44 protein-coding genes and 1 pseudogene (1 of these 45 running past the window's edge) are annotated in these 57,671 nt (G+C 68.2%); 16 read left to right on the forward strand and 29 right to left on the reverse strand.

Features of this window, described 5'->3' with window-relative positions; translation table 11 throughout:
• The 4 genes from G4D85_RS48830 to G4D85_RS10160 form a co-directional block, all read right to left on the reverse strand.
• Positions 1 to 201: hypothetical protein (locus tag G4D85_RS48830; RefSeq protein WP_205525496.1), on the reverse strand; the 201-nt coding region annotated here is incomplete at its 3' end.
• 284 nt (positions 202 to 485) lie between these two features.
• Positions 486 to 1,250, reverse strand: a complete 765-nt coding sequence (locus G4D85_RS10150) for a DUF5953 family protein (RefSeq protein ID WP_164010606.1) — start codon at positions 1,248 to 1,250, stop codon at positions 486 to 488.
• Position 1,251: 1 nt separating this feature from the next.
• The gene (locus G4D85_RS10155; protein WP_164010608.1) at positions 1,252 to 2,172 is read right to left on the reverse strand and encodes a DUF6310 domain-containing protein; all 921 of its coding nucleotides are present in this window, start codon (positions 2,170 to 2,172) and stop codon (positions 1,252 to 1,254) included.
• A gap of 125 nt (positions 2,173 to 2,297) precedes the next feature.
• A complete protein-coding gene (locus tag G4D85_RS10160) occupies positions 2,298 to 3,179 on the reverse strand; it encodes a class I SAM-dependent methyltransferase (RefSeq protein ID WP_164010610.1) in 882 nt (293 codons plus the stop codon).
• Positions 3,180 to 3,258: 79 nt separating this feature from the next.
• Here G4D85_RS10160 and G4D85_RS10165 point away from each other — a divergent pair, with 79 nt between their 5' ends.
• Complete coding sequence (locus G4D85_RS10165; protein ID WP_164010612.1) at positions 3,259 to 3,690, forward strand: helix-turn-helix domain-containing protein; 432 nt, start codon at positions 3,259 to 3,261, stop codon at positions 3,688 to 3,690.
• A gap of 204 nt (positions 3,691 to 3,894) precedes the next feature.
• Positions 3,895 to 4,800 carry an NADP-dependent oxidoreductase gene (locus tag G4D85_RS10170; RefSeq protein WP_164010614.1) on the forward strand — a complete coding sequence of 302 codons (906 nt, stop codon included), beginning with the start codon at positions 3,895 to 3,897 and terminating at the stop codon, positions 4,798 to 4,800.
• A gap of 66 nt (positions 4,801 to 4,866) precedes the next feature.
• Here G4D85_RS10170 and G4D85_RS10175 read toward each other — a convergent pair whose 3' ends face one another.
• Positions 4,867 to 5,676 carry an MmyB family transcriptional regulator gene (locus G4D85_RS10175; protein ID WP_240359189.1) on the reverse strand — a complete coding sequence of 270 codons (810 nt, stop codon included), beginning with the start codon at positions 5,674 to 5,676 and terminating at the stop codon, positions 4,867 to 4,869.
• Between the two features lie 120 nt (positions 5,677 to 5,796).
• Here G4D85_RS10175 and G4D85_RS10180 point away from each other — a divergent pair, with 120 nt between their 5' ends.
• Positions 5,797 to 6,183 (forward strand): hypothetical protein, encoded by a 387-nt coding sequence (locus G4D85_RS10180; RefSeq protein WP_164010615.1) that lies wholly within the window; start codon positions 5,797 to 5,799, stop codon positions 6,181 to 6,183.
• Positions 6,184 to 6,212: 29 nt separating this feature from the next.
• On the opposite strand, the gene G4D85_RS10185 is transcribed toward G4D85_RS10180, so the two are convergent.
• The 3 genes from G4D85_RS10185 to G4D85_RS10195 form a co-directional block, all read right to left on the reverse strand.
• A complete protein-coding gene (locus tag G4D85_RS10185) occupies positions 6,213 to 7,352 on the reverse strand; it encodes a hypothetical protein (protein ID WP_164010618.1) in 1,140 nt (379 codons plus the stop codon).
• A 74-nt stretch (positions 7,353 to 7,426) separates the two neighbouring features.
• On the reverse strand, positions 7,427 to 8,200 hold the full coding sequence (locus G4D85_RS10190; RefSeq protein ID WP_164010620.1) for an SIR2 family NAD-dependent protein deacylase: 774 nt from the start codon (positions 8,198 to 8,200) through the stop codon (positions 7,427 to 7,429).
• A gap of 35 nt (positions 8,201 to 8,235) precedes the next feature.
• On the reverse strand, positions 8,236 to 9,177 hold the full coding sequence (locus G4D85_RS10195) for an NAD(P)-dependent alcohol dehydrogenase (RefSeq protein WP_164010622.1): 942 nt from the start codon (positions 9,175 to 9,177) through the stop codon (positions 8,236 to 8,238).
• A gap of 67 nt (positions 9,178 to 9,244) precedes the next feature.
• On the opposite strand from G4D85_RS10195, the gene G4D85_RS10200 reads away from it, so the two are divergent.
• The gene (locus G4D85_RS10200) at positions 9,245 to 10,165 is read left to right on the forward strand and encodes a LysR family transcriptional regulator (RefSeq protein ID WP_164010624.1); all 921 of its coding nucleotides are present in this window, start codon (positions 9,245 to 9,247) and stop codon (positions 10,163 to 10,165) included.
• Positions 10,166 to 10,180: 15 nt separating this feature from the next.
• Here the strand turns inward: G4D85_RS10200 and G4D85_RS10205 are convergent, their stop codons facing one another.
• A complete protein-coding gene (locus G4D85_RS10205) occupies positions 10,181 to 10,657 on the reverse strand; it encodes an AtaL-like protein (RefSeq protein WP_164010626.1) in 477 nt (158 codons plus the stop codon).
• 213 nt (positions 10,658 to 10,870) lie between these two features.
• Between G4D85_RS10205 and G4D85_RS10210 the strand changes: the two genes are divergently transcribed.
• The 3 genes and pseudogenes from G4D85_RS10210 to G4D85_RS50715 form a co-directional block, all read left to right on the forward strand.
• Positions 10,871 to 12,610: a bifunctional metallophosphatase/5'-nucleotidase gene (locus G4D85_RS10210; protein WP_164010628.1), complete on the forward strand. Its 1,740-nt coding sequence runs from the start codon at positions 10,871 to 10,873 to the stop codon at positions 12,608 to 12,610.
• 160 nt (positions 12,611 to 12,770) lie between these two features.
• The gene (locus G4D85_RS10215; protein WP_205525497.1) at positions 12,771 to 16,208 is read left to right on the forward strand and encodes a CHAT domain-containing tetratricopeptide repeat protein; all 3,438 of its coding nucleotides are present in this window, start codon (positions 12,771 to 12,773) and stop codon (positions 16,206 to 16,208) included.
• Between the two features lie 12 nt (positions 16,209 to 16,220).
• A pseudogene (locus G4D85_RS50715) lies at positions 16,221 to 17,133 on the forward strand (hypothetical protein); the annotation flags it as partial.
• Positions 17,134 to 17,858: 725 nt separating this feature from the next.
• On the opposite strand, the gene G4D85_RS10225 reads toward G4D85_RS50715, so the two are convergent.
• From G4D85_RS10225 to G4D85_RS10235, 3 genes are all read right to left on the reverse strand, one after another.
• The gene (locus G4D85_RS10225) at positions 17,859 to 19,301 is read right to left on the reverse strand and encodes a serine/threonine protein kinase (protein ID WP_205525498.1); all 1,443 of its coding nucleotides are present in this window, start codon (positions 19,299 to 19,301) and stop codon (positions 17,859 to 17,861) included.
• Between the two features lie 495 nt (positions 19,302 to 19,796).
• Positions 19,797 to 21,005, reverse strand: coding sequence for a matrixin family metalloprotease (locus G4D85_RS10230; RefSeq protein ID WP_164010630.1), 1,209 nt, complete (start codon positions 21,003 to 21,005; stop codon positions 19,797 to 19,799).
• 316 nt (positions 21,006 to 21,321) lie between these two features.
• Positions 21,322 to 24,255: a CHAT domain-containing tetratricopeptide repeat protein gene (locus G4D85_RS10235; protein ID WP_164010632.1), complete on the reverse strand. Its 2,934-nt coding sequence runs from the start codon at positions 24,253 to 24,255 to the stop codon at positions 21,322 to 21,324.
• Between the two features lie 1,166 nt (positions 24,256 to 25,421).
• Here G4D85_RS10235 and G4D85_RS10240 point away from each other — a divergent pair.
• A complete protein-coding gene (locus G4D85_RS10240; protein ID WP_240359238.1) occupies positions 25,422 to 25,799 on the forward strand; it encodes a DUF3592 domain-containing protein in 378 nt (125 codons plus the stop codon).
• Between the two features lie 19 nt (positions 25,800 to 25,818).
• On the opposite strand, the gene G4D85_RS10245 is transcribed toward G4D85_RS10240, so the two are convergent.
• Positions 25,819 to 26,505, reverse strand: a complete 687-nt coding sequence (locus G4D85_RS10245; RefSeq protein WP_164010633.1) for a hypothetical protein — start codon at positions 26,503 to 26,505, stop codon at positions 25,819 to 25,821.
• On the reverse strand, positions 26,490 to 26,756 hold the full coding sequence (locus tag G4D85_RS10250; RefSeq protein WP_164010635.1) for a hypothetical protein: 267 nt from the start codon (positions 26,754 to 26,756) through the stop codon (positions 26,490 to 26,492). The genes G4D85_RS10245 and G4D85_RS10250 overlap by 16 nt, the downstream gene beginning before the upstream one ends.
• Positions 26,757 to 26,864: 108 nt before the next feature.
• On the opposite strand from G4D85_RS10250, the gene G4D85_RS10255 reads away from it, so the two are divergent.
• Complete coding sequence (locus G4D85_RS10255) at positions 26,865 to 28,931, forward strand: endo-1,3-alpha-glucanase family glycosylhydrolase (protein WP_164010637.1); 2,067 nt, start codon at positions 26,865 to 26,867, stop codon at positions 28,929 to 28,931.
• A gap of 277 nt (positions 28,932 to 29,208) precedes the next feature.
• Here the strand turns inward: G4D85_RS10255 and G4D85_RS50990 are convergent, their stop codons facing one another.
• The 4 genes from G4D85_RS50990 to G4D85_RS10270 all read right to left on the reverse strand — a co-directional run bounded on the left by G4D85_RS50990 (position 29,209) and on the right by G4D85_RS10270 (position 31,740).
• Positions 29,209 to 29,499, reverse strand: coding sequence for a DUF6289 family protein (locus G4D85_RS50990; RefSeq protein ID WP_476705372.1), 291 nt, complete (start codon positions 29,497 to 29,499; stop codon positions 29,209 to 29,211).
• Between the two features lie 248 nt (positions 29,500 to 29,747).
• A complete protein-coding gene (locus tag G4D85_RS10260) occupies positions 29,748 to 30,377 on the reverse strand; it encodes a hypothetical protein (RefSeq protein WP_164010639.1) in 630 nt (209 codons plus the stop codon).
• A gap of 323 nt (positions 30,378 to 30,700) precedes the next feature.
• Complete coding sequence (locus G4D85_RS10265; protein ID WP_164010641.1) at positions 30,701 to 31,252, reverse strand: hypothetical protein; 552 nt, start codon at positions 31,250 to 31,252, stop codon at positions 30,701 to 30,703.
• Positions 31,249 to 31,740 carry a hypothetical protein gene (locus G4D85_RS10270; protein ID WP_205525499.1) on the reverse strand — a complete coding sequence of 164 codons (492 nt, stop codon included), beginning with the start codon at positions 31,738 to 31,740 and terminating at the stop codon, positions 31,249 to 31,251. Before G4D85_RS10270 ends, G4D85_RS10265 begins: the two co-directional genes overlap by 4 nt.
• Before the next feature lie 559 nt (positions 31,741 to 32,299).
• Here G4D85_RS10270 and G4D85_RS10275 point away from each other — a divergent pair.
• Both G4D85_RS10275 and G4D85_RS10280 read left to right on the forward strand, forming a co-directional pair.
• Complete coding sequence (locus G4D85_RS10275) at positions 32,300 to 33,907, forward strand: hypothetical protein (protein WP_240359192.1); 1,608 nt, start codon at positions 32,300 to 32,302, stop codon at positions 33,905 to 33,907.
• A 260-nt stretch (positions 33,908 to 34,167) separates the two neighbouring features.
• On the forward strand, positions 34,168 to 35,142 hold the full coding sequence (locus tag G4D85_RS10280; protein WP_164010645.1) for a hypothetical protein: 975 nt from the start codon (positions 34,168 to 34,170) through the stop codon (positions 35,140 to 35,142).
• A gap of 87 nt (positions 35,143 to 35,229) precedes the next feature.
• Here G4D85_RS10280 and G4D85_RS10285 read toward each other — a convergent pair whose 3' ends face one another.
• Together G4D85_RS10285 and G4D85_RS10290 are read right to left on the reverse strand one after the other, a co-directional pair.
• On the reverse strand, positions 35,230 to 35,982 hold the full coding sequence (locus tag G4D85_RS10285; RefSeq protein WP_164010646.1) for an SDR family NAD(P)-dependent oxidoreductase: 753 nt from the start codon (positions 35,980 to 35,982) through the stop codon (positions 35,230 to 35,232).
• Positions 35,983 to 36,226: 244 nt separating this feature from the next.
• The gene (locus G4D85_RS10290; RefSeq protein WP_164010648.1) at positions 36,227 to 38,461 is read right to left on the reverse strand and encodes an RCC1 domain-containing protein; all 2,235 of its coding nucleotides are present in this window, start codon (positions 38,459 to 38,461) and stop codon (positions 36,227 to 36,229) included.
• A gap of 368 nt (positions 38,462 to 38,829) precedes the next feature.
• Here G4D85_RS10290 and G4D85_RS10295 point away from each other — a divergent pair, with 368 nt between their 5' ends.
• Positions 38,830 to 39,849: a hypothetical protein gene (locus tag G4D85_RS10295; protein WP_205525500.1), complete on the forward strand. Its 1,020-nt coding sequence runs from the start codon at positions 38,830 to 38,832 to the stop codon at positions 39,847 to 39,849.
• A 320-nt stretch (positions 39,850 to 40,169) separates the two neighbouring features.
• A complete protein-coding gene (locus G4D85_RS10300; protein WP_164010652.1) occupies positions 40,170 to 41,270 on the forward strand; it encodes a pectin acetylesterase-family hydrolase in 1,101 nt (366 codons plus the stop codon).
• Between the two features lie 57 nt (positions 41,271 to 41,327).
• Here G4D85_RS10300 and G4D85_RS10305 read toward each other — a convergent pair whose 3' ends face one another.
• The 5 genes from G4D85_RS10305 to G4D85_RS10325 all read right to left on the reverse strand — a co-directional run bounded on the left by G4D85_RS10305 (position 41,328) and on the right by G4D85_RS10325 (position 47,791).
• Positions 41,328 to 42,773, reverse strand: coding sequence for a serine/threonine protein kinase (locus G4D85_RS10305; protein ID WP_240359193.1), 1,446 nt, complete (start codon positions 42,771 to 42,773; stop codon positions 41,328 to 41,330).
• 109 nt (positions 42,774 to 42,882) lie between these two features.
• Positions 42,883 to 43,605, reverse strand: coding sequence for a SitI6 family double-CXXCG motif immunity protein (gene sitI6 / locus G4D85_RS10310; protein WP_164010654.1), 723 nt, complete (start codon positions 43,603 to 43,605; stop codon positions 42,883 to 42,885).
• The gene (gene sitA6 / locus G4D85_RS10315) at positions 43,602 to 44,279 is read right to left on the reverse strand and encodes a SitA6 family polymorphic toxin lipoprotein (protein WP_164010657.1); all 678 of its coding nucleotides are present in this window, start codon (positions 44,277 to 44,279) and stop codon (positions 43,602 to 43,604) included. Before sitA6 ends, sitI6 begins: the two co-directional genes overlap by 4 nt.
• 12 nt (positions 44,280 to 44,291) lie before the next feature.
• Positions 44,292 to 45,587 carry an McrC family protein gene (locus tag G4D85_RS10320; RefSeq protein ID WP_164010659.1) on the reverse strand — a complete coding sequence of 432 codons (1,296 nt, stop codon included), beginning with the start codon at positions 45,585 to 45,587 and terminating at the stop codon, positions 44,292 to 44,294.
• A complete protein-coding gene (locus G4D85_RS10325) occupies positions 45,584 to 47,791 on the reverse strand; it encodes an McrB family protein (protein WP_205525501.1) in 2,208 nt (735 codons plus the stop codon). The genes G4D85_RS10320 and G4D85_RS10325 overlap by 4 nt, the downstream gene beginning before the upstream one ends.
• Before the next feature lie 320 nt (positions 47,792 to 48,111).
• On the opposite strand from G4D85_RS10325, the gene G4D85_RS10330 reads away from it, so the two are divergent.
• Complete coding sequence (locus G4D85_RS10330) at positions 48,112 to 49,521, forward strand: DUF1254 domain-containing protein (protein WP_164010663.1); 1,410 nt, start codon at positions 48,112 to 48,114, stop codon at positions 49,519 to 49,521.
• A gap of 380 nt (positions 49,522 to 49,901) precedes the next feature.
• Here G4D85_RS10330 and G4D85_RS10335 read toward each other — a convergent pair whose 3' ends face one another.
• The 3 genes from G4D85_RS10335 to G4D85_RS10345 form a co-directional block, all read right to left on the reverse strand.
• On the reverse strand, positions 49,902 to 52,064 hold the full coding sequence (locus G4D85_RS10335; protein WP_164010665.1) for a HipA domain-containing protein: 2,163 nt from the start codon (positions 52,062 to 52,064) through the stop codon (positions 49,902 to 49,904).
• The gene (locus G4D85_RS10340; protein WP_205525502.1) at positions 52,048 to 52,326 is read right to left on the reverse strand and encodes a helix-turn-helix transcriptional regulator; all 279 of its coding nucleotides are present in this window, start codon (positions 52,324 to 52,326) and stop codon (positions 52,048 to 52,050) included. Before G4D85_RS10340 ends, G4D85_RS10335 begins: the two co-directional genes overlap by 17 nt.
• A gap of 466 nt (positions 52,327 to 52,792) precedes the next feature.
• Positions 52,793 to 54,646: an amidohydrolase gene (locus tag G4D85_RS10345; RefSeq protein WP_240359194.1), complete on the reverse strand. Its 1,854-nt coding sequence runs from the start codon at positions 54,644 to 54,646 to the stop codon at positions 52,793 to 52,795.
• A 529-nt stretch (positions 54,647 to 55,175) separates the two neighbouring features.
• On the opposite strand from G4D85_RS10345, the gene G4D85_RS10350 reads away from it, so the two are divergent.
• Together G4D85_RS10350 and G4D85_RS10355 are read left to right on the forward strand one after the other, a co-directional pair.
• The gene (locus G4D85_RS10350) at positions 55,176 to 55,955 is read left to right on the forward strand and encodes a DNA/RNA non-specific endonuclease (protein WP_164010669.1); all 780 of its coding nucleotides are present in this window, start codon (positions 55,176 to 55,178) and stop codon (positions 55,953 to 55,955) included.
• 161 nt (positions 55,956 to 56,116) lie between these two features.
• A complete protein-coding gene (locus tag G4D85_RS10355) occupies positions 56,117 to 56,596 on the forward strand; it encodes a hypothetical protein (RefSeq protein WP_205525503.1) in 480 nt (159 codons plus the stop codon).
• Between the two features lie 523 nt (positions 56,597 to 57,119).
• Here the strand turns inward: G4D85_RS10355 and G4D85_RS10360 are convergent.
• On the reverse strand, positions 57,120 to 57,671 hold the end of the coding sequence (locus tag G4D85_RS10360) for a TPR end-of-group domain-containing protein (RefSeq protein WP_164010673.1). The gene runs 1,896 nt beyond the window's last position; the window shows 552 of its 2,448 coding nt (coding positions 1,897-2,448); its start codon lies off the right edge, out of view; it ends in the stop codon at positions 57,120 to 57,122.

The following is a 57,671-nucleotide window of genomic DNA, read 5'->3' on the forward strand; positions in this document are numbered from 1 at the left end:
CGGGCGTCCATCGGTCCATGTTCGCTCCTGCTGTGTCGTCCATGGACCTACCTGCTCACCTCGGGCGCTGGTGTCGATCCCCTGGCCCTTGCCTGCTCTCTCGCCGTAACCTGTTCGACGTTCTAGGCTCTGGCCGGAGGAAGCCTTCTTCTTCGAGTACACGCCTCGCGAGACGAGCGCCGCGGTGCTGGAGTTCTTCAAGGGCTTCAGCGGCTACGTACAGGCCGATGCGGGAAGCCTTCTCCTCCTGGGCCGAGGCGGAGCACGAGAAGGTGCGTGAAGAGCGCGGCCTTTTGCGCAAGGCGCTCGGCTACGCCGTGCGGCACCACGAGGCCCTGCGACGCATGCGGCGACCGCCCGGACCGCGGAAGACGGGGCTCGTGCAGCGGATACGCCGAAGTGCGAATGATCATGTCGAAGCTTGCGCCTCGTCTGCTTGTCATCGGGCCCGGCATTCGGCCAGTTTCAATGAGCGCTTCGGACAATCAAGGGGTGGAGCGCCCGCCAATCTCCGGGAAGCGCTCGTAGGCCCGCAGGAGCGCGTCCAGGTGGGCGGGGTTGTCGAGGTCGAGAGGTGCGTCCGTGAGACGAACAACCCACCCGCCCGTCGCGGTGCGCCGCGCTCGCGAGAGCAGGTCCGCGTCGCGGGCCGGGTCCGGGAAGCCGATGGCTAGGGCGGCGGCGGCGGACCAGTAGTTCAACCACCCGAGGCGATGGGGAAGCTCCGGCGCGCGGATGTGCCACGAGGGCTTGAGTGCCGGCAGCCCTCGGGGTGGAGCCTCCAGGTCAAGCGCCGGATTCTGCGTCTGCTGCGCGATCTCCACGCCCGCGCTGAACGGCGTCGCATGCCCCCAGAACGCACGCGCGCCCTCCGCCACGCCCTCCAGCACATCCGCTGCCGCCGCGATGCTGTTCCCGGTCAGGGGCAGGGCCGCATGCACCTCAAACTGGGCCTGACCGCCTGAGGAGATGTTCGCCGCCGCTTCCCATCCGGATACCGACACCAGGTAGCGCTCGTCGCCGTTGCAAACGAGTGGAAATCCCCGCCCGTTCGGTCTCCCCCGGGCGAGCCATGTCGTGCGATGCGGCAGCGGGATGAACTGCCCCTCTTTGGAAATCGTCCATTCCAGGCGCACGCCAGGGAGCGTGCGTTCCATTTGAAGAACCACGTCCAGAGGGCGGCCATCATCGCTCACGAACTCGGGTGAGTAGACGATGAGGGCGAGTTCATTTTCTTGGGTAGCCGGCATTTCAGCACCAGTCCATGACGACGATGATGCCCCTGAGATTCGGGTCCTGGAGTTCCAGTGCGGCTTTATGCGCTGCGCTGCGCACGCCCACTCGGAAGTCAAATCCGCAGGCCCTCGCGAGTCCGTGCTCGCGCTGCAGTTCCTCCGCTTGATTCTCAATCACAATTCTTCGAAGGGCGACTGTGTACGTGTCGAAGTTGTCGGTCTTGACCTCCCACAGCACGCGCGTGCGGGGTTGCAGTGCGTCGAAGCGCTTCCCGTTGACGAGCACGTCCGAGCCAGGGAAGCCATTCAGCGGAACCCTGTCGGCGCACTGGTTGTGCAGGGCATCGCCGCCCAGGTGCGGCACGGGCTGGGGGACGCACTCGGGCCGGCGCTCTCGCTCCGAGTGCTCGGGTGGCAGAGGGGGAAGCCAGTCCTGCCCGGAGGGCTCCGGCGCAGGCTTCCGTTCCGCCAAGGGCTCCCGAGGGGTGGGCTTCGTCTCAATCACGGGCTCCGCTTCCTCGGAGTAGGGCCGCCGCAGCTCATAGGCCTCCAGCTCCTCGTGAATGGCGACGGCCACCACCACGGCGCCGATGATGACCACCGCTCCCACGAGGATGTACGGCTGGGACAAGAGGCAGATGCCGACCATCGCGGGCACCGCCACCGCGCCCGCGGCGGCCACCGTGCAGCGCCGCTCGGGGTCGTGGAAGCGGATTCTGCGCGTATCGAGCGTGTGGAAGCACCGCTCCACGAGTACGGGCCAGGGATGGGAGGCCTCCTGGACGACGCAGCGCCCCTCGTCCGTCCAGGGCAGGGCCGCCGCTCTCTGGAGGTTGGCCATCCTTGGGTTGCGAGCCACCGGCTCGCCTGGACGAGGCTCCGTCGTCGCGCAGGCGGAGAGAAGGAGCAGCAGTGCGATGCAGGAGCGGAAACGCATGGCCACGTCCTCTCCAGTCAAGCCAGGGCACCGTGGGTCAGGGCTGGCCGGCTCCAGAGTATGCCAGCAGCCCTGATGGCGAGGCCCTGCTGGAGTCCGCCAAGCACATGAGAGAGGCCACCGCCTCAGGGACTAGCTACCTCCTTCGGCGCGGCTGACGCAGACGGCGCTCGCGCACCGATGCTCCAACAGGCAGCGGTAAAGCGGACTTCAGCTCCGTGCACATAGGGCTCGAAGGCGGCACGGACCGTCTCGATGACCTGCGTGCGAGTCCGGTCGTCCGCCTCTTGAAGGAACATCCCGACGGGACCGAGCCGGGTCAGATAACGGACCAGCTCCTTCTCGGGAAGGGTGCAGGCGACATCGATTGGCTGGATATCAATCTCGGCCCAGCCGCTCTCCTCCAGGATGGAGGAGACCCGGCTCGGGTCCGCGAAGGCGAACTGCCCCGGCGCTCCCGGCCGGCGGGCGGGGAGGTTCGGCAGGAGCGGTGCCGCGGCGCGCTCGGCTGTCGTCATGAACGGATTCTCCGCGGCACTCCGCCAGGCGATGAACCGGAGCTCGGCGTCGTGCCTTGCCGCTTGCCGCAGGTTCGCAAAGGCCCGGACAGGGTCGTCGAAGAACATCACGCCGAAGCGCGAGATGAGCAGGTCGAAGCTTGCAGGCTCGAACGCGTGGAGCTGCGCGTTGGCGCAGATGAAGCTTGCCGGCGTACCTTCCCGTTCCGCGCGGGCCCGGGCGGCGGAAATCATCGGCTCCGAAATGTCGATGCCGGTGCAGCGGCCCTTCGCTCCGAGCCGCCGCGCGACGGCGAGCAGGACGCTGCCCGTGCCGCAGCCGACGTCGAGCACTCGACCTCCGGATTCGGCGGGAACCGCTTCGACGAGCAGGTCTTCGAACGGCTTGAACAGCTGGTCGAGCAGCTCCTGCATCTCGACCCAGGTACGGCCGGCGCGGCCGTTCCAGAGCTTCGTCTGCTCGTCATCGGGCGGGTGAGTGACTTCCATGAGCGTCTCCCTCTGCTGACTTGCCTTCAAGAAGTGGAAACCGCACTGTGCCAGTTCAAGTCGACTTGAGGTCAAGAGGATGGGAGACCTGGACATCTCCGAGGTGGCGCGGCGGTCCGGCGTTCCTGCGTCGACACTGCGGTTCTATGAGGAAAAGGGGCTGATCGCCTCCATCGGCAGAAGGGGCCTGCGCCGTCTGTTCGCTCCTGACGTGCTGGAACGGCTGGCGCTGATTGCGCTGGGGCGCGCTGCCGGCTTCTCGCTTGATGAGGTCGCGCTCATGTTCGCGTCGGACGGTCGGCCGCGTATCGACCGGAAGATGCTCGCGGCCAAGGCGGACGAGCTGGACAGGACGCTCCGCAAGCTGACCGCCATGCGCGACGGCCTCCGGCACGCCGCGGCCTGTCCCGCGCCGAGCCACATGGAATGCCCCACCTTCCGCCGCATGCTGCGGGCCGCCGCGTCTGGAACGATGGGAGCGCGAAGGAAGAGGGCTCCGCGGCCGCCGTGAAGTCGAGCATCGAGCTCCTCGAACACGCGTCACCGACGCCCCGTACCGGACAGCGGTACACGCACCCAGGACGGACTTTCAACGAACCACCAGCATGCCTGCTCGCTCCGCCGTGGAAGCTCACGAGGTGCGGGCGATGGCGGGCACCCCCCCGGTGATTACCCTTCGGACGGAAGTCCTCCCTCTCTCGTCGAGGAGACCCTCATGAAAGCCGTCGTGCTGAAGTCCTACGGGGATGTGGATGCGCTTGCCGTGCAGGAGATGCCCGAGCCCCAGGTGGGACCGGGCGAGGTGAAGGTGCGCGTCTCCGCCGCGAGCATCAACCCGGTGGACTGGAAGATTCGCCGGGGTGACCTGAAGGCGGGGATGCCCGTGAAGTTCCCCACCATCCTCGGGCGGGACGTGGCCGGTGAGGTCATCGAGGTGGGACCGGGCGTGGACGCGTTCAAGCCGGGCGACAGGGTGATGGGCCTGGTGAGCGCCGGCTACGCGGAGCGGGTCGTCGCACCCGTGGAAGCCTGGGCGAAGGTGCCCGAGTCGATGGACTTGAAGGACGCCGCCGCGTTGCCCCTCGTCACGCTGACAGGCGTGCAGTTGATGGAAGAGGCGGTGAATCCGAAGCAGGGCGACACGGTGCTCGTCACCGGAGCGCTGGGCGCGGTGGGACGTGCCGCCGTCTTCGCGGCGAAGGCCCGGGGCGTGAAGGTCTGGGCCGGCGTGCGCGCCAGCCAGAAGGCGGAGGCGGAGAAGCTGGGGGTGGAGGGCGTGGTCGCGCTCGAAGCCGCCGAGGAGGTCGCGAAGCTGCCCATGCTGGATGCCGTCGCTGACACCGTGGGCGGCAAGGCCGTGGCCGGAGTGCTGGACAAGGTGAAGCCGGGCGGCACCCTGGGCAGCGTGGTGGGCGAGCCTGCGGAAGCGAAGGGACGGAACCTCACCGTGCGCGCCATCTTCTCGCATCCGGACTCGCGCCGCCTCACGCAGCTGGGGCAGAGCGCGGCGAAGGGAGACCTGGTCATCCCCGTCAGCAAGCGGTTCCCCCTGGACCAGGTGAAGGAAGCCCAGAAGCTCGCGGAGCAGGGCGGCGTGGGCAAGGTGCTGCTCACCAACTGAAGACAGCGGCACATCGCCCATGGCCCATGAGCGCGGTCCACGCCCGCGCGCCGCACGCGGCGCGGCTCAGCGCGGGTGGAACTGCTCGATGGTGATCTCCTCGGCCAGCGCGTGGAGGGGCGCTCCGAAGGTGGTGACTGTGGTGAACCAGTGCGTGGTGACGCCGTCGACGCTGAAGGTCAACGGTACCAGCACGGACCCTGCGCTCCCGGGCATCGGCGGGAGGTCGCGCGCGTCGGGGAACGTGAGCACGCGCGCCAGCACGCGCGCGGACTCGGAGTGGGGGCCGCGCAGCCGGGCGTTCTCCCGCAGCCGGTGGAGCAGGAAGCCCGCCACCTCCTGCCAGTTCCCGATGGCAGAGCGCACCCGTCCGGGTGCGAAGACCAGGTCCATCAGGTTGAGGTGCCCGAGCGCGTCTCGCCCCTCTCCCATCAGCGTGAGCGCGCCGACGTTCGCATCGAGCACCGTCGAGGCCGCGTCGAGCACCAGGGCGGGGTGCGGGTCGTGCGCCTTGAGCATCATCTCCGCCGCCTGACGGAGCTCCTTCAGCGCTTCGCTGTTCCAGCCGCCTTCGCCGAACCGTGGCGCGTAGCCGGCCGCCACGAGCAGGACGTTGCGCTCTCGCAACCCGAGCATCAGCGCGTCGGCCAGCCGCAGCACCATGTCCTGGCTGGGCGCCGTCCGGCCCGACTCGATGAAGGCCAGGTGTCGGGGAGACACCTCGGCGTCGAGCGCCAGGCTGAGCTGGCTCTTGCCACGCAGCGCACGCCAGTCCTTCAACAGCGTGCCCAGCTCGCTGCCGCCGCCCGCCGCGACCGGCTTCCGCGCCGTGACGCGCCTGGCGTCCATCACAGCCTTGTCATCGACGTTACGCACGGCAGACCCTCCTCGCGGTTACCCGATGATGAACCACGCCGCACTTCCCTCCGAGGTCATTGCGGGGTGCCCTGCGGAACTGAAGTCTTCGGGGCGAACCCTCACACCGGAAGTGCCCTCATGGATGACCGCCTCGTCTACCGCCTCGATGCCTTCGCCGCCATCTTCATGGGCGCCGTGTTGCTGGTCTGGGCCACGCCCCTCACCACGCTCGCCGGCTGGCCGCTGCCCCCGGCCTTCCTGTTCGGCGTGGGCCTGTTCCTGGTGCCCTGGGCCGGCTTCAATGCGTGGGTGTCCGTCCAGCCGGCAGTCCCCTTGCGCGCCGCGTGGGTGCACCTCGTGGTCGATGCCTCGTGGGTGCTCGGCAGCGGAGCGCTGCTCGTGGCGTACGCACCGGGGATGTCGGGCGTCGGCGTCGCGCTCGTCGCGGGCCAGGCCGTCTCCGTGCTCGGAGTCTTCACGCTCAAGCTCATGGGGGCCGCTCGCCCCCGTCTCGTTCGCGGTTGAGCCGGAGGCGCTGCCGGCTCCACGCGCCGTCACTCAATCGTGGAGTTCGTCACCACGATGGGCGTATCCGAGTGATTCGAAATCTGGGGATGCGTCACGTACCACGAGCCGCCCGTGTTGTTCTTGATGACCGAGCGGTCGATGCGGATGTCGCCCGAGTGGTCGTTGCTGACGAAGAAGATGGCGCTGCCGTGGGCGTTGACCTCGTTGTGCTCGATTCGCGTGCCGCAGAGGGACAGCGTCATCCTGTCGCCATCGTTGTAGATGGCCCCGCCGCTGCCCCCTCCCGGGGTGCCCTCCCTCGCGGGGTTCGCGCCGTTGCCGATGGCCCGGTTGTGGGAGAAGAGGCTGTTGATGACGGTCCACGACACGCCGATGCTGCTGATGCCGCCACCGTTGGAGCAGACTCCGCCGTAGCCCTGCTTGCCACCGAACGTGGTGTTCACCACGTAGACGGGCCGTCCCTCGTACTGGCTGAACACCCGAAGGGCGCCGCCACCGACGTCGGGCCCGACATCGGCACAGGCGTTGTTGAAGAAGCGGGAGTTGATGACCTTCACGCGCCCACCGCGCACCCAGACCGCTCCGCCTCCGTCGAACTCCGTCTCGCTCTTGGAGCTGGCGTCCACGAACGTCAGGTTTTGGAGCGTCAGCCGGGGATGGTCCTGGTTCTGGCAGTGCGCGGTCGTCCACACCTGCTTCTGGTCGCAGGTGTTCATGTAGAGGATGCGGTGCCTGCCCGCTCCGCTGAGCGTCACCAGGCCCTTGCCGTCGATGACGATGTCCGGCCCCTTGTCGTTGAAGACCTTCGCCGTCCTGTCGAGCGTGAGGGTGACGGGCTCCGGTCCGCAGTCGAAGGTGATGACCCCGCCTCTGGCCACGGCCTCGACGAAGGCCGCACTGGTACAGCTTGCCGGAGTTCCCGTACCGACGACGGTGGTGGGCTTGGAGACGTCAGCGAGGCCCGCCTCGGCCGGGACGCCGCACGTGGCCTCCGCATTCGGATTGCCGGCGGGCGGGCCGTCCTTGGGATTGGTCAGCGGGTTGGGCACGTCCACGTCGTCCTGCGCGTCGTCGCCCGAGCAGCCCGCAGCGCAGGCGAGCGCGAACCCCACGGCCAGCGAGAGGACGGCAGGCGCGGACCACGGACGAAGTCTCTTCTGGTGCATCAAGCCTCCGGAATGGCCGCAGTGTAGAGCGGCGATGGAGCAGAGACGAGCGGGTGTGCCTGTCGGGACGGCGCTCAGGCGTCCTCGCCCAGCAGGAACGGCAGCAATTCCTCGGCGCGCCCCAGCACCTCCTGGTCGAAGTCCGGGTGGCGGGGCTGCATGGGCGTGAGGTTGAGCAGCACCGTCCAGGCTCCTGCGTACTTCGCTCCACGGACGAAGTTCGAGGCGGGCGCCACCGTGCCGGACGTTCCCACCGCCAGGAAGAGGTCGCACTCGCGCAGGGCCTTCTTGGCGGCCCACTCCGCGTCCACCGGAAGCGGCTCGTTGAACAGGGTGATGTCCGGACGGAGGGGCTGTCCGCACCGCTCGCACGGCGTTGCCCGCACGTGCTCGGTGGAGTCCTCGAAAGGGGGCAGCCCACACTCCGGGTTGCCACAGCGGGTGCGCAGCAGCGAGCCGTGCAGCTCGACGACGTCCCGGCTGCCTGCCCGGGTGTGCAGCCCATCCACGTTCTGCGTCACCAGGGTGAAGGCGCGTCCCGGCACCGGCCGGGCCTGCCACTCCGCCAGCGCCAGGTGGGCCGCATTGGGAGCCGCGACCTGGAGGTGCCTGCGCAGCGGACCGAACAGGCTCCAGACCCGGGACGGCTCACGGGCCATCATGGCCGCGTCGGGAACCTCCTCCAGCTCTGGCCGGGTCCACAGCCCACCGGGGCCGCGGTAGGTGGGCAGCCCGGAGGCGACGGAGATGCCCGCGCCGGTGAGGACCACGACGTGGCGCCATGCGGTCGCCCTCAGCCGGTCGCGCAGCCGCCGCAGCTCCTCATCGCTCGTGAAGGCATCCGCCATGCGTGGACTCTACGCCGGCACGGAGCGGGAAGCAGTCACGCGAGCCGGACGACGACCTTGCCGACCAGGCCGCCCTTCTCCGCGACCTCGAAGGCGCGCCGGTACTCGGAGAGCGCGAACACGCGGGTGGGGCCAGGACGCAGCTCCCCTGCGTCGACCTTCCGGCCCAGGGCCTCGAGGGCGGCGGTGGGCGATTGGACGATGACGAAGCGGTGCTGCTGGGAGCGGAACGGGTTCTGGAGGGTGGCGCCGATGAGCTTCGCGGGGCCCGGCTCGAGGTCGACGTAGACGCCCCGGGGCTTCAGGAGGACCCGCGCCTCGCTGAAGGGGAGTCGCGTGGAGAGCTCGAGCACCGAGTCGAAGGTCCTTCCCGACTCCGTGATGGCTTCGCGCTTGTAGTCGACGACGGTGTCCGCGCCGAGCTCGCGCGCCAGTGCCACGCCGTCGGTGCCGCTGACCGCGGTGACCTGGGCACCGGCCCGTTTGGCGAGCTGGAGGGCATACGGCCCCAGCCCTCCGCTGGCGCCGTTGATGAGCACGTGGTCGCCCGCTTTGATGCGGGCGGCCTGCACGGCGGCCTGGGCCGCGAGCCCGACGACGGCGATGGCAGCGGCCCCCTCGAAGTCGAGCGACTTCGGCTTCTTCGCGACGACTCGCGCGGGAACGGAGATGCGCTCGGAGAGGTACCCCACCTTCAAGGAGCCAGGGCCGCCGAAGACCGCATCACCGACCTGGAAGCCCTGCACGCCCTCGCCCACCTGCTCCACCACGCCTGCGAAATCGAGGCCCGGCGTCTTGGGGAACTTCGTGCCACTGAGCAGGCGGGCGTCACCACGCCGAATCTTGCTGTCGAGCGGATTGATGGACACGGCGTGCACGCGCACGACGAGGTGTCCACTGCGAGGGGACGTCGGGGCGGCATCCGACAGCGTCAGGACGTCGGGGCTTCCAAAGCGGGAGTAGGTGACTGTTTGCATGAGCCAATGAATAGGCTCGCGAAGTAATTCACGGAACTTGATGTTGGACAGCGCTAGGCTTCACGCCATGAATGTCTCCGCATTCGACCTGAACCACGCGCGCGCACTGCACTTCCTGCTCGAAGAGGCCCATGTCGCCCGGGCCGCGCGGAGGCTGGGAATCACCCCCGCGGCGGCGAGCAATGCGCTGCGGCGCCTGCGGAGCGACTTCGATGACGCGCTCCTGGTCCGGACGGGACGCACGCTGGTGAGGACTCCGCTGGGGGAGCAATTGCGAGGTCCCGCGAGAGAGGTGCTGGCCGCGGCGGGGCGCCTCTTCGACGTGAGCGCGCCCTTCGAGCCCGGCACCTACGACGGCGAGCTCGTGCTCACCACGTCAGACCGGGTGGCCGAAGCGCTCCTTCCGGCGCTCGATGGACTGCTGACCGCGCGAGCCCCGCGAGCCAGTCTGGCGGTACGCACGGTGACGGTCGACGTGGCCAGCTTCCTGAGAGACAGGGGTGGCCTGGCCGTCGTGCCCGACACCACCCGGGAGCGAGGCCTCTCGACGGAGAAGCTGTTCCTGGAGGACTTCGTCTGCGTGCTCCGCAAGGAGCATCCGCTGCTGAAGGGCGCATGGACGCTGCGGCGCTTCGCGGCCGCGGAGCACATCCTCGTCACCCCCCTGGCGCAGTCTCGCCGTGGGGCCGTGGATGACGTGCTCGAAGCGCAGGGGCTGTCGCGGCGGATAACGCGGGTGGTGACGTCGTTCGCGCTGGCGACGCCCCTGCTCGTCTCCTCCGACCGCATCACGGTCCTGCCGCGCAGCTTCGCGCTGGCTCGGACCCGGGATGTGGAGGTAGTCGTTCGGACGCTCCCCTTCGAGCTGTCCCCCATCGTGATGGAGATGGCGTGGCACCCGGGGCACGAGGGGGACACGAAGCACCTCTGGTTCCGAGGCCTCCTCCGGGACGCCGTGCGTGCCGCGGGGCTTCAGACTCCGAAGTGAGCTGCCGCGCCCTGACTAGATGCGGCCTTCCCGGACGAGCGCCCGGGTCTGCGCGAGGGTCGACAGCAGTGCCCGCTTGTAGCCGCGCTCCTCGCTGTCCATGGCGGCCTGCTCGTTCCGCTCCTGCTCGCTCCCCGGCTCCCCGTTCCTCAGCCCCACCAGGCAGTAGAACTTCAGGTGCAGCGAGCCATCGGCACCTTCGAGCACCTGGTTGACGATGACGCCCTCGCGCGGCCCCTTGACCTGGTGGAAGGACACCTTGCTCTGGGGCTCGAAGGTGATGAGCTCCGACACGTCGGCGCCCATGATGGTGGCCTCACGGAGGATGAACTCCTCACCGTCGACAACCACGTCACACCTCGTGCAGGCGCCAGGCGGCAGGAACAGCCTCGCGTCACGCGCCTTGAGGACAAGGCCCTTCCAGAGCTGCGCGCGGGTGAGCGGGAGCTCGCCTTCGGGGTTCACGGGCACGGTCGCGGTTGAATAGATCATGTCGCGGGTCCTCTTCCGGGGTTCGGGTACGGGCAATGAATAGGCCCACCCTGTCATTCACGGAAGTTGATGTTGGAAAGGGACGATGCTTCAGGATGTGAAGGCCTTGGCGTTCGACTTTGGACCCTGGCCTTCCATGCGCTGCCCGGCGCGCGGCACCCACCCTGGATTTTCTGCATCATCTGCCGCCACGCCGGCTCATCTCCCTTGCCTATGAAAAACCCCACCACCGTCACCTCAAGCCCGCGGAGCAGCCGCCGCGTCTTCACGCTCCTCGGAGCCCTCTTCACCAGCTCCATGCTCATGGCCCAGCCCGGCTGCGGCGATGAGGAGCCCCAGCCCCAGCCAGAGCCCCAGGAGCCGATTCGCGTCCAGGTCCTGGCCTTCAACGACTTTCACGGCAACCTGGAGGCCCCGTCGGGCAGCACCGGCCGCATCCGCGTGCCCGCCGCCGATGGTGGCACCGGCGTGGATGTGAACGCCGGTGGCGCGGCCTACCTGGCCCACCACATCCAGGCGCTGCGGCAGGAGAACCCCCAGAACACAGTGGTCGTCTCGGCGGGAGACCTCATCGGCGCCTCGCCGCTGGCCTCCGGCATCTTCCACGACGAGCCCACCATCGAAGTGATGAACCTGATGGGGCTGGACATCAACTCCGTGGGCAACCACGAGTTCGACGAGGGCTTCACCGAGCTGCTGCGCATGCAGACCGGCGGCTGCCACCCGGTGGACGGGTGCCAGGCGGGTCCGACGTTCCCCGGCGCGAGCTTCAAGTTCCTCTCGGCCAACGTGTTCACCGACGTGGCCACCCGGAAGACGCTGTTCCCGGCCTACAACCTCCGCGAGTTCCAGGGGGTGAAGGTCGCCTTCATCGGGATGACGCTGGAGGGCACCCCGCTCATCGTCAACCCCACGGGCGTGTCGGGGCTCACCTTCCAGGACGAGGCGGACACGGTCAACGCCCTCGTCCCCGAGCTGAAGCAGCAGGGCGTGGAGGCCATCGTGGTGGTCATCCACGAGGGTGGCCTGCCGACGGGCTCCTTCGATGAGTGCCCCGGCATCTCCGGGCCCATCAAGGACCTGGTCGAGCGGTTCGACGACGAGGTGGATGTGGTCGCCTCCGGCCACACCCACCAGGCGTACAACTGCATCATCGACGGCAAGCGCGTCACCAGCGCGGCCAGCAACGGGCGCCTGCTCACCGACATCGACCTGGTGCTGGACCCGACCACGCGTGACGTGGTGGAGACGGCCGCTCGCAACGTCATCGTCACGCGGGACACCGCGCATGCCCCGGTGGCGGCCTTCGTGCAGGACGTCATCGGCAAGGTCGCGCCCCTTCGGGACAGGGTCATCGGCCAGACGGCGAGCGGGCTGGCAGCTCCCGTGCGGCCCCTCCCGGCGGGTACCTCGGGGGAGTCCACGCTCGGCAACGCCGTGGCGGATGGGATGCTCGCGGCCACGCGCAGCGAGCAGACCGGCGGGGCCGTCATCGCCATGCAGAACCCGGGCGGCGTGCGCGCGGACATCAACGCGGGGGACATCACCTTCGGTGAGGTCTTCGCCGTCCAGCCCTTCGCCAACAACATGGTGACGTTGACGCTCACCGGCGCGCAGCTTGACACGCTGCTGGAGCAGATGTTCCAGCCGGGAGGTACCTCCATCCTCCAGGTGTCGCAGGGCTTCGCCTTCAGCTGGAGCGCGTCGGCGCCGAGGGGAAGCAAGGTGGACCCGGCGTCCATCACCCTCAACGGCGAGCCCCTCAACCCGGCGGCGAACTACCGCGTCACCGTGAACAACTTCATGGCCGGCGGCGGTGACGGCCTCGCGGTGCTCCTCGAGGGGAAGGACCCGCGCACGGGCCCCATCGACACCGACGTGCTCGAGGCCTACACGCGCGCCAACAACCCGCTGACTACACCGCAGCTGGGCCGCGTCACGCTCCTTCCGTAACGCGAGGCGGGGAGGGGCCTTGCACGGTGGAGGTCCCTCCCTACCGACACAGCGTGGAGAGCAGCGGCCATGGGGCTGACAGGGCAGCTCTCACAGGGGGAAACCCGGTGGGGCCAGTCAGACCAGGAATATCGAAACGGGACGGGTACCAGGAGCCAACATGGGGGGGATTCGTGGGTGGATGCTGGGGGTGATGCTGTGCTGTGCGGCGGAAGCGGCGGGCGGGGAGAAGCCGTCAGAAGCGTGGTCGAGAGAGGCGCAGACAGCCTTCAACGAGGCGAGCACGCTCTGGGATGCGGGCAGGTACGACGAGGCCATTGCAAGGGGAGAGCATGCGCTGGCGCTGCGGGAGGCTGTGCTCGGGGGGGCCCATCCAGACGTCGCCAGGTGCCTGGCACTACTCGGTTCTCATCACCTGCTGCGGGGGAACTCCGTGCGAGCCGAGCCGCTGCTGCACCGCGCGCTGGCGATCCAGGAAGCAGCAATGGGGAAGGTCCACCCGGAGGTCGCCCAAACGCTCAATACCCTCGCCAGGCTCTACTCGGCCCAGTGGCTGTCCGCCCGTGCTGAGCCACTCTACCTGCGTGCACTGGCGATTCGGGAGGCTGCCTTCGGCAAGAACCATCCACTCGTCGCCGAGTCACTCAACCACCTCGCCAACCTCTACCTGGACCAGGATTTGTATGCTCAGGCCGAGCCGCTTTATGCACGCGCGCTGGCGATTCGGGAAGCGGCCCTGGGCAGGGTCCACCCGGAGGTTGCTCAAACGCTCTACGATTTCGCCTGCTTCTACCTTGCACAGGGGCGGTTCGGCCAAGCCGAGTCGCTCTATAAGCGCGCGCTGGCGATTCGGGAAGCGGCCCTGGGAAAGAGTCACCCCCTCGTTGCCGATCCGCTTGAGTGGCTTGCCTCCCTCTACGAGCAACAAGGGCTGTACGCGCGTGCCAGGCCGTACCATGAGCGCGCGCTGGCGATTCGGAAGGCGGCCCTCGGTGACCACCCTCCCGATGCCGCCGACACGCTCAACAAGCTCGCCGACCTCTACTTGTCCCGGCGGTTATACGCTCGTGCCGAGCCGCTCTACGCGCGCGCGCTGGCGATTCGGGAAGCGGCCCTGGGCAAGAGCCATCCCCTGGTCGCCGCGTCACTCTACAACCTCGCGGCCGTCTACCACGCCCAGGGGTTGTACGGTCAGGCTGAGCCGCTCCACGAGCGCGCGCTGGCAATTCTGGAAGCGGCCCACGGCAAGGACCATCCCGATGTCACCTACTCACTCGTCTCTCTTGGCCGCCTCTACATGGTCCAAGGCTTGTTCACTCGCGCAGAGCCACTCTTCACGCGTGCGCTGGTAATTCGGGAGGCGGCCTTCGGTGAGAACCATCCACTCCTCATCGAGCCGCTCAACCACCTCGCCGACCTCTACGCGGCCCAGGGATTGTATGGTCTGGCTGAGCCGCTCTACGCACGCGCGATGACGATTGTGGAGGCGGTCCTCGGCAAGAACCATCCTTTCATTGCCCCGTCACTCAGGGGGCTTGCCCTCCTCTACACGGCCCAGAGGTTGTACCGCCAAGCCGAGCCACTCCATATGCGTGCGCTGGTGGTTTATGAGGCGGCCTTCGGCAAGAACCATCCCCCCATCGCTGAGTCGCTCAACAGCCTCGCCGACCTCTACTCGGTCCAGGGCTTGCACGGCCGGGCCAGGCCGCTCTACGAGCGCGCGCTCGCCATTCAGGAGGCGACTCGCGGCAAGAACCATCCTAGCGCCGCGAAAACGCTCAACCACCTTGCCGTGGTCTGTCTGGCTCAGCACCGCCTCGCCCAAGCCCTGCCGCTGCTCACGCGCGCTTTCGCCATCTCCGAGCAGCGCCTGCGCCAGGAGGCACTCGGCTTCTCCGAGGAGCACCTGGCCCACTTCCTCCAGTTCCTGCGCGCCGACGAGGAGCGGCTCTATGCGCTGCTGCGCGCCCATCCAGACAACGCCCGCGTCAGACGCCTGGCCCTGGGCGCCGCCTTCCTGCTCAAGGGCCGCTCTGTCGAGGAGAGCTCCAACATCTCCCGCACCGTCTACCGGAGCCTGGGTGCGCAAGATAGAGACGCCTTCGAGCGACTGAAGGGGCTGCGCACCGAGCTGGCCCAGCTGTCACTCCAAGGCCCCGGCGCGCTTCCACCCAAGGCCTACCAACAGCGCCTCGATGAGCTCTCCGCGCAGGGCAGTGCCCTCGAAGCCGACCTGGCCCGGCGCTCCGCCCCCTTGCGCGCGCTGGCCGCGCTGCCGCCTCCCGCGGAGATTGTCGACCGTGTCGCCGCGGCCCTGCGCAGGGACGGTGCCCTCATCGAGCTCATCGCGTACATGGACCGCCCGCTCGTGCCCGGGCCTGGCACGCCCAAGCCCCAGTCCTCCGGACACCTGCGCTACCTGGCGCTGGTGCTCTTCCCGGACGCAACCATCCGCTTCCGGGACCTGGGGCCCGCCGAGCCCATCGACCTCGCCGCCTCGCGCCTGCGTGACGCGCTCGCCAATCGCGACGCAACCTTCCAGGCACCCGCCCAGGCCCTCTACCAGCTCGTCTTCCAGCCCCTGCTTCCGCTGCTGGGAGAGACCCGCCGCCTCTTCCTCTCACCGGATGGCCAGCTCGCCCTGGTGCCCTTCGCCGCCCTGCACGATGGCCACCAGTTCCTCGTCGACGCCTTCGACTTCACCTACGTCCCCTCCGGCAAGGACCTGCTGCTGGCCCCCCAGGAAGCGCATCCCCCTGACTCCGTGGTCGTCCTCGCCGACCCGGACTTCAGCGCCCCGCTTCGAGCACCTGCTCACGCCCAGGAGGACACTCCGGCGCTGACCTCGCGCTCCGCCTCCGCCGTGCGCTCCAGGTCCACGCTGCGCGCGGACCTGGCACAACGGGCCTGGGACCTCGCTCCACTGCCCGGAAGCCGCCAGGAGGCCGAGGCCATCCAGCGGCTGCTTCCGCGGGCCCAGCTGTTCCTGGGCGCCGAGGCCACCAAGGAGCGGCTCCTGCGGGTGCCCACCCCCGGCATCCTCCATCTGGCCACCCATGGCTTCTTCCTGGAGGACGCGCCCGAGGCTCCGGCCTCCCGCGCGGTGGTTGACTTCGGTGCGCTGGGAGAGGGCCCTCTCGCGACGTCGGCCGCTGACCCCCTGCTGCGCTCGGGCATTGTCCTCGCGGGCGCGCGAGCCCCGGCGCCCTCCGGTTCCAGTGCCCCGCAGCTCCCGCCTGAGAGCGCGCTGGTGACGGCACTGGAGCTGGCGGGGCTCAACCTGTGGGGCACCCAGCTGGTGGTGCTCTCGGCGTGTGACACGGGGCGAGGGGACGTGAAGCTGGGGCAGGGCGTGTACGGGCTGCACCGGTCATTCCTCGTGGCGGGAGCGGAGACGGTGGTGATGAGCCTGTGGAAGGTGAACGACGAGACGACCCGCGAGCTGATGGAGATCTACTATTCCAACCTGTTGGCGGGGCAGGGCCGCGCCACGGCGCTACGCGAGGCGATGCGCGAGTTGCGGCAGACGCAGCCGCATCCCCACTACTGGGCGCCCTTCATCGCAATGGGCCGGGATACGCCCCTGCGCCTGCCCTGAATGCTCCCGTGAATGACGACGCTTCACCCATCCAGCACCGAGGACTCCCTCTTGAGAAGAACATCCACTCCCCTGCTGCTGGCGCTCGCGCTGTTCGCCGGCTGCACCGCCACCGCTCCCGACACCGGCTCCTTCCAGCTCGCCGTCTCCGTCCCCCAGGCGCTCTCCTCCTCTGACGTCACCCACGTCCAGGTGACGGTCTCCGCCTCCGACATGACGTCCCTCGTCGTCGACCTGGCCAGGTCCAATGGCTCCTGGGGCGGCCTCATCGGCAACATCCCCGCGGGCTCCAACCGCTCCTTCCTTGCACAGGCTTTCGACTCCTCGGGTTCCCTTCTCTTCCAGGGCCAGACTGCCGGCGTCTCCATCTCCGCCAATCAGATCACCGCCGTCGCCCTCATCCTCCAGGAGGTTTCTCCCCCGCCTCCCTATGGCAACGAGGCTCCTCTCATCGACTCCCTCGTCGCCTCCACCACCTCCGTCCAGACAGGTGCCTCTCTTTCCGTCCTCCGTCCCGGCCGGCGCGTGTAACAACTGCCTGCTCACCGTCACCGTGCAGGACGGCCGCGGCGGGCAGACCTCGGGGACGCTCAACCTCTGCATCGCCTCCTCTTCGACCGAGCGCTTCGCTCCCCGCTTCACCAATTTCTACCAGTCCGCCACCTCCACCTCCCCGGGCCAGACGGTGGCCTTTGACGTCACCGCCCTGGACCCGCAGTCCAGCTCCCTGACGTTTGCCTGGACTGCCAACACCGGCTCGCTGGCCACGGCGCAGAACACCGCCAGCACCAGCCACGTCGTGTGGACGGCGCCTTCCTGTGTCTCGGCAAGCACGACGCCCGGCATCACCGCCACCGTCACCAACGCATTCAACCTGACGGCCACCCAGAGCTTCGCTGTCACGGGGTTGCCGGTCTGTGTCCCCTGGACCTCGACTGGCGCCCTGTCCGCGGCTCGCCAGCTCCACACGGCGACGCCGCTGAACAACGGCAAGGTCCTCCTGTCCGCGGGGATTACCAACGTCCCCCTCACGGCGGCGGAGTTGTACACACCCTGAGCCTCGCGAGTCCTCGGGCTCACATTCTCTCGTCTCACCTTTCTCGCCGAAGGTGGAGGAGCCCTCCTCTCCGCGCACGTTGCGCTCCATGTCGGTGACTTCCTCGGGACGCTCGTCCACGAGGAAGAGGATGCGGTCGACGTCCGGGTGGTCGACGCGGAGTGGCGGCCAGACGTTACGTCCTGGGGCTCCAGCGCGGCCACGCTGGAGTCCCCCGGCTCACCGCTCGGGTCCGGTGCGCCGTCCTGGAGGGCTTTTCCCTGCACGCCAACACGCACCTGCTCTTCACCGGGATGGAGCTGTTACGGCGTGTGGCGTCGCGGGTGCCTCCGCCTCGGACAAATCTCACGAGGTGTCACGGAAGCAATCCGAAGGGGTGCGCGCCATGTGGAGCACCTGGGGTTGCCCATGGCAGGTGCGAGCCTGGCCCCAGCGCGAGGGCCACCCTGTCGAGGCTTGCGCCGCCACAGAGCCAACTGGCCCAGACTCCTGCCGCGCACCTGATGGGAGGCGGCCTGGGCATGTGTGTCCCTCAAGGGGCTGCACGGGCTCTACACCGGCCGGGAGCACAAGTCGGGCGCTGGAGCCGCTGGCTATGGACCGCCGTCTCGAGCCGCGGGGCCCGAGGTGGCAGGGCGTTGCCGAGTCATGAAGGGGAAGTAGCACGCGCCCCTGTATTCAACGCCGCCCGAATCAGCACAGTCCTTCAGGTCCACGGGCAGCTTCGTCCAACAACCGCCGTTGATGGCGACCTGCACCTTGCCGGGACAGCGGCCGTAGCCGTCCGGGCGCCGCTGCCCTGGGAAGGGTTTCGGTGGCACGTCTACCGCGATGGAGGGCCACACGGAGGGGGCTCGCTCGGGAGCCACCGGCGCCGTCAGGACGGAGTCCCCGACGGCCACGGTGCCGGCATCCTTCGTCTCTTCCTGCTGCGCGAGGTGCGACGTCGTGGGCTCCTCGGGGGGGCTCACGCTCCGCAGCCCCCCGGCGCTCAGCGCCAGTGCGCCTGCGAAGCCGGCGGCGGCGAACCAGGGCCACCTGCGCATGGGAGGAGGGCGCCGCACCGTGACGCGCTGGGGGAGGGGAAAGAGGCCCGCGGGCCGAGGCTCTTCTCCCGTGAAGAGCGGCGCATCCGCCTCACGTCCCGCGTTGCGCGCGGCCTGCTCGAGCGCTTCCGCCACCTCCCGCGCGCTGCCTCGCGCCTCGGGGCGGGGCGAGAGCATCCGGGACACCAGGGCGCTGAGCTCCGGAATGCAGTGGGGGTTGCAGACTCGCGCCGTCCAGTGCGCCAGCTCCTCGGTGCGCCAGAGCCAGGCCTCCGCCTTCTCCCAGGGGTGCGCGGACGGAGGGTACTTCCCGGTGACGAGGCGATAGGCGGTGACACCCAGGGCGAAGAGGTCATCCGCGGGCCCCGGGGCATAGGGGACGGGCGGGGGCTTTCGGGGGCCGAAGACGAAGCGCCACGCCTCGGGCGAGCGGTAGGACGGGGTTCCGGGAGGAAAGAGCTGAGAGGTGAGGGTGGAGGCGCCCAGGTGGTGTCCTGAGCCGAAGTCCATGAGGAAGGCCTGGCCGTCCGCGCGGCGGACGCGGACGTTGTCACCCTTCACATCGCGGTGGAGGCCTCCGGCCGAATGGGTGGCGTCCAGGGCGCGGGCCAGCCGGGCCAGAAGCTGAAGCACCTGCCGCGAAGACGGGCGCTGTGCCTGGGCCCAGTCATAGAGGGAAACGCCTTCGACCCACTCCATGACGAGCCAGGCGTAGGAGACGCCCTCGTGGGGCTGCCAGTGGCCACTGTCCAGGAGGCGTGGGACGGCGGGGTGGTGGACGCGGGAGAGCAGCTCGGCCTCGCGCGCGAAGCGCGCATTCCCTGGGTAGAGGGCCAGCTTGAGGGCCACGACGTGCGCGGCCTGCTGCTCTGCGAGCACGGCGCGGTAGACGACGCCGTAGGCGCCCCGGCCGCGCTGCTCCAGCAGCTGCCACGGGCCGAGTCGCGTCCCCGAGGGCAGGCTTGCCGGATCGAGGTAATCAGACGCCATGAGGTACCTCGTGAGGCGGTCCGCACCGCAGCCGAGGAGACTACTCGCGAGGTAGTGGAACTCCAACACCATCCAACGAGTATCCGCGGCGGCTGAAGCACCAGCCGAGGACTTGCTGTGGTGACACGCCGGACACGGGCCGGGCGTGCCGCCTACAGCTCGCGGTCCGCCTCTTCCTGGAAGGCGCGGTACTCGTCGCGCGTCGTGTGCTCCAGCGCCTTGGCGCTCAGCTCCTGAAGGCTGCTGGCGAGGACCGTCTCCGTCCCGGCAGTACGAGCGTCGGTGCGGCTACATGACTCCCAGCGCGTGCGGCGGGCCCACGTGCACTTGAGCTACGAGGCGCCCTGAAGAGCCCCGGATGCTGCCCAGGTGTGGGGTGGGCAGCCAACGGACGCCAAGAGGCGGTGACTCCAGGAACCGGGGCCCCTGAGGCACCCGCGCCAACCCGGGGCGAGGGTCCTCAGGCGGCCCGCCTGCTCCGGGCTCACGGCGGGGCTATTGGCCTCCCGTGCCGGTGCTCCACAGCGGCTGCCCCGACGGCGAGTAGATGACCACGTTGCCGTCGTTCTGGACCGCCAGGCTGGAGCCCGGGTTGCCATACGTATTGGTGTGCCAGATATACCGGCCGAGGCCCGTATAGATGACGAGGTTGCCATCGGTCTGCATGTACGTGCCGTAGCCCGCCTGGTTCGCGGTTCCAGACGACCAGATGGCGGTATGGGAGGAGCCGGTAGGCGAGTAGGTCACCTTGTAGAGGCGAAGGTTCCCGTCCAGCGCGTGTTGGAGATAGAAGCGGGAGTCGCACGACCAGAGAGTTTGACCCCGGTCGAGGCCCTTGCCGGCGGGAAGATGGCCGCAGCCCCCCGGAGAAACCGCGTTCGTCCAGACGCGGCTGCCGTACTGCTGGGTGGCTCCCTCCATGTCGCTTTGAGACAGGGCCGAGGTGTTGGTCCCGCCGCAATGGGGGTACATCATGATGGAGCCGCTATCGTAGGGAGTGATGGGCCGTCCCCCTCCGCTCTCCGTGCACGAGGAGCCGGCCTGGCTGAACTCGTGGCTGAATCCGAGCGCATGACCCAGCTCGTGCATCAGGAGGCCTGACAGCGGCCAGCCGGTGCCGGGGTTGAACGCCACGCTGTAGATGGTGAGCGTGCGAAGCTCACGCGGCGTGGAGGGAGGGAGCGCCCGGGCAAGGGTTGTCGTGCTGGTGGCGTAGTTGACGTCGAATTCAACGTTGGTGTTCGCGCTGGTGCAGTTGGCGTCCTGGCTCGGGACGTAGACGAAGTTGACGAGCGCCTTCGCGGCCCAGGCGGCGCCAGCGACGCTCATGGCGTTGATGACGGCCTGCTTGTTGTTGTTGAAGTTGTTGCTGATGCAATAGGTAATATTGAGCTTCTTGTTGTCTGGCCAGACATCGTCGGCGTACGCGTTGTACGGGAAGGCGGTGAGGGCGCCGTTCGGCGGATACATGCGCTCCCAGGCCTGCCGCAGCTCACCGATGCTATACGCAGACATGTCACCGTCGTAGACGTACACGCCATCCGCTTCCTGGTGGACGGTGCCGAGGAACTCCTCGAACGTGACGGTCCGTCCGGCGGTGGTGGTGACCGGCTCGCCAGCCGCCTCATCGGGTGCCGCGTCGCAGCCGCCGCAGACAATGCTCATCGCCAGTGCGGCGCGTACAAGGGTCCTGGACTTCTTCATGGGTAGGTCCTTCCGATAGACGCGACGGAGCCGGGCCCAGCCACGCGCATCGGCTGCGTGCTCTGGCCCCTACCGTCGAAAGTGATGAGCCGGCCCGGCCGACAATGATGCAAAGAATCTTCGGGCCGCCCGAGCTCTGTGCTTTGCGGTGGAGACCCTGGGCACCTTCGGGGATGACCGCATCGGCTCCGAGCGGCACTCCAGCCGCGAGGGCGAGCTGCCCGAGCGGGCCGGTGAGCAGCTCTCCCTGAACATCCATTCGCGGGGGCTGCTTCGGTTCCAGCACAGCCGAACCCGCCCCCGAGCTTCGAGCGGGCTATGGCTTCGGCTCCAGCCCGTGCAGCGGAGCGTCTCGGCCCAGCGCGATGAAGGGAGCCCAGTAGTGCGGGTGGGGCTGGGTGGCCCGCAACCAGAGCATGGCCTCGCGCAGGGCGGTGGCGCGGCCCTGACCCGCGAGCAGTCTCTGGTAGTAGGCCTCCATCAAGTGCCGGGTGGTGTCGTCGTTCACCTTCCACAGCCCCATCACCACCGTCTCGGCCCCCGCCAGCACGAGCGCGCGGCGCAGCCCGTAGACGCCCTGGCCTGGCTTTACGTCGCCCCGGGCGGTGTCGCAGGCGGATAGCACTACCAGTTGGGTGCCCCACAGGTTGAGGCCCGCCAGTTCCAGCGCCGTCGCCAGCGCGCTGTCGGGCGGGGACTGGGGCGCGCCGGAGGCGGAGGGCGCCGGCGCATTCGCCCCCGCGAAGAGCAGGCCGGAGCGCAGCAGCGGGTCCGAGGGGCGTGGAGCAAGAGGGGCCTCGCCCAGCGCACCGAAGCTGCCGACGGCGCGGGTATTCGTAGAAGCCGGGGCGTCATCCAGAAAGAAGCCATGCGTTGCCAGGTGGAGGATGCCGGGGGTGGGCACTTGCAGCAGCCGCTGTTTGGTGGCCTCCGGGCCCAGGAAGAGCTGGGCCTGGGGCAGCAGGCGCTTGATGGCCTCGGCCTCCTGGCGGGAGCCTGGCAGGGGGACGAGGTTCCAGTCCCGCTGCGCCAGCTCCTCACGCCGCGTGGAGAAGAAGCGATCAACGGAGGTGGAGCGCTCGGCTGGCGCGGGAGCCTCTTCCTTGGAGCGCGCGGGTGCCTGGGGTGGGGCGCTGAAGTCAGGGTCGGCCAGGACGACGACAGAGGAAGCGGGGACAGGCTGCTGGGGGCGAGGCAGCAGCTCCTTGCCGGAGGTGAGGTAGGTGAAGTCGAAGGCCTCCACGAGGAAGCGCTCGCCGTCGTGCAGGGCGGCGAAGGGCACCAGGGCCAGCTGTCCATCCGGCGAGAGGAAGAGGCGGCGGGCCTTGCCCAGCAGTGGAAGCAGGGGTTGAAAAGCGAGCTGATGGAGTGCCTGGGCCTGAGCCTGGAAGGTGGCCTCGCGGTTGGCCAGGGCGTCTCGTAGGCGCGAGGCGGCGGAGTCGATGGGTTCGGCGGGGCCCAGGTCGAGGGTGCGAATGCTGGCGTCCGGGAAGAGCACCAGCGCCAGGTAGCGGAGGTGGGGCTCTGGGACGCCGGGCCCGCGCGCGAATGGACGGTCCTGATAGGTGATGAACTCGATGAGGGCACCGTCCCTGGGCAGGGCCTGGGCGACCCGGCCGACGATGTCAGCGGGAGACGGCAGCGCGGCCAGCGCGCGCAGGGGGGCGGATTGCCTGGCGAGGTCGGCTTCGAGGGCATCCCCCTGCGAGGCAAGCGCTTTGAGCTGTTGTTGGTGGGCAGTCAATGGGAGCGAGCCAGGGCCCTGGAGCGAGCGACTCGCCAGCTGGGTGCGCAGCCCGCGCAACCGCTCGAAGGTTTCGCGCTCCTGGGCGCCCAGGCGCTGGTAGACAGCACGGTAGATGTCCGCCGTCTCCTCGACGGAGCGGCCTTTGAGCAGCAGGGTGGCAGACAGGGCCATGCGCCTGATGCTGGCGTTTTCGGGGTGTGCGCGCAGCAGCGCATAGAGCAGCTCCTCGTCGGTCCGCAAAAGCTGGAGGAAGCTGGCCAGGCGCGCCTCGGAGAAGCCGAGTGCCTCCTTGCGCAGGCGCTGCTCGGACATGGCGAAGGCGCGCGTGAACAGCGGGACGGCCGCGCCGAGGCGCTTCTGGCCCACCTTGAGCAGGGCGAGGTGGTTGAGTGAGACGGCGACGTAGGGATGGTTCTTGCCAAGGGCCGCTTCCCAAATGGCGAGTGCGCGCTCGACGAGCGGCTCGGCCCGGCCGTACAACCCCTGCTCACGGTAGCGATTGGCAAGGTTGTTGAGCGAGGTGGCGATGCTGGGATGGTTCTTGCCGAGGGTCGCTTCGTTGATGGCGAGCGCGCGCTCGAAGAGCGGCTCGGCCCGGCCGTGCAACCCCTGCGCAGCGTAGACGTTGGCGAGGTTGTTGAGCGAGTTGGCGACGTAGGGGTGGCTCTTGCCCAGCGCCTCCTCCAAAATGGCGAGCCCACGCTCGTAGAGCGGCTCGGCCCGGCTGTACAGGTGCTGGGCCACGTAGAGGTTGGCGAGGTTGTTGAGCGCGATGGCGACGTAGGGATGGTTCTTGCCGAAGGCCTCCTCCCAAATGGCGAGCGCGCGCTCGCGGAGCGGTTCGGCCCGGCCGTACAGCCCCTGGGAATGGTAGAGGCCGGCGAGGTCGTTGAGCGAGTTGGCGACGTCGGGATGGTTCTTGCCGAGGGCCCCTTCGCCAATGGCGAGCGCGCGCTCGAAGAGCGGCTCGGCCCGGCCGTACAACCCCTGCGCACGGTAGATGTTGGCGAGGCCGTTGAGCGAGGTGGCGATGCTGGGAGGGTTCTTGCCGGGGGCCGCTTCGCCAATGGCGAGCGCGCGCTCGAAGAGCGGCTCGGCCCGGCCGTACAACCCCTGAGCATCGTAGAGGTTGGCGAGGCTGTTGAGCGAGGTGGCGACGTCGGGATGGTTCTTGCCGAGCGCCGCTTCCCGAAGGGTGAGCCCGCGTTGAAGCAGTGGCTCGGCTCGGGCGAAGTTCCCCTGGGTTTGCTGCAACCCACCGAGCAGGTCCAGACAGCTGGCGACGTCTGGATGCGAGGCCCCGAGCACCGCCTCCCGCAGCACGCGCGCATGTTCACCCTGCGCCACAGCCTCGGCGTACTTGCCCGCCTTTTCGAGTGTTATCGCTTTGTCATAGGCCGTCTGCGCTTCCTGCAGCCGTGCATCCGGCGGGTTCTCCCCGGCCGCCGCTTTTGCTGCACAGCACAGGGCCACCACTGCCATCCACACGAGAACCTGTCGCATGTCTCCCCCTTGGGCCCACAATACGGCCATCCACCGTTCAACAGCCTCCACCCCAAGAGCCGGTGACCCGCAAAGTCATGCAAGAACATCCGCGGATTCCTGCTCACGCCGCACCGTGGGGACACCAAGGGCGCCTATCTCCCTGGTTTTTCTGCATGAACGTCCAGGTCAGCGCATCGGTGGCGAGCGCGGGGCGTAGCTCCTCCTCGCGCAGGTCGTCCGGGTCCTGCCGCTGTCGCACCGCTCCGTGCGACACTTCCGGTGCATGTTCCCCGAAGACCCACCCGTCGTGCTTGGCCGCAGTCGAGCCTGGCGCCTCCAGCTGTTCGCCTGGCGCGTCGTCATCGCGCTGTCGGCCCTGTTGCTGGCGCGGTCGACCGAGGACCTCTCCATGCCCGGCGCGCTGCGCTGGACGCTGGTGGGCGTGGTCGCGCTGCTCGCGGTGAGGCCGTCATGGGACCTCAGCCGCACCGTGAGCCTCGACTCCCTTTATCTGGAGCGAGGCTTCTCCCGCCAGGCGTGGGTCGACCTCACCTCCGTGCAGCTCGGGCCCCGCGAGAGCCCGCGGCGGGGGCCCTCCCTCGGGAGCGTCACGCTGCACTTCAAGGGCCATTTCGGCGACAAAGCCGTGTCCTTCGGGCGCGAATGGCCGCTGGAGAAACTCCTGGAGGTAGCGCTCTCACGCGCGTCGCTGTGCGTGCAGCTCTCGCGGGCACGCGAGCGCATGGAGCGGGAGCAAGGCCTGAGCTTCGGTGCGCTCCGGCTGGAGCCGGACTCGCTCGAACATTGGGAGGGAGGAAAGCCCGTGCGCCGCGCGGCGCGGGCGGACGTGCGTGGCGTGTCGCTGGAGCTCTCCGACCACGACGCCACGATGCGCATCGAAGTGGCTGGATGGGGGACATGGCACGTCCCGCTCGGAGAGCTGAGGGACCCGCATGTGCTGGCCGCGCTCCTGGTGGGCGATGAGTTCGTTCTGAGGTATTCCGCGCCGGCCTCACCGCCCCCCGCCAGGACGGACCGGAAGTCAGGCGCCTGGCGAGAGCTCCCGATGACGTGCCTGGTCGTCATGGTGGGACTCATGGTGGGGGGGGGTAGGACTCCTCCACCTCGAGGAGCTGGCCCTCGAGGGCTGGGAGAGTCAGGGCTGGCAGCCCGTCCCAGCGGAAATCGTCACATCCCGCACCTGGGAGCATCAGCCCATCCGGAATCGGACGACGACCGAGCGACTGGGAGCAATCACCTACCGCTTCGTCTTCAACGGCGTCAGCTATACGGCGGAGCGCTTCACCGTGGACGGAACGAGCGCCCGAGACGCAGAGCGCCTCGTTCCGGGCCAGCGAGTCACCGCCTACGTGCCGCCGGAACACCCCGAGCGCGCGGTGCTCGCTCCCGGCATGCCCCTCGTCAAGGTCATCATCGGTGGAGCCCTGGCCCTGACCTTCCTGGTGTTGTCGGTGCTGTACGGGCTCACCACCCTCGCCAAGATTCTCGGCTTGGACTCGTGGCCCTTCACATTCAAGGCCCGGGCGCGCGGCCGTTCATGACACCCGCGACACCCCAAGCTCAGTCCTCCAGGCCGGCGACGACCTGGTCGACCAGGGCGTTCAGCGCCGACTGCTGCCGTGCCGTGAAGTACGTCGGGGCCTCGTACCGCGAGACATCATGGCGCAGGTAGCCCATGTACGTGCGCGCGCGCGCTCGCGCTTCCGGGGTGGCCGGGCGCAGTCCCCGGGCGTGGTTGGACAGCAGCAGGTTCAGGCCCCATGCCGTCGCGTCGTAGCTCCAGCGGACGGGAGTCCGGCCGGACGCGGCCTGGACGAGGAGATAGGGGTGCTCGCTGACGGGGCCCTCGCTGGCGAGCGCCGCCGAGTAGAGCATGGTGTACGCCGAGTGCCGCCCCAGCCCGGCGTGCTTGACCAGCTCGGGGAAGTAGAAGGTGAGGGTGTTCTGGCGCAGGGGGTCCAGCGACCAGGACAGGTACATCCAGGTGGAGCCGCTGGGGGCGTGGATGGGGCGGAGGTCCGAATTGCGTGAAGCGATGGTGGCCTCGGCGGCGCCCACGTCCCACCACAGGTCCACCACTTCTCCCGGCACCCGGTCCTGCAGTCCGGAGCGCAGCACATGCAGGCCCGCCAGCGCGGCCATCCACTTGCGCGCCTGGAAGCAGGGCTCGGGCGTGGTGTGGAAGCCCTCCACGCCCTCGCAGATGCGCCCGGCCCCCTCGGGCCCTTCCGTCAGCTCATGGAGCACGCGGTGGTCGTGTCCACGTGTGCGCTCGCCCGCCGGACGATTGCCGCGTCCGAGTAGCCGAAGTGGGCCAGGTCCCACCCGTCGCTGTTCACATGGCACTGCGCGCAGGCCGCCCGGAAGGCGGCGAGCCCCTCTTCGGGGACAGCGCCGGGCGGGCAGACCCCCACGTCCGCCGCGGGCCGTGCTTCCTCCTCGTTCGTCTCGAGCCTGAACGTCAGGGAGGGGCCGCCGGAGACGGATTCGAGGAGCACCCGCTCATCCACTTCGAGCTGGCACGGAGGGATTGGCTCGCCTGGGTGCTGTGCGCTTCGTACCATCCGCCCTCCACCCTTCACCGGATCACCGAGCGGAGCCTCTGAATGCAACCGGCGTTTCACCATCTGGAGAGAGACGCACAGCGCAGGCGCAGTGCGCTGTGGGGACTGCTCGCGGGCCTGTCGGCCGCATTGCTGAGCTGTGGAGTGGGGGAGGGCGAGTCGACTGAAGGCACCCTGACCTCACACGCCGGACTCGCGGACGGCTACAACCTCGTCGTCACGGGTGTGAGCCCGACCACCACGGCCCCGGGCAGTACCGTCATCTTCAGCGCGACACTCAAGAACACGGGGACGGTCGCGACTCCGGCAGGCGTCATCCATGGCGTCTCGTTCTGGGTGAACGGCACCCAGGTGTCGTGGTCGGATACACACACGACCTCCATCGCTCCCGGCGCAAGCGTCACGCTCAGCGCCAACCATGGCCCGACGGGAACCCGGGAGTGGACCGCGCCGGGCACCGCTGGCACGCACACGCTCCTCGCGCACGTCGACGACATCAACCGCCTGAAGGCCGAGACCGACGAGAGCGATAATCAGTACGACACTCCGCTGAGCGTAACGGCCGCGACCTGCTCGGACCGGGTCCAGAATGGGACCGAGACGGGCGTCGATTGCGGTCCCGACTGCGGTCCGTGTGAGTGGCCATTCACCGCGGTCTCCCGGACGGCGCTCCGGCAGTCGGCGAGGAAGGTCTATGCGCACTGGCACTACTATCCGGTGTCGCTCGACAACTACAACCCGACGTCCAATGACTACTACGAGCGCAACTACATCGCCGTCAACGGCGAGGGTGGAGCGCACGCGGCGTATGGCGGCATGATGCGAGAGCGCCCGCTTCCGAGGCTGACGCGACCGGAGACGGATTGGCGGCTGCGCGACGCGAAGGACGAAATCGAGCTCGCCGCGAGAATCGGCATCGATGGCTTCTATCTGAACCTGTGGACCGACAGCGACGTGAACAACGGCGCCGTGTGGACCCGGGCGAAGACCGTCGTCGACGCGGCCTCCCAGGCCGGTGGCTTCGACATCGTTCCCAACTTCGACCTGACGATTCTCAATACGGGAAGCACGTCGGGGGACCAGGACATGATGATTCGCATCCTGGGGCAGTTGAAGGGCTATTCAGCGCTCCTGCGACGCCCCGATGGGAAGTATGTCGTGGGCCTGTTCAATCCCGCCGCACAGGGCCGGACGGCTGCTTTCCACGCCACCTTCAAGCAGCGCGCTTCGACTGAGCTGGGCATGAGCCTGTATCTGGTGCCTGTCTTCCTCGGGACGGGAAGTACGGCGCTCTTCGAGGAGTACAAGACGGTCGCCGACGCCTACGCGGGATGGGGGACCGCCGTCCCCATCACCACGGCCGGGTACTCGGGAGGCCTGAAGACGAAGGCGGCCGGGTATGGGAAGCCGTGGATCCACCCGATGAGCAGTCAGGACTACCGGCCCAAGGACAAGGCCTTCTGGGAGGCGAAGAACTCACAGACGCTTCGCTCCATCTGGGAGAACGTGATTGCCGACGGCATGGACCAGGTTCAAATCGTGACCTGGAATGACCAGCACGAGCACCACAACATCCGGCCCTCGACTGGCAAGCAGTGGCCCGCGTACGACATGACCGCGTATTACATCCAGTGGTTCAAGACCGGCACCCGGCCGACCCTCGAGCGCGACGTGTTGTATTACAACCACCGTATCCACCATCAGTCCCTGGTGCCCACGAAACAGACCTCGGCGAATCTCGCGGGCTGCCGGGCGGGGTGCCCGGCGACGAACGAGGTTGAGTTGGTGGGCTTCCTGAAGTCCGCGGGCCGGCTCGAAATCACCCAGGGCGCGACGACCTACGGTGAGGACGAGACGGCGGGCGGTGTGCAGGTCGTCAAGACGGCGATGACGGTGGGCACTCCGACCTTCAGGCTGAAGCGCGCGGGAGCCACCGTCGTGCAGTTCCAGAGCATGCACGGAATCGTCGGCTCCATCGACTACCAGGACTTGCTGTACCGGGCCGGGAGTTCGAGCCGCGCAACGCTCCCGTCGTGCGCGGTCTCCTGTGCGAATGGTGAAGCCCGCTGCCGGATGTGCCCTGGCGAACCGATGTGGCTGAAGCGCTGAACGACACGACAAGGTGTCTCGAAGACCCGACGAGCCAGCGCACGGCTCGTCGGGTCTCCCTTCAACCCTCCTACCCATCGTCGGGTTCTACGCGCAGCGCGGCGAGCTCGGCCAGGCGCGGAGCAGGTCTCTGGCGAGTGGCCATTGAGCCCTGCCCACGTCCCCGGTGGCTCGTCCGTCACTTCGCCTCGCTCCATGCCCGCTCAACACCGGGCAGGCCGTTTCCTGCTTCGCGGACGCGCACCAGTCCGCGCACTGTCTGTTTTGTCGCCTGGAGCTATGGCGTTGTCGGTGCGATTCCGAGGCACTCCTCGCTGTATTCCACGACCGCATAAGGGGTTCTGCGGCCAGAGCGCAATGGCGTACTGCCGCAGAAGCACCGATCCGAGCCGACCTCCGTGGTGTAGGTGGCGTCGCTGTAAAAGACGGTGAGAGAATCAGTCTGGCAGATATAGAGTTGGTCCTCGCGCGATGCCAAATCGGACTGTGCTCCCATGTCAGCTTCGTCCGCTCCACAGCCGAGCTGAACTCCGACGACGGCAAGACCCAGAAGCAATAGCGAGCGCATTCTTCCTCCCTGAGGGATGAGGTGTTCCAGGCAATTGCTGCGTGGGTATGGTGCCACAAAGCCTCATGCGAGTGGGTAGGGGAGGGGTATTTCATGGCGAGCGCAACACTTCAGCTCCCTTGGAAGAGCTGCCATCGGAGCGCGAGGGGGCTTGATTGGCCCGACGAGGTCATGCTCCGGTGCGCCGAGGCGGAACTGGACTTACAGCAGCTCGCCCCCAGCGCGGACTGAGGACCTGGCAGAGGCTGTCAACGGCGGGAGACTTTGAAGGTTCCACCGATGTTGAGGACGGCGGTCCCCTCCCGGCCACCCGCATTGACGCGGAAGGTGAGCCTGTCGGACCAATGCAAGATGTCACCATCCTTGATCCCCCCAATAGTCCCGTGGAGCTGGTAGTAGATGGGCACGGTGTGGTGCCCGTTCTGGCCTAGCTTCTTCGTGGCTGTATGCCAGACCATTCCAGACTCCTTCATGTCTCCGACAGCGATGGCCACGAGCTTCTGCGAAACCTTGAACCCCCAGTTGACGTTCTTGAAGCGGCAGTTGTAGCGGGCGCTGAAGATGCCGTTCCGGTCTGTGAAGACGTGGTTCGCCTCGTCGCATTTGACAACGTCATACTGCGGCCCATTTCCGTTGGGCTTCGGTATGAAGGTTTGAACGTCTTCTTCCTCTACGGCGCCCTGCAGGCTCTTCGTCAACGCCTCCGCCTCGGCGGCCGGCATCGGCTGGTCCCAGGTGATATCGAGCGTGGTACCGGAGGTGCGGACCTCTGAACGAGTCTGCGCGTTGGAACCCGGCTCCCCGGCCGTCGCGGTGAGCGGCGTGCCGGAGATCAGCAGTGTTCCAACCAGTGCTGCCAGAAACCTTGCGATTCTCATGGGAAAGCTCCTTTCTCGCTGGGTGACCGGAAACTTGAGGCTCCTCTCATTTGGGAAAATCCCCCGCAATCCTGGGGGATTCCGTTGCGCTTCGGATGGGAGAGGAGCTCTCCGGTTGCCAATGGACGGCGGGGCAGGCACCGCCTTGCATGTCCGCTGCACGTCTTCTCTCCACGGCGTCTTGACACCGAGGCGAGGCGCCACGAGACAGGGCGAGCGGGCAGGCGCCAGCGCAGCCCTCGCGACCGACCTGCCTCCTGGCCGCGAGGACGCTCTCACGATTGTGGGCTGCTGACGCGGCTGGGCCCCTTCGAGCGACGTCGCTAGAGCAGGGTCAGCGAGAACTGGAGATGCTCCATGTCGGGGATGGAGGTCAGCGCGGTTGCGCCGGGCTTCCAATCCACCTGGAGGGTGCCTTCGGAAGGAGGCCCCTGTCGCTCGAACTCGATGCGGTAGGTGTTTTCGAAGACACGGGCCTTCTCATCCAGCTCCGGGCCGAAGGAGAGGGGCCACCCGGGGGGCGTCTCAGGGCCCGCGACGATGAGGACGTGCTCATCCACCATGAGCCCATCGCGCTCGTCGAAGACGCGCACACGGAACCACGGATGGACCTCTGGGATGGCCCCCTCGGGAACGTCCCAGGACAGCCTTGTCAGTTCGATGAAGAAGTTGAGCTGGAGGAACTCCAGCTTCTCGCCGGGCTTCGGGGCGACGCGGACGTGCAGGCGGCGCTCGAGGAGCGGCTCGGAAGGTGAGAGGACGGTGGTGGTTTCGGCGGAGGCCGGCGCTTCCACCTGGTCGTAGCCCGGCCGGCAGGCCGTCGTCAGGAGTGCGAACGCGAGCCCCAGGAGGGACGTGAGGGAGCGTGGGGTCATGGTGAGGAGACCTCCAGCGTGAAGCCCTTGGGCAGGTCGCTCGTGCCCTCCACGTGCGCGCTGGCCACCGCCGTCCACTCCACGTCGACCGTCCCGGGCGAGACGTTGTCCTGGACCTCGAAGTCGACTGCCTTGTGCCACTCGCACGCCGCGTCGAGCGGACATTCTTTGGACAATCCCGCGCGTAGCTCTATCACGGTGGTGTCATCAGGGCCTCCCAGCACCACGATGGGGTCAGGGCTCGAGGCGCCCTGCAGTGATGCCCGGAACCACGGCCGCTGGGGCAGGGTGGGGTCGGTAGGCTTCCAGCGCGCGGAGATGCGCACGGACAACTCCCCCCACACCGAAGTGTCCTCGGGCTTCGCGGCCGTGGCCCGGATGACGAGGTGGCGCGTGGCCCTGGGGGCTTCGGTCGACAGGCTGAAGGGTGGGCCCGCGTGCTCCTCTGAGTGGAAGTCCGGCGAGGTGGGCTCCGAGGTGGCCAGCACACTGGCACTCGCCCCGAGCAGCGCGAGCCGCGCGGCCCAGGCGCGCAGCCGCGAGTGCCTTGGGGGAAAGGAAGAAGACTCAAGGCGGGGAGAAGGACTTGCGCGATGCATGGGCTGCGGCGGCTCCGTTGTCGAGGCTCCCCGCGCCAGGCCACGCTCGGGAGCGGCGGGAGTGTAGAGCAATCCAGAGGCCACTCCTCCCCAGGGGGGAATGCAGCCCTGGAAGTCCCCTGTGGGGGCCGCGCCTGACATGGGCGTCATGGATGAGCCCACGCAGACAGGACACCTGCGGCGCGGGAAGCCGTCTCGTGCCGGGCGGTGAATCCTCACACCCTGAGCCATCCGGACGTCGCGCAGGATAACGTTTCGTGCTTTTCGATATTTCCACGAAAATCGAGTAAAGCGCTTCGCGGCAGGAAGGGCGCCGGCCGTGTAGCTCGCGGGCAAGGCCGCCCTGATGGCACAGCCGACAGGCTGTCGCATTCATTGAGTTGCAACAGACATTCCACTGCGCATGCTGCGCGGTGTCATGCAGCCACGGGCTGCAAGCGGGAGACGTATGCGGAAGCTGTCCATGGCGGGCGTCATGCTGTGCGGAGCACTGGTGTCAGGGTGCCAGGGAGAAGAGTGGGAGCAGCGCGCCCACGAACAGCCCGGCGGCACCGGCACCGAGGCGTCCGTCGCGTCCACCCGCCAGGCGGTCATCTCCCCGGCGCTCGAGTTGTCGCTCGCGTGCGTCGCGACGTATGCCAACGCGGGGACCTGCGACTGGGCTCACTGGAGCGAGCTGTGGGAGACGTGCAAGACCTACGAGCACGGGGAGCTCGAGGACGGCCTCTTTCTAGATGAGGTGCAGTCAGGTAACTGCACGGCGGCCAACTGGCCCGCGCTGCGCGAGCAGCTCATCACCCCGCGCCCGCCGCTCGTCCGCGTGCGCGAGGCCTGCAATGGCAGCTCCCAGGTGATTCAGGAGGCCGGGTCCAACGGCTGCCACACGCTCGCGCAAGCCGCTGGCGCCTCCTACGTCGACGTGCCGCTCGGCAAGGCCGTGACGCTCCATGCCGGTGTGGACTGTACCGGGGCCTCGGTCACCGTCGAGACCGACACGAACCTCTGTGAGACTTCGTTCGGGAGCGGCGCCAGCGCGAACGACAACGTGCGCTCGTTCCAGGTTCAGGACGTCGTGGCGCCGCCATCGGCGCACCGCTATGACTGCGCCCCCGAGGAGTTGACGTGCGTCGAGAACGACAACATCCGATTGGGCTCCATCAACCGGAAGCACACCGTCAAGGTCGTCCGCGTCACCCTCGCGGGCAGGTCCACGCCCGAGCTGTCCTCCATCCGAGGCAGGGTCAATGACATGTACGCCTTCTTCGCCGTCGCGTCTCACGGCCAGGTGGGCCTGGAGAGCATCGTTTCGCAGACCGTGGCGGTGACGGCGGGCAGCACCTGCACGGCGGCGAAGAAGCAGGCCGTCGGGCAAGCCAACTCGAACAAGGTCCTGACCGTGTATTCGATGCCCAGCGGGCTGTGTTCCACCTCGAACGCCGGCTCGCGCAGCATCTACCTCAATGGCAACCTGTTCCGGGACTACACCCACGAGACCGGGCACGTCCTCGGCCTCGCGCACGGCAACACGCGAGACCCGTCGACCGGCACGGTCACCCAGTACGGTGACGCGAGCACGTTCATGGGCAAGTTTCCGTCGGATAACTACAACCTCCCTCAGCTCCACTGGCTGGGGTGGACGAAGAAGGAGGAGCTCATCAAGGTCAACTCGGCCATCGACAACGGTGGATTCATCGACGTCACCCTCCGTCCGGTGGGAAGCAACGCCGAGAGCACCAGCAGCCTCCCGCTGGGCGCCGTCTGGGATATTCCCGGCACCGAGCCCAAGATGCGGCTGTTCATCGCCGTACCGAAGGCGCGCCTCAACGACACGAACCAGATTGAGGGCGGCACGGTAATCGTCTACCGCGCCCCCAGGTGCGAGGGTTGCACGGGCATGTCCATGGGTACGACGACGATGGCGCGGTTCAGCGCCAGGTCCGTCAATGCGCACGCAGCCAGCGGACTCCTCATCAAGCCGGTGGGCTACACGAGCAGCGTCGTCCAGGGCGTCGAAGTGTTCACCTCCGTCACGGTGCGCATCAACCTCGCGCCGTAGAGGCCGGCCTTCATCGCGACCGGCTGGCGCTGCTCGCCAGCCGGTCGCAAGTGATTCGCGAGAAGAACTTCGGGAAGATCTCCAGCTCGTGTCGTTGACGCGGAGGGGTGCCCGAGCTGTCCGAGAACCCCTATCCGGCCTGCTGCTACCCGTACCCGAGCCGGCCTGGCATGGCGGGGTGGTAGCGGCGCGGGCTCCACTGGCGTGGCTATGATGCGCGCCCCGCCGCGGCCCTCCCGGCCCACGCGCTCAGGTCAGCCATGCCCATTTCCACGACGACCCGCCGCGCCGCTGCTTCTCGCAGGCCCCGAGGCGGGCGGAACCGGAGCAGAAGGGCGCAGCGGGGCCATGTCTTCCTCGGGCTGCTCGTCCTGTTGGGGCTGCTCGCGGCGGGCGTCTCCTGGCTCGCGTGGCGCCCTCCCGACGTGGGCCCCGCGTTGGCGTGGCTCATCGGGGGCCTGGTGGTGGCCGGGTGGAGCTCGCTCGCGTTCTGGCGCCGGGACTCGTTCGCGGCGGCCAAGCTCCTGCTGTTCTGCACCCTGATGCCCGTGCTGTTCTGCCTGCTCTGGGTCATCAACGCGCACAGCTTCGGAGGGCCGGCGACGTGGGTGGGTGGGGCCTCCGCGGTGGGCGCGGCACTGTTCGCACGGTACCTCTGGCGCGAGTGGCGACGCGTGGAGGTGCTGCCCAACTTCCTGCTCGAGGCGGCGAACAAGGACGACATCCACGAGCTCGACGGCCTGCAGTTCTGTGCGGGGCTGTCCCGCCCCGAAGAGGGGCCCGTTCCCCTGGAGCTGCACGTGCTGGTGCAGAGCTGCGTGGACGCGGAGCGCACGCTGACGCTGAAGCTCTCCGGGCCCTCCCAGACGCGGGTGCACTACCCGGACAGCGTGACGGTGCAGGTCGGCCCGGGAGAGGTGGGCCAGCTCGTGGTGCCGCTCCACCTGCTCCCTGGTGCGCGCGCGGCGGGCAAGCTCTACCTCACGCCGAGCATCTCAGGGCCCGGAGGGCCCCGCCTGCGCTACTGGCGCGCGAAAGACTACGTGGCACGCATCCACCCGGTGATGCAGGTGCTCGGCCTCTTCGCGGGAGTGATTGCCTGGGGCGGCGGCTTGTCCGTCGAGCTCCCCGTCATTCCCGACGCACCGCCTCCGCGTCCGCAGCTTCCGCCCGAGCGCTGGAAGGTGATGTGGCGCCCCGGGCTGGAGCAGCTCCAGCAGGCCCGCGCGGCCTGAGCTTCCACTCCTACAGGTACTCCGCCAGGCGGAGGTCGTCCGGCCTGGCTCAGTCCAGACGACCCTGGAGCGACGGCTCGAGCTGTTTCACAGCGTGTAGCCGCCGTCGCTCAGCAACGTCGCGCCCGTCATGAGCGCGCAGTCGTCTGACAGCAGGAAGCCAATCTGCCGCGCAATCTCCTCGGGCCTGGCATAGCGGCCGAGCGGCGTCGCCATGGCCGCCAGCTCGGCGAAGGCCGCGTCGCGCCCGACCTGTGCCGCCCGCTCGGCGAACATGGGGACCGCATCCCATACCGGCGTCTCGACACCCGCGGGCGCAATCGCATTGACGCGGATGCGGTCGGCCGCGCCCTCCTTCGCGGCCACCTTCACCAGGTGGATGAGCGCAGCCTTCGACGCGCCATACGCGGCGACACCAGGCTCGGGCTTCACACCCGCGGCGGAGGCCGTCGCGACGATGGAGCCACCGCGTCCCCGCATCGCGCGCATCGCCGCGCGCAGCGTCAGGAACGCGCCGTCCAGATTGACGGACAGGATGCGCCGCCACTCGTCGAAGCCATGGTCGACGATGGCCGCCGCTCCCGCGACACCGGCATTGACGACAGCGTGGTCGAGCCCTGCCAGCTTCGGCGCCAGCCCCTCCCAGAACGCCTCGTCCCGCACGTCCCCCACCGCCCGGTCGACCACGCACGGAAGCTCCACCGCCTCCAAGGCCTTGGGAGCGAGGTCGACCAGAATCAGCCGCGCGGCGCCCTCGGCGGCAAGATGCTGCGCAACGGCCAACCCGATGCCAGAAGCAGCACCGGTCACGAGCGCGGTTCGATGGGTGAACTGGGGCATGTCTCATTGTACCCGCACCCACGTGAGGCGCAGGGGGGCCGTCCCCCGGCAACTCCCTGGACCCCACCATGGGAGTCTGCGCCCCGCGCGATGCAGGGCTGCCCTGCCTGGACTGAGTCCAGGCCCTTCCCGGTTTTGATATATCCATGATTGGAAGTGCACTCCGGGCGGCACCGCGCCCGGGGTGGCGGCAGTGCCGAGGATGCGTGCGTGCTCGGGGTTCGTGCCAGTCATCCCGCCGCGCTCACCAGACCTGGGACGGGGAGAGCCTGTAGGCCGAGGTGCCGTTGCCGAGCTCGCCGTCGTCGTTGTTACCCCAGGCCTCGAGTGTCCCATCGGAAGACACCGCGAAGGTGTGGGCGGCCCCCGTTGCAATGGCCACGACCTCCGTGAGGCCCTGAACCTGCCCGGGCGACAAACGCGAGCTGAAGGTTCCATCGCCGAGCTGGCCCGAGGAGTTGAAGCCCCAGCTCCAGACCGTGCCGTCCAGCTTCAGGGCCACCACGTGACTGCTCTTGGCGGACAGGGCGCGCACGCCGCCGAGGCCGGGCACCGGGCCAGGCGTCAGCCGGGAGGCGGTCGTCCCATCTCCCAACTGGCCGGCGCCATTGTTGCCCCAGGCCCAGACGGTGCCGTCGGCCTTCAGCGCCAGCGAGGAGCTGTTGCCCGCGGCCAGGGCCGTCACGCCGGTGAGAGCGGACACCGGGTGGGGTGTCCGCCGGGTGGTTCTCGTCCCATCGCCCAGCTGTCCCTGGCTGTTGGAGCCCCAGGCCCAGACGGTGCCGTCGGCCTTCAGCGCCAGCGAGTAGCCGATGCCGGCTGACAGGGCCACCACGCCGGTGAGGCCGGGCACCTGGCCTGGCACCGGCCGGTTCGTGTTCGTCCCATCCCCCAACTGGCCCGTGTCGTTGAAGCCCCAGGCCCAGACGGTGCCGTCCGCCTGGAGTGCCAGCGAGTGGTTGATGCTCGCGGACAGGGCCGTCACGCCGGTGAGGCCTGGCACCTGGATGGGCGCCGGCCGGAAGGTCCTCGTCCCATCTCCCAACTGTCCCTGGCTGTTGGAGCCCCAGGCCCAGACGGAGCCGTCGGCCTTGAGCGCCAGCGAGTGGCTGAAGCCCGCGGCCAGGGCCACCACGCCGGTGAGGCCGGGCACCTGGCCAGGCACCCACCGGGAAAGGTCCGTCCCATCCCCCAACTGTCCCTGGCTGTTGGAGCCCCAGGCCCAGACGGAGCCGTCGGCCTGGAGCGCCAGCGAGTGGTCGCCGCCAGCCGCCAGTGCCCGGCTGTGGGTGAGCTGCGAGGGAGTCGGCCGGGTGTATCGGGGCGGAATTCCGTCGCCGACCTGCCCGGAGTCGTTGAAGCCCCAGGCCCAGATGGAGCCGTCGGACTTGAGCACCAGGGAGTGGGAGTCGCCAGCGGCCAGGGCCACTCCTCCCGTGAGGCCAGGCACCTGCGTCGGCACCACCTGGGGCCGGGAGTTCCGGGTTCCATCCCCCAACTGGCCGTAGGCGTTGCGGCCCCAGCCCCAGACGGAGCCATCGGCCTTGAGCGCCAGCGAGTGGTCGCCGCCCGTGGCCAGGCCCACCACGCCGGTGAGGCCCGGCACCAGACCCGGCACCGGCCGGGAGGTGGTCGTCCCATCCCCCAGTTGGCCGAAGTCGTTGTAGCCCCACATCCACACGGAGCCGTCGGCCTTGAGCGCCATCGAATGAAAGCCGCTCGCGGACAGGGCCACCACTCGGGTCAGGCCGGGGACATGGACAGGCACCCGCCGGTCCGTGTTCGTCCCGTCGCCCAGCTCGCCATCCAAGTTGGAGCCCCAGGCCCAGACGGAGCCGTCGGCCTTGAGCGCCAGCGAGTGGTTGGCGCCCGCGGCCAGGGCCACGACGCCAGTGAGGTCCGGCACCTGGACAGGCTCCAACTGGGAGTGGTCCGTCCCATCCCCCAACTGACCGGAGAAGTTGCCGCCCCAGGCCCACACGGTGCCGTCCTCCTTGAGTGCCAGCGAGTGGAAGCCGCCCGCGGCCAGGGCCACCACGCCGGTGAGGTCAGACACCCGGGCAGGGGTCGGCCGGTGGGTGGTCGTCCCATCGCCCAGTTGGCCCTCGAAATTGGAGCCCCAGGCCCAGACGGAGCCGTCCTCCTTGAGTGCCAGCGAATGAAAGCTGCCTGCCATCAGGGTCCGCACGCCCGTGAGGCCGGGCACCTGGGTGGGCGCCATCCGGTTCGTGGTCGTCCCATCGCCCAGTTGGCCGAAGAAGTTGTAGCCCCAGGCCCACACGGTGCCGTCTTCCTTCAGCGCCAGGGAGTGCTCGGAGCCCGCCGTCACCGACACCCGCGCCAGCAGGGCGAGCGCGTTCCCCTGGGTCTCCAGCCCCGGGGCGGGCTCCTCTCGCAGACACGCGGAGGCTCCCAGGAGCCCACACACCAGCCAGAAGACTCTCAAGACAGCAGACCCGACGCGCTTGCTGACTTCCATGGACATACCTCCGGAACAACAGCTTGCACGAATTGCACCGGAAACGCTGCTCACAGGGCGCGAAAGCCCCTGCCGGGTGCCAGGGAGCGGCTCCCCGGTGCTACGGAACCGAGACATCGTCAGGCGGGCATGTCATTACGCCCGTGCCTCGCTCGGGGGATGGCGGGTCGAGCTCCGGAACGAGCCGCCGAGCCCCCCGCCTGGCCTGCCGGAACCCGTTGCTGCCGCATGAATCACGGAGGCGATTGCTGCGCACACGCTCATTCCGCAGTATGGATGCCTCAACTGATGTCCGGACGCGTCGCCGCTGGCTGTAGGGGCTGGCGCACGCCTCGCTCGCATCCCGCGCCCTGGCGATGGACGCGGGCTTGCTGCGAGCCAAGGAGAATCCCAAGATGCATGCACCTCGGCCGCTCGGCGAGCTCCAGGTCGGCGAGTTCGTCGTCGGCTTCTGGCTCTTCACCCATCGGCGTCGTGTCCACCTCGGCGTGTTCGACCTTGATCGCCGCGAGTTCCGCAGCACCCTGACGTTCGCGCGCCTCGAAGCCGATGGGCAGGCCACGCCAGTGCGGCGCATCGAGAACGAGGATGCGAGCATTCGTGCTGTCGATGCGCGGGTCGTCGGTCCGGACATGCGCTTCGTGCTCGAGCTCAATCGGGGCGTTCCGCTGCAGCTGACCCGCACGGCCCTCGAACCGTTGCTCGAGCCCGCCGGGCCGCCGCTGACGTTCAGTCCCGCTCGTCCGCTCGGTCCCTGGCCGCAACTGGACGCGCGCATCCAGCTCGACATCGGTGAGCAGTGGAACGTGGCGGACAGCCTGAGGCCGGAGCAATGGTTGTTCAATCCACGCTTCTCGCCGGGCGCTCCGACGGCATCGATGAGCGTCAACACCGCCGATGGCCAGACCCTGCTGCTGACCGATGAGGGCGCGCCCGCCGGCCTCCTGTCCGACGCGGCGCTGCCGCAGTGGTGGGACCGGCCTGCGCTGCGCGTCGTCGCGTTTCAACGCATGGCCAGGGCCTACCGGCCGTTCTTGGCGCTGTCGCGCTATTCAGCACCGAAGCTGATTCCCCCCAGCGAACTGTGGGTGGTCGACGCCAGCACCGCGCCGCGCAGTCTCTCGGCCGAGTGCAAGCTCGGAGCGGTGATTGGCTTCGCACTCGCGGAGGGCCCGCGCGGCGAGCCCTGGCTGCTGGCGCTGACACGCGCCAGGGCCGGCGTGGTCATCAGTGCGCTGGCACGCGCCGCCAAGGGCTGGGCGATGGTCCACGAATGGCCCGTCGACGCACTGGCGACGCGTATCGTGGCCCTGTGGCACGACGACGCCTGGCACATCGTGTTGGGCCATGGCGAGCCGGCCACCTCGCTGCACTACCTGCGTCGATGACCGGCACCCGAGCTGGAGTTGCCCCCGTCAAATCGGACAGCTCAGGGTTGAGAGTTGGCAGTCGCCTCGGCCTGCTCGCGGGCGCTGCCACGCGCCTCCGGGTGCACGGAGAGCAGCCGGGACACGAGGCCGCTCAGCTCCTCGCCGCGGCGAGCGTTGACGGCTTGCGGCGGCCGGAGGCCCGCGCCATCCACGTGACAGGCTAGGATGGGGGGATGCGCTCGCCCTCACCCTGGATGTGTCCGTGGGCTGTCGCCCTCCTGTTGCCGCTGGCCTGTGTGAATCCCGACCCCGGGCCGGGGACCCCGCGGGATGGAGGCGTGAGCGAAGGCTGGACGTGGCTCCCGGTCGAGGGCTCCCGGTGCGCGCGGGGCTCGACCGCCGGCATCGGGCTGAAGCGCTCGGGGCTGGACGAGGACCTCTTCATCTTCCTGCAGGGAGGAGGCGCCTGCTGGAACCAGGGGACCTGCGTGCCCTCGGTGATGCGCTTCGGACCCATCTGCTACTACGACACGGCGTGTCTCTACAGCGGCGCCGGTGGTCAGCAGCCCTCGGCCGTCCACGTGAACGAGGACAATCCCTATCCCGCGGATGGTGGCGGTCACTTCCCGCAGGAGGTGGCGCTTCTGGACTCGGTGCGCGCGCTGGACCGCACCGTGCCGGACAACCCCTTCCGCGACGCGACGTTCGTCTTCGTCCCGTACTGCACCGGAGACCTGCACGCGGGCGATGCGGAGCGGACCTACCAGTACAAGGTCGGCTATCTGGATCCTGTCCAGTCGCGGAAGATTCACTTCGCCGGGGCGCGCAACATGGACGCCTACCTCCGGGAGCTGAAGGCGCGGTTCCCCGACGCGAAGCGGATCTGGCTCACCGGCTCCAGCGCGGGCGGGTATGGAGCGACATTCAATCTCCCGAGGGTTCGAGACGCCTTCCCCGACGCGGAGGTCCACCTGCTCGCTGACTCGGCGCCGTTCGTCCAACCGGTGCACTGGGAGCATTGGCGCGAGGCCTGGAACATCCAGCTCCCCGCTGACTGTGAGGACTGCGATGCGGGGATGCCCCAGATTGCAGAGCATCTCGCGCAGCGCTTCCCGGACTCGCGGCAGGGGCTCCTGGCATACGACTCGGATCAGGTCCTCAGGTGGTTCTTCTTCGCCGGGACGGGTCCCGAGGCCGCGCTCAATCCGCCGGTCGGCCCCTATCAAGCGGGGTTCGGCGCGCTGCTTGCCGAGCGCGCCGCACACGCGAACGCGGACGCCTTCGTCCTTCCCGGCACGGCGCACGTGATGTGGCAGGGATACGGCACCGCGCTCTCCGATGGGGGGACTGCTCCCCCGTTCAACAGCGCGGACGGAGGCACGAACCTGCGGGAGTGGATTCATGCGTGGGCCACGGGCGAGGGCTTCGGCGGACCCTGAGCGGAAGGACCTCGTCCCGCAGCGCGGCGAAGTCGCCCGAGTCCCTGGAGCCGCTGGCTATGGACTGTCGTCTCGAGCCGTGGGGCCCGAGGTGGCGGGGCGTGGCGGAGTCATGGCGGGTTGGTAGCACGCGCCCCTGTATTCAACGCCGGCCCAATAATCTGCACAGTCCTTCAGGTCCACGGGCAGCTTCATCCAGCACCCGCCGTTGATGGCGACCTGCATCTTGCCGGGACAGCGGCTGTGGCCGTCCGGGCGCTGCTGCCCTGGTAAGGGTTTCGGTGGCACGTCCACCGCGATGGAGGCCCATACGGAGGGGGTTCGCTCGGGAGCCACCGGCGCCGTCAGGACGGAGTCCCCGACGGCCACGGTGCCGGCATCCTTCGTCTCTTCCTGCTGCGCGAGGTGCGACGTCGCGGGCTCCTCGGAGGGACTCACACTCCGCAGCCCCCCGGCGCTCAGCGCCAGTGCGCCTGCGAGGCCGGCGGCGGCGAGCCAGGGCCACCTCCGCATGGGAGGAGGGCGCCGCACCGTGACGCGCTGGGGGCGGGGAAAGAGGCCCGCGGGCCGAGGCTCTTCTCCCGTGAAGAGAGGCACATCCGCCTCGAGTCCCGCGTTGCGCGCGGCCTGCTCGAGCGCTTCCGCTACGTCCCGTGCGCGGCCTCGCGCCTCGGGACGGGGCGAGAGCATCCGGGACACCAGGGCGCTGAGCTCCGGAATGCAGCGGGGGTTGCAGACTCGCGCCGTCCAGTGCGCCAGCTCCTCGGTGCGCCAGAGCCAGGCCTCCGCCTTCTCCCAGGGGTGCGCGGACGGAGGGTACTTCCCGGTGACGAGGCGATAGGCGGTGACACCCAGGGCGAAGAGGTCATCCGCGGGCCCCGGGGCATAGGGGGCGGGCGGGGGCTTTCGGGGGCCGAAGACGAAGCGCCACGCCTCGGGCGAGCGGTAGGACGGGGTGCCGGGAGGAAAGAGCTGCGAGGTGAGCGTGGAGGCGCCCAGGTGGTGTCCGGAGCCGAAGTCCATGAGGAAGGCCTGGCCATCTGCCGTCCGGACGCGGACGTTGTCACCCTTCACATCGCGGTGGAGGCCTCCGGCCGAATGGGTGGCGTCCAGGGCGCGGGCCAGTCGGGCGAGGAGGCGAAGCACCTGCCGCGAAGACGGGCGCTGTGCCTGGGCCCAGTCATAGAGGGACACGCCTTCGACCCACTCCATGACGAGCCAGGAGTAGGAGACGCCCTCGTGGGGCTGCCAGTGGCCACTGTCCAGGAGGCGTGGGACGGCGGGGTGGTGGACGCGGGAGAGCAGTTCGGCCTCGCGCGCGAAGCGCGCATTCCCTGGGTAGAGAGCCAGCTTGAGGGCCACGGCTTCGGCGGCCTGCTGCTCTGCGAGCACGGCGCGGTAGACGACGCCGTAGGCGCCCCGTCCGCGCTGCTCCAGCAGCAGCCACGGGCCGAGTCGCGTCCCGGAGGGCAGGCTTGCCGGGTTGAGGTAATCAGACTCCATGAGGTACCTCGTGAGGCGGTCCGCACCGCGCACGAGGAGACTACTCGCGAGGTAGTTGGACTCCAACGTCATCCAGCAGGTGAAGGAACGCCCGGCACTCCAGCGCTACTCAGCGCGCGGGTAGCTCGCGGAAGGTGATGCCGTCCAGCTCCAGGCGGCGCACCGCTTCCATGAAGCGCTCGGTGCCGATGATGAGCGTGGCGAAGTTGCCCACGCGGAATAGGTCCCGGTCCGTGGGCAGCGACGCGGCGTCGAGGATGGGCTCGTCGGGCAGTGTGAGTCCGAACCGTCCACAGGTCTGGCACGGGGGAGGCTCGTCCGGGGGGATGCAGTCGGGGTGCAGTTGGCCCAGCGGCTCCAACTGGAGCTCCAGCATCTCCGGCGGGTTCTTCTGTCGCCACCGAAGCTCCGTCCGAGCGCCCAGCAGGCCCCGGATGCCCTCCGCCTGGAGGCGCTCCAGCGTGTCCCGGCGCAGTAGCAACAGATAGTCCCCCTGCCACGCCAGCGGGCCCAGGTCTCCCCGGGCAGTGCCCACCATGGGTCCGAAACCCGTGCCCGGGGGCAGGGTTGCGTTCGGTGGCGCGAGGGGACGCACGAGCTCCCGGAGGCGCGCGAACTCGGCAAAGGGCTCGGGCCTGGGCACCTCGAACTCGCCGCGTTCTGGCAGTTGCGACAAGTCCACGGCGGGGTACCGGTGCCCAGCAGAGGCCCAGGTGACGCCACAGTCGGCGCACCTCGCCCCTGGCAGTCCCCATCGACGCCCGGCGTTGAAGTCCCCTTTGTGACGGGCTGTCGCGGCCCCGTCCTCCCCGAGCAAGAAGTAACGAGTCATTCGTCCGTGAGCCTCATGCGCGAGGAATGGTAGGGCTGGATGGGACCGCCCATGAGCTGGAAGCGGTGGATGAGCTCTCCCGCGTGCTTGTAGATGGCTTCAGGGCTGGCGCCCGGCTTCGCTTTCATGAACTCTCGCCAGGCATTGTTCCACGCCCCGCCGCGGTCTCCGCCCCTGTGGATTCGTTGATGGACGTCGCGCGGAATGGGCATGGTGTAGTCGTGAATCTTGACGCCTTGCAGCTTGAACCACTCCGCTAGGTCGCTGGCCTGGGGGAAGAGGTGGTGCTTCTCGAAGCGGCCGGGCGGGAGCCGGTGGGACGGGGGGATGATGCGCTCGGGGGCGTCGTTCCAGTTGGGGAAGACCATGACGGCGCCACCGGGCAGCTTCCCCGCGCCTCCCCAGTTTCTTCGGGGGCCCATGCCCGGTGACGCAGCAGGGGGGCGCGCCCCCGGGAAACGCGCCAGCTCGACTTCACCGGGCGCGTCCTCGCACCGGTAGAAGCCGCAGGCGTCACCCAGGCACAGGAGGGTGACGCACCGGTCCTCCTGGGGGGCGTCGCACTCCACCGCCGCCCCGTCCCAGGCCTGCTGCAAGGGAGCCCCCGGAGTCGTGGAGCAGCCCAGCCAGGACAATGCCAGCAGCGAAAGCCAGAGAGCGCGAGGAGTTCGCATCGCCGGTGAACGTTAGCAGCTGTCCTCCTGCTTCGCGCTGAGCGCCGCGAGCACTCGGTCCAGCTTCTCGTTCGTCTCTTGGAGCCGGGCCCCGTCGACTGGGCTCGATGATGACCGGTGCTCGAGGAGCTTCCGGGCGAGGCTCACCACCCCGTGCGCAGAGCTCACCATCTCGGCGCGCGACCGCAAATCGAGTCTCAGTGTCCAGACAGTCTCCCCACCGCGGCAGTGGATTGGACATGGGGGCACTGTTCCTTCACCAGGAACCACGATGAGCGCCGCGGGGCTGCGAAAGGCGCGGCAATAGGCCAGCACCTGGTAGACGTCCGAGCTGGGAGGGTCGCGAACGTCCTTGTACTTCGCGTCGATTGGCAGCTCCGCCAGCCGGCGGCGCACGAGGACATCCGGCCTCACCTTGACCGAGCGCTCCTCGTCGAGGAATCGCTCCTGCGGTTCGAGCGTGATGGAGTACTCCTCTGTTGGCAGCCCCGTGCGGAGGGCTCTCCCGACGAACGCTTGGAACAACGCGTTCATGTCGATCCAGAACCCGCTCGCCTCTTCACCGGTCGCCGCATCCGAGAATCCCAGCGCGCGGAGCACCGACTCGGCGAGCCGGAGGGCAGCGCGATAGAACGGGTCCCGACTCCGCGAGGCAAGGCGCCCCGCCACAGCCGCAGCGCATGGGAGCGGGGAGGGGAGTCCCCGGAGGACCTCGGCCGCCCCCTTGCGGAGTGGTGCGGAAAACACCATCGGCGAGCCCAACAGTCGTTGGACTGCGTAGGCCAGCACCCGGTTCTCCTCAGCGTCCTGCTCGAAGTCCTCAAATGCGCACGCGAGTTTGACGCGTGCGCTGACGTGCTCGAGCCCGGTACGTCGAACGTCGATCCGCCCGCGCGCGTAGGTCAGGACCTCTTCGCGAGGCACGTAGTCCCGGCGGAGTCCGCGCCGGCAGAGCTGCGCCACGGCGCTCACGAACGCGTATCCGATGAGTTCCTGCAACTCCGCGGCGACGCCCACGGAAGCACGGCCCACCAGGTGGAGGCGTCCCACCTCGTCGCCGAGAAGCGCGAGCACGGCCGCATCCGGGATCTTCGGGACGATCCGCAGATTCAGGCCTCCGAACCGGCCAACGCCGACCCAGTGCTTTGCCTGCAGCTCGCAGCTGCCATCCGGACGCAGCCGCAGCTCCACGATTGACGGCTGGCTCGCAAGCAGCGCCGTGATGACTGCGGGTGGAAGTTTCCCCGACCACCTCTCCCACTCACGAAGGAGAAGCGGGCCCCCGGGCTCGGTCGTGGTGACGCTCACCCTGTCGGGCCCTGCATCGAACGGGCGCGGACCTTGGCGAGCGAGAATTCGGCCACCTTCGACGGCTCCGCGAAGAAGAGCTCCCGAACCAACGGAAGAATGCTCGTCGCCCAGAGTTCCTCCAACTCGTCGGCGTCAAGTGAGTCGCGCATGAAGTACGAGTGACCAATGAGGCGCTCAGGCTCGATTCCCGCCGTCTCCAGCTCGCGGTTGAGCGTCTGAAAGAGCGCGGAGACCTCCAGCGGCAGCTTCTTGCGCTCGATCCATGCACGCAGCACGCCCTCGTCCGGGCCCAGCTCGAAGAAGTGGAACCTGCGGCGAAGTGCGAGGTCGAAGAGCGCGATTGAACGGTCCGCGTTGTTCATCGTGCCGAGGAGGATGATGTTCCTCGGTATCGAGAACTGCTCCTTCGACTGTGGCAGGGTAATGGTCTCTTCCCGGCGCTCGAGCAACATCATCAGCTCGCCAAAGATTCGCGGAAGGTTTCCGCGGTTGATTTCGTCGATGACCAGCACGTGCTGATGCGTCGGCTGCGCTCGAGCGCGCTCACACAGTCTGCGGAAGACGCCCGGTACGATTTCGTACTGGAGGTGGCCCTGCTTCACGACTGGGCGAAGCCCCTCGATGAACTCCTCGTAGCCGTAGGACGGGTGGAACTGGACCTTTTCGACCCTGACGCGGTCGCCGGCGAGGGCGTTGGCCAGTCGAAGTGCGAGTTCGGTCTTTCCCGTCCCCGGCGGGCCGCCCAGGATGACCTGCCCGCTGCGGCGCGCACGGTCGGCAATCCTGTTCACGAGCGTGCGCGCCATTCCCAGGTCGTCCGCGAGGGTGTCCAGGTCCGCCGTCGTTGCCGGCGTCACCGATGAGTGGACCGCGACGGGGACGGAGGCAGGAGTGCCTGCGTGTCCGGACAGGACGGACAACGCCAGATCGTGAAGCGCCGCCGGGACGCCATGGCGCTGGCGCATGCGCCGGACGAGGTCGCAGTACTCGAAGTACGCGGAGGCGAGACGGTCACCCAAAGGAGGGTCGACGCGCATCAGGCGTCGGACCGCGGTGTCGAGTGACGTCAACCAGACCGCGTACTGCTCGGGGTCTTTGAGAAACAGCACGGCGGTCGGAAAGCTGGTCCCAGCGTTGGGGATATCCGCGTCGAAGAACGCCTGGAGTGCTGACGCCGTCTCCTCGTCACTCTTTGCATTCCAGAGCCCGGCGATGAGCGGATTCAGCCGATCGAGCGCGGCGACCATCGAGTTGGCGTTGTGGCCGACGAACTGCGGCGCGAACCGGGTGTACACCTTGCCCTTGCCGTTCTTTCCTTCGCAGGTGTTCAGGTGCGTGAAGACCTGTCTCAGGTCGGCCTCGCTCAGCGCTCCAAGCCGCGACTCGATCAGCTCCTTCGCCTGGGCTTGTGCCTCCTCACGCAGCACGCGGTCGCCGTGGGCCTCCACCAGGACTCTATGCAGCGTCGACGCGGCTGCGGACTGGTCAGGCGGAAGGGCTGCACCTCCGGGTGTCCCTGGGAGGTCTTGGTTGGTCTCGACGTATGCGGCGCGCGACAGCGCTACGAAGTCCCCGCCGAGCTTGGACCTCACCTGCTCCACCAGCGCCCGGTACGAGGTGAAGTCCTCCGCCATGAAGGGCAGGCCCTGCCTCTCCAGCGCTGCGCAGGTGTTTCCATCCAGCGGTACGAACTCGTCGGGCCGAAGCCAGAACAGCCCCTGCGTCAGCTTCCGGATCGCCACCTGCTTGACCCTCAAGCCGCGGTCGAATTTCGCCGCAGTGACGCCATTGAGGCCCGCCTCGACGGCTGCTCTCGCGAGCGCCCACAAAGCTGGGATGTCGTCGCTCTTCCGCGCCCTGGCGTAGGCAAAGAACCATGAGTTCTGGTTGTTCGCCGTCGGGATGCCGTCGAAGTCGGTCGGGAGCGGGCTCTGGAGACTCAAGTGCGCCTTGCACCGTTCCAGGATGGCGACGCGATGCGCTGGAACGATGCTTCGGTTGAACGAAGCGAAGAACGTGAACGGGTCGATGACGGCCAGGGGAAACGGCTTCCCATCGGCGTCCAGGTCCGTGAATTGGCCAGCCGGAACTCCCTCTGCTTTCAGCGATTGAAGGAGCGACAGCAGCTCCCCCTGTCGCGACTCGTAGGCGGCCAGCTTCTCCGCGAGCTCGCGGTAGATGGGCATCCAGGAAAAGGACATTGGCGGCGCTCCGGGCACGAGGGAACAATTCCCGAGAGGCTGCCCGCTTTTCTCCTGACCCGTGCAGGTTTCTGCGACGCAGCCTGCCCTGCGGCGTGGCTCGCCCGTCGACCCACGCGCGGCCACCCGCGGAGCGGACGCTACCCTGAGCCTCGGCGGGCCGGCGCGCCTCCGGTGGGGTCGTCCCGTAGGGGGCCCAGGGCGCTCCCCGTTCCCAGGCACACAGCCGGCAGGCTTCCGGGGCACTTGCTCCCGGACTCCTCGGACTCCACTTCTTGGCGAATCCTTCGAGCGGAACCCGCCCAGCACAGAGAGAGTCCATGACGACGCAGACCCCGAGCCAGACACCCGCTGGCTTTCCGACGCCGGACGTCATCCAGCGCGCCTACGACGAGGGCGACCTGAACCGCGCCGTTCAGGCCTATCGCTTCTTCTACCCGACCGTCTCGATGGAAGGCACGATGAACGGGCAACGGGAGGCAGGCGCCGAGGACAGCAAGGGCGCGCTGGTCCTGGCGGGTGGACCCAGGCACGTGTTGTTCACCGGCAACTCCGACACGCCCTATATGGGAATGGTGCTGGATTTGAAGCAGTCCGGGCCGATGGTGATTGAGCTCCCGCCGGGCAAGTTCCTGGGCATCGTCAACGACCACCACTACCGCTGGATTCACGATGTGGGCATTCCTGGCCCCGACGCCGGCAAGGGTGGCAAACACCTCCTCCTGCCTCCCGACTCCAAGGCAGAGGCCCCGCCGGGCTACTACCCGGCGCGTTCGGCGACGTACAAAATCCTGCTCGGGCTGCGCGCACTGCCGGTCGGGGGCGATCTGCAAGGTGCCCTGGACTCCCTGCGCAAGGTGAAGATCTACCCGCTCGCCCAGGCAGGCAGCCCCCCCGGCTTCACGTTCCTGGAGTGCACCGACCAGAAGATCGATGTCACCTGCCTGCGCTGGGAGGACAACTTCCAGTACTGGGAGAAGCTGTACAAGGTCCTCGGCGAGGAGCCGACCTTCGACGAGTTCCGCCCGATGTACGGCCTGCTCGCCACGTTGGGCATCGAGAAGGACAGACCCTTCGCGCCGGACGCGCGCATGAAGGCGATTCTGGAGAGAGCGGCCAGGGTGGGTCGTGAGCAGATGCTCGTCGCGGGCTTCGCCAGTCACCGGCCCGACCGCGTCGCCTGGAAGGAGCGCAAGTGGGAGTGGGCAGCCCTGCGCTACGAGAACGGTGACTTCGAGCTGCCGACCGGGCTCGACCTCGAAGCCCGTGACCGATGGTTCTCCCAGGCCATTGGCGCCTCGCCCGCGATGTTCCGCCGCTCGGCCGGAGCCGGCTCGCTCTACTGGCTCGGGCTGCGAGACAAGAACGGGGCCTACCTCGACGGCAGCAAGACCTACAAGCTGACGGTGCCGCAGCCCGTGCCGGCCACGCTGTTCTGGTCGGTCACGGTGTATGACAATGGTACGCGCTCGCAAATCCAGACGGACCAGGACAAGGCCGCGCTGCGGTCGCTGTTCGAGCTGAAGGACACGACGGGGGAGAAGGCGCTGGAGCTCTACTTCGGCCCCAAGGCCCCGGTGGGCAAGGAGGGGCGGTGGATCAAGACCCTTCCCGGCAAGGGCTGGTTCGTCTACTTCCGCATCTACGGACCCGAGGCACCTGCCTTCGACGGCTCCTGGAAACCGGGCGACTTCGAAGAGGTGAAGCAGGTTCGAAGCGCCGAGGCGTGAGCGCGCGGACGCGTTCGGGTCGGGGGAGGCGCTGCCTCTTGCGCCGCCTCACCTTCCGCCTCGGGCAAACCTCACGAGGTTCCACGGCGTCTTCGCTCCAGGCGCCGAACCGCGGCCATTTCTGGTCCCCCAAGCAGGTGCGGAGGAGGGGAGCGCGGGGCATGAGGAAGCGGCCAGGAAGGAGTGGATGAAGGAGAGGACGCCGCGAGAGGAAGAGGTCCAGGTTCCTGCCACGCACCTGATGGGAGCGAGGCCCGGGCAGGCGTGTCCCCCAAGGGGGCCGAGCGGCCTGACCAGTCGACGCACCGTGGACCCGCACCCTGTTCGCCGGGAACGAGGGTGGCTGACGCTGTGTGCCTGGCTCAATCCTGGCGTTGGGCTCACTGAACCGGAAAATCGTCTCCCAGGAGCCCCCGCCAGAGCGCGAGCGCTCCGGCGGTGTCGCCCGCCCGCTCCAGTTCCAGGGCCTGAGCAGCCTGGTGCGCGGCTTCGGCCAGTCGCTGCTGCCCCTGCGCGAGGTATCCCGCCTCCAACCCTGCGTTGAGGGGGGGACCGAGTCCTGCCGGGTCCCGCCACTCCTCCAGGATGCTCTCGCTCATGAACCTGAGCAGGTGCGCCAGGCCCTGTGAGTAGACGGAGAGGCTCGAGTCCGGGCTGAATGAGTCGATGCCCGCGCAGGCCATCACCTCCAACAGAAATGACGGCACGGGCCTACCCTGGAGCTGATTCCAGCGCTTGATGGCCTTGATGAGTGGCTTCAGCCGCCGCTGCGCCTTTGCATTCGCCGTCTCGCTGGCCTCGATGTGTTTGCGCGGGTTGCTGTGGATCCACCCTCCGAGGCGCCAGTCTGGAATCCAGTACGCGCCCGGCTGGCGCGGGTCCTCCAAGGCGGGGACGACATCGAAGCCGATGCCAGTCCCGTCGAACTCGAGGTTGACCGAGCGGTTCCGCAGCTGCACCGGCTTGCCAGGGAACTCCGCCTCGAGCGCCTCCTTGACGCGCTTCAGGAAGTCCCCGGGCAGGTCCCTTCCGCTCCCGCTGCGCTCCTCGGTGAAGACGAGAAAGAGGTCGATATCGTGCAGCGGGCGGATGGCCGTGTTCCGGACATAGGCGCCGCTGAGAATGAACTCCTTGGGCTCCAGCCGGCGCTTCATCGCCTCGAATACGTTGCGCGCCTGGCGTTTCGCCTCGCTCTTCTCCGCCGCCTGCAGCTCCAGGGACCGCATGAACTTCTCGAACCCCTGGGCCACGGTCGACATCGCCGGTGTCTGGGGCTCTGCTGGCGACACGAGGGGACGCTCGGACACGACAGGGGGGGCCTCACGAAGCTCGCCGAGCCGCTTCCGCATCGTCTCCCGCAGGCGGCGCGTCTCGCGCTCGTCGAACCCAGCCTCCTCCAGCCGCTCCATCCAGGACTCCGCGACGTCACAGAGCTTGTCGAGCAGCTTGACGATGGCGCCCTCCTTCACCCCGTAGCGCTCCCCGAAGTCGATGAAATGGGCCCGCTTGAGGTTGTCGTTCCTCCCCTCGAATTGCAGCGCCATGAGCCGGTCGCCGTAGGGCAGCGTGGTGAGCACGTCGTACGCAGGTGACAGCCGGAAGCCTCCCGCCGGGCCGTCCGCGAGGATGCTCACGTTCTTCGCGTGCAGGTCCCCGTTGCCAATGAGGTAGCTGAAGGCGAGCAGCAGGAGGAAGCGGGCCATCTCGGGAATCGGCGCCGTGCACGTCTCGAGAATCCCCTCCGCGATGTCCGAGCAGGGGATGCGGTACTTTTCCCCCGGGTACTTGTCGAGGAACTGGCAGGCGTCCTCCTGGTGGAGCCGCCGAAACCGCTTCTCCTCCTTCTCCCACACTCGGTCGAAGCGCTCCACCAGGAGCCCCGGGTTCTTCTCCCGGTCGTGGATGAGCCGCGTGGTGGCGACCTTCAGGCCGCAGGCCTTCGCCATCCGCATGAAGAAGTACTCGTTCTGGACGAGCTGGGGCTTCTCGTCGGGATTCAGCTTGAGGATGTACGCGTGCCGCCCGGACATCCGCACGGGAAACGAGATGGTCGATGCCGAGACCTTCTCCTGCACGCCAGGGATGACGGGCTCGGTTCCCTCCGCCGTCCGGGTGAGGCTCTGCTCGAACAAATCCTTGAAGAGAACCGTGTCCGGACTCCACCGCTCCGCGCGCGTCTCGAGCTCCGCCAGGCTTTCTCCCCGCGGGACGACCGAGAGGTCTCCGATGGTGTCGGTGCCCGCGGCAATGAGCAGGCTGAGCAGGTCGTCCTCCGAGGTCTTCACGCGCTGGACCAACGCGCGCAGCCGGAGCCCCTCGGGCAACAGGCCCGCGAAGTACGTATGGAGATTCGTTCCCCACGTCTCGACACGCCGCTGAACGTAGGGAAGGTGGACCGCGAGGCCTCCTTCCTGCCGCGAGTACTGCGCGAAGAAGTTCTCGTCGTATTCGAAGACCGAGCCGCGCGGGGTGCGTGTGATGGAGCCGACGCGCTTCGTCTCCCGCCACACGTCGGCGACCTGGACGTCAGTAGGCCGAATCACGCAGCTTCTCACTCACTTGAAAGCGCTGCTTGCCACTCTCGAGCGTCAGTTGCAGCCCGAGGACGTTGAGGACATCGAGGAGCTTGTCGAGCCGCAGGGTCGGCTTGCGACCGTTCTCCACGTCGTAGACGAAAACAGGGCCACAGCCGGCCAGGGTGCTCACGTCGTGCTGGGTCAACCCCAGCCGCTTGCGCTGGGTCCGCACCGCCTGCGCGAGCGCCTGCATCCAGCTTCTCGCTTCACCGGGTCCATCCAATGACATGGGCTTCGGTACTCCTGCGCGGCCCCCACCTGGGAAGCAGAATCCATCCGTTCGAATGGAATCTAGCGCTGGTGAGGGCAGTTCGCCATTTTCTGGGCGCCAAATCCATCCCATCGGATGGATTTGAGTATCATCGCGCGGCCCAAGGGGACTTCCGTACGTATTTCCATGCGCTCGCATGGATTGGTACGCATTTCAGGCGCAGGAGCCCAGTTTTTGCCCTGTTTTCCATCTGCTCGCGTGGATTCTGAAACGCAGCCATGTGCGTACCGAAGCTGCGCCGGAGCAGGGGCTCCCACGCCGGCCTGCCCTCCCTGCTCCAGGAGGGCTTCCTGCTTCTGGCCGGAGAGCGAGGCCGCGCAGGCCACGTTGTAAGCGGCCCGGGTTTGCGCTCGCCGACTCCCGCTTCTGCGTAGAGGGAAAACAGCCTTGGCCCGAGCCACAGCCGCCGCACCCCCCATCCGCCTCACCTGCCGCCCGCCGTGGGCTGACCATTCAAATACGTCTGGATGACCGGAATCCTGCTGAGCTGCGTCGGGTCCCCACCGCGTGCGGGGTCGTAGTCGAGCGGGTTGGCGCCGAGCACGACGAAGTCGGCCACCTTGCCCGGCTCGATGCTGCCCAGCCACGCGTCCAGCTCGTGCTGACGGGCGGGCTCCAGGGTGATGGCGCGCAGCGCCTCCTCCACTGTCGCCGCATGCTCGGGGCCGAGCACGTAGCTCTTCTTGAAGTCCGGATAGGCCCAGGTGCGCCGCGTCACCGCCTGCTCCACGAGCCACAGCGGGCGCGGAGGTGTCACCACCGAGTCGCTGTGCAGGGAAAACGGAATCCCATGCCGCCGCTCAAAGCCTACCGGGTCGAGGTTGCGCGCCTCCGCTCCCAGGGTGTGCTCGAAGGCGTCGCCCCAGTAGGCCACATGGCCAATGAGATGCGTCACCCGTGCGTCCAGCCTGGGAACGGTGGCGCCGTCGCTCGTGACGAAGGTGCCCTCACGCAGGCTGGCGAGCTTCCGCGTCACCTCCTCAGAGCCCACCGTCTGGTGGATGAACAGCACCGGATGCGGATTGACGACCTCCCGCTGGAGCTCCGCGAAGACGTCGATGGCCCACTGCTGCGCTCCATTGCCGTTGGTGTGCAGCTGGAACCGCCAGCCCTTCGTCCGCCAGAGCCCTCTCAAGCTGTCGGCGATTTCCCGCGGACTCTTGTAGTTGGACCGGCCCTCCCGCGCGCCCTTGCAGTGCCCTGTGTCCTTGTACCGATACGGAGGCGCGAGCTGCGCGGTGCAGCCCTGCGTCGAGCCGTCCACCCAGAGCTTGATACCGCTCGCTCCCAGCCACTTCGGCAGCTTGCAGTCCGGCGCTGTCCTGGGGTCACAGGCGGGCCCTGAAGGCTGGAGCAGCTCCCGCTGCGTCTGGGCGTCGTAGGCCAGGTCGTATTCGAGAAGGGCCGTGACGCGCAGCGGGAGGTCGTCCCGTTCCGCCAGGAGCTTCACCGCCTCGAGCTCAGCGGGGCTCATCAGGCCACCGTCCGCGAGCGTCGTCAGCCCCGCTTCGCGCAGCTGCTGGAGCGTTCGCCGCACCTCCGCTCCAGGCTGCGTGACGAGCCTCACCGGGTCCGTCTGGAGTGCCTGCGACGGGCGCTGCTTCATCAGCGCCTGGAAGAACGGCAGGAAGGCCGCGGGCTCGCGGAGCAGGCCGGTGTACTCGCCGCCCGCCTTCACCCACTCTCCGCCGCTGCTCGTCACCGACGCTGGCGGAGTGCACTCCTTCTTGCCCGTCAGGTCGAGGCAGGTGACCTCGAACGCCTGCTGGTTCGCGTAGGCGAGATGGCCGGACTGGTCCACGATGAACACCGGGCGGTCCTGGCTCACACAGTCAGCGAGATAGCGCTTCGGCAGGTCCAGGAAGGACACCGCCCCGGCTCCTCCGCACAGGCCCGGGATGAGCCGCTGCCGGGACGGGTCCAGGTTCGTGCCCATGATGGGCTCCTTCGACTCGCTCCCGCCGGAGGCGTCTGGCCGCAACGTCATGAGCGCCTTCAGCAGCTCCGTCTGGCAGTGAGGGGTATCCGCGCCCGAGTACGGTGGCGGCAGGCAGGGCGCCAGGTTGTGCGCCACCGGCAAGGCCTGGAGCAGCGTTGGCAGCAAGTGCATGTGCGGCTCGATGAAGCCCGGCATCAGCACCTGCTGGGGTTCCAGGCGTACGAAGGTCAGCGCACGGGTGTCGAGCCCGGCCACCACCTCCTGCTCGGTCCCCACCTTCAGGATGCGGCCATGCGCGTCCACGGAGACGGCCCCGGCCTGCGTCCCCCGCTCATCCATGGTGAGGACTCTTCCGACGAAGACCGTCGTACGCGCCCCGCCGGGGGCTGTTGCTCCCTTCGTCGCGCAGGCGCAGAGGAGCGCGAGCGCGGCGGTGCACACGAGGTCACCGCGGAAGGCTGGACGGCGGCCGGGACGCGCTCGAAGGGGAGGTGGGTTCATGGGGCTCGGAGGAGCCCACGCTCATCACCGACCCACCGCCAGTGGAATCAGACTGGCGGGGCGCTCCGCCCCGGCGAGAGCGCGGCAGCGAACGCTCACCTGCCTCCGGGTCCCAGCTCATGCTCTGTCCGAGAGCGCCGGGTGAAACGCATGACCCCACCACCCTGCTCGACACGCTGCGTGACTGGCTGCGACTCAATGCGTCCACGTCTCACCGCCGCGACACCTCGGTCGACTCACTCCCGGAGAACGTCTCCCAGGCGACCCCTGGCGCTGCGGTGACGCAGAATTGTCGCAATCTGATTCTTGATTTCTTGGTATTCAAGGCTTCGCAGGCAACGACGTCGGTGAGGAAGAGAGCCAGGGAATGCGCACCACGAACAAGCTCGCAGTCGCGGCGATGTTGGGTCTGTTTCTCGGCGGTTGCGGACCCACGGACACGAACCTGGGCGGCGAAGGCGTCGCCAGTCACCTCGAGCAGGACTTCGGTGGCCCGAGCGGCCTCGCCGGGTTCTTCGAGGGCCACTCCGAGGAGGAGATTCGAGCGGCGATGGCGCGGTACGGGGTGGGGTACGTCGTCCACGGGGAGGTCGATGCGGCTGCAATCAGCGACTGCCCGAAGTACTTCCCGTCGAGCGACCGGAACGTCTGGCACAACTTCGACGGTGAGTACTACTTCATCGACACCGCGGGCCGGCCGAACCGGGCGTACAAGTTCCTGCCGAAGATTCTCGCCGCGCCGCGCGCCGACTCCTGTCAGACGAGCGTGGGGCAGTGGGGCGACGCGGAGAACTCCAGCAACGACTATGACGGGGGACACCTCATCGGCTCGCAGCTCGGGGGCTGGGGAGGCCGGGCGAACCTGGTGCCCCAGGATGCCAACTTCAACCGCGGCAACTGGCTGCAGCTCGAGAACAAGATGGCCACGTGCGGGGGCCTGCCGAGCGGCCGGCTGCGCTACTACGTCGGTGCGAACTACCCGAACTCCACCGCGCTCATCCCCAACAACATGACGCTGGAGCTCCGGAACCAGTCCACCGGGAGCAGCGTGTCGATGTCCTTCTCGAACGTGGATTACGGCGGCTCGAACGGAACGAACGAGCGGACCCGTGGCGTGAACTGGCTGTCGGGCCAGGGCTGTAACTGAGGAGCCGGCGCTGGCCCTTCGGAGCAGCTTCCCTTCCACCCGGTAACACCTCGGCGTCCCAAGCGGCGGCGGGCTGACGCCGTCCTCCGCGAGGTCTCCCTGTCCGGTGGTGACGCCGGGCGCGCAAGCCTCCAGCGGCGGGAGGCTTGCGCGAGATGGTGGTGGACCTGCGCTACGTCGTGAGCTTGGAGCTGGCCTTCTTCGCCTCCTTCCCCAGCGCGCAGGGCGTGGGAGCGCACACCCACGACGTGGAGACAGCGGAGTTCAAGCTCGTCGCCTTCTCCACGGACAGCGAGGCCTTCCAGAAGGCGGCGGGCATGCGCTGCGACCCGGTGGAGCAGGTCGTGCTCGTCACGCGGGTGAGCGGCAAGGCTCATGGCCTCTTCTGGTACCGGAACGTCAGCGACACGGATGCGGGATCGCGCTTTCCAATTCGGTGTGTTCACCGACTTCTGGGGCGGGCGCCTGGGCCTCAAGAGCTACGGTTTCTTCGGTTGGGTGCGCAGGCGCTGCTCCAGCACCACCTCGCCCCTTCCGTCAGGATGCACATCTGGCTGTCCCTCTTGTGCACGTCGATGCCGATGAAATCCATGGCCCGCTCCCCCTACCTCGGCGGTCTTGTTCTCGCCGAGGCAATCTAGGGCTCGGTGGGCCTCCCTCCACATCCGCGGCTGGCCGGCCGCTTCATCTCCTCTATGCTCACGCGCCTGCTGCGGCCTTTCCTCTACGAGCTGCATCTGCGACGTGGTGCAGGCTGCGTAGAGGCGCAGGCCCAGCGTTACGGCGCTGCGCAGCATCAAAAGGGTTGGCTTCATGCCTGGCAGCAGGCACGACGCCGGGTATCCGGACCACCCGGCCCTGACGACTGCACGAGCCCGCGACGCAGTCGGGATGGACCCTGAAGGCCCGGGGGCTCATCAACGTGGTGGACTCGGGCTGGGTGCGCACGGATATGGGCGGGACGGGTGCGCCGCGCTCGGTGGATCAGGGAGCTGACACACTGGTGTGGCTCGCCACGCTCCCGGACGATGAACCCACGGGTGGCTTCTTCCACGACCGCCGGCCCGTGGAGTGGTGAGGAGCGGAGGACGGACCCACGCTCCTCTTGGGCTGAACGTGAACAGGTCAGAGCGCGGTGGATGCGCCCTTATGCGTGGTGCCCGTTCATCCCTTGTGATTCTCGAGAAATGCTGTGAACCAAGGGTGCTTACGTACAGGGTCCATGTCGCTATCACTCTCCAAGTGCTCGCGATTCGGCAGTTTCCCGTGCTCGCGTGCTCGCGTGAGCCATACGCGGCAATCCTCTGCTTGCCCTGTTAGCGCTGCAATGCAGGCCAGATTGTAGGAGCCCATTCCTGGCTTCTTTGCTTCTGCTTGGTTGAGTTTGTCGCGAGCTTGGTTGAACAGAGACTCCGCCTCTGTGCCAGTCTTCCACTTGGCCTGTTCCAATAGCGCGGTGCTCCAGTTGTTGAGGGCCTCGTGCATGTCCGGCTTGAGGCGCAGGGCCTCTGAGTACTTCTCGCCGGCCTGCTCGAAGAGGCGATCCGCCTCCGCGCCCATCTTCGTCTTGGCCCAGTCGGAGAGCGTGTTGCCCCAGTTATTGAGGGCATCGTGCATGTCCGGCTTGAGGCGCAGGGCCTCTGCGTACTTCGCGCCGGCCTGCTCGAAGAGGCGGTCCGCCTCCGCACCCGTCTTCGTCTTGGCCCAGTCGGAGAG

The organism is Pyxidicoccus trucidator, from assembly GCF_010894435.1.
Lineage (GTDB): Bacteria > Myxococcota > Myxococcia > Myxococcales > Myxococcaceae > Myxococcus > Myxococcus trucidator.

Coding starts and splice junctions, on each gene's coding strand:
- G4D85_RS10150 (WP_164010606.1), bottom strand. CDS start 1,250: ATGCCGGCTACCCAAGAAAATGAACTCGCCCTCATCGTCTACTCACCC.
- G4D85_RS10155 (WP_164010608.1), bottom strand. CDS start 2,172: ATGCGTTTCCGCTCCTGCATCGCACTGCTGCTCCTTCTCTCCGCCTGC.
- G4D85_RS10160 (WP_164010610.1), bottom strand. CDS start 3,179: ATGGAAGTCACTCACCCGCCCGATGACGAGCAGACGAAGCTCTGGAAC.
- G4D85_RS10165 (WP_164010612.1), top strand. CDS start 3,259: ATGGGAGACCTGGACATCTCCGAGGTGGCGCGGCGGTCCGGCGTTCCT.
- G4D85_RS10170 (WP_164010614.1), top strand. CDS start 3,895: ATGAAAGCCGTCGTGCTGAAGTCCTACGGGGATGTGGATGCGCTTGCC.
- G4D85_RS10180 (WP_164010615.1), top strand. CDS start 5,797: ATGGATGACCGCCTCGTCTACCGCCTCGATGCCTTCGCCGCCATCTTC.
- G4D85_RS10185 (WP_164010618.1), bottom strand. CDS start 7,352: ATGCACCAGAAGAGACTTCGTCCGTGGTCCGCGCCTGCCGTCCTCTCG.
- G4D85_RS10190 (WP_164010620.1), bottom strand. CDS start 8,200: ATGGCGGATGCCTTCACGAGCGATGAGGAGCTGCGGCGGCTGCGCGAC.
- G4D85_RS10195 (WP_164010622.1), bottom strand. CDS start 9,177: ATGCAAACAGTCACCTACTCCCGCTTTGGAAGCCCCGACGTCCTGACG.
- G4D85_RS10200 (WP_164010624.1), top strand. CDS start 9,245: ATGAATGTCTCCGCATTCGACCTGAACCACGCGCGCGCACTGCACTTC.
- G4D85_RS10205 (WP_164010626.1), bottom strand. CDS start 10,657: ATGATCTATTCAACCGCGACCGTGCCCGTGAACCCCGAAGGCGAGCTC.
- G4D85_RS10210 (WP_164010628.1), top strand. CDS start 10,871: ATGAAAAACCCCACCACCGTCACCTCAAGCCCGCGGAGCAGCCGCCGC.
- G4D85_RS10215 (WP_205525497.1), top strand. CDS start 12,771: ATGGGGGGGATTCGTGGGTGGATGCTGGGGGTGATGCTGTGCTGTGCG.
- G4D85_RS10225 (WP_205525498.1), bottom strand. CDS start 19,301: ATGGCGTCTGATTACCTCGATCCGGCAAGCCTGCCCTCGGGGACGCGA.
- G4D85_RS10230 (WP_164010630.1), bottom strand. CDS start 21,005: ATGAAGAAGTCCAGGACCCTTGTACGCGCCGCACTGGCGATGAGCATT.
- G4D85_RS10235 (WP_164010632.1), bottom strand. CDS start 24,255: ATGCGACAGGTTCTCGTGTGGATGGCAGTGGTGGCCCTGTGCTGTGCA.
- G4D85_RS10255 (WP_164010637.1), top strand. CDS start 26,865: ATGCAACCGGCGTTTCACCATCTGGAGAGAGACGCACAGCGCAGGCGC.
- G4D85_RS50990 (WP_476705372.1), bottom strand. CDS start 29,499: ATGCGCTCGCTATTGCTTCTGGGTCTTGCCGTCGTCGGAGTTCAGCTC.
- G4D85_RS10260 (WP_164010639.1), bottom strand. CDS start 30,377: ATGAGAATCGCAAGGTTTCTGGCAGCACTGGTTGGAACACTGCTGATC.
- G4D85_RS10265 (WP_164010641.1), bottom strand. CDS start 31,252: ATGACCCCACGCTCCCTCACGTCCCTCCTGGGGCTCGCGTTCGCACTC.
- G4D85_RS10275 (WP_240359192.1), top strand. CDS start 32,300: ATGCGGAAGCTGTCCATGGCGGGCGTCATGCTGTGCGGAGCACTGGTG.
- G4D85_RS10280 (WP_164010645.1), top strand. CDS start 34,168: ATGCCCATTTCCACGACGACCCGCCGCGCCGCTGCTTCTCGCAGGCCC.
- G4D85_RS10285 (WP_164010646.1), bottom strand. CDS start 35,982: ATGCCCCAGTTCACCCATCGAACCGCGCTCGTGACCGGTGCTGCTTCT.
- G4D85_RS10290 (WP_164010648.1), bottom strand. CDS start 38,461: ATGGAAGTCAGCAAGCGCGTCGGGTCTGCTGTCTTGAGAGTCTTCTGG.
- G4D85_RS10305 (WP_240359193.1), bottom strand. CDS start 42,773: ATGGAGTCTGATTACCTCAACCCGGCAAGCCTGCCCTCCGGGACGCGA.
- sitI6 (WP_164010654.1), bottom strand. CDS start 43,605: ATGACTCGTTACTTCTTGCTCGGGGAGGACGGGGCCGCGACAGCCCGT.
- sitA6 (WP_164010657.1), bottom strand. CDS start 44,279: ATGCGAACTCCTCGCGCTCTCTGGCTTTCGCTGCTGGCATTGTCCTGG.
- G4D85_RS10325 (WP_205525501.1), bottom strand. CDS start 47,791: ATGTCCTTTTCCTGGATGCCCATCTACCGCGAGCTCGCGGAGAAGCTG.
- G4D85_RS10330 (WP_164010663.1), top strand. CDS start 48,112: ATGACGACGCAGACCCCGAGCCAGACACCCGCTGGCTTTCCGACGCCG.
- G4D85_RS10340 (WP_205525502.1), bottom strand. CDS start 52,326: ATGTCATTGGATGGACCCGGTGAAGCGAGAAGCTGGATGCAGGCGCTC.
- G4D85_RS10345 (WP_240359194.1), bottom strand. CDS start 54,646: ATGGATGAGCGGGGGACGCAGGCCGGGGCCGTCTCCGTGGACGCGCAT.
- G4D85_RS10350 (WP_164010669.1), top strand. CDS start 55,176: ATGCGCACCACGAACAAGCTCGCAGTCGCGGCGATGTTGGGTCTGTTT.